Below are 56968 nucleotides of genomic sequence, written 5' to 3' on the forward strand. Positions count from 1 at the left end.
CAGCTCGCGCAACACGTCCGGATCCGGTCCGATCAGCCTTGCTTCAATCTTGGCGGCGGGAGCCGGGCCTATCTCCATCAGGCGCAATTGAAATTGGGCCTGGGGGAAACGATCCGCCAGCTCAGTGTCAATTTGGTTCATCAGTGCCGTCTGGCTGTCCCGATCCGTCATGCGGATCTGCATCTGGGCGAACGCTTCGTAGCTGTGCTCCGGAATGTAGGTCAGGGTAAAGCGCCCCATGCCGCGGCCCGTGGTGGAGGAAACAAACTCCACGCCTTCTTGTTGCTGTAGGTAGTCTTCCACTTCACTCAGGTTGTTACTGGTGGTGCGGATATCGGTGCCTTGGGGCAGCCACATATCCAGATAGAAGATGGGCGTGTTCGACGGCGGGAAGAACGCCTGCTTTACCTGACCAAAACCGACACCGGCGGCAATGAGCAAAGCAAACATGCCCGCCAGGGTCACCGCCTTGTGCTTAATGGCCCATTTCAGGGTGGTGCCAAACACTACAAACAGCAGGCCCTTGTAGGGATCTTCCACTTCGTCACTGTCCTCGGCGACCTGCTCTGGCAGGATCAGATCCGCCAGGAAGGGGGTCAGTGTCAGGGCGGTGATCCAGCTTAAGAACAGCGAGAAAAACAGCACCCAGAACAGGGATCCCATAAACTCACCGGTGGCGTCCGGCGACAGGCCAATGGGCGCAAAGGCCATGATGGAGATCACCGTGGCGCCCAGCAGCGGCCAAGCGGTTTGACGGACAATGTCGATGCTGGCTTGCAGCTTAGTCCGGCCCCGCTTGAGCCCCACTAAGATCCCTTCCACCACCACGATGGCGTTATCCACCAGCATCCCCAGGGCGATGATCAGCGCGCCCAGCGAGATCCGCTGTAGCTCGATGTCGACGTAATCCATGGCGATGAAGGTGCCGAGCATGGTCAGCAACAATACCAGGCCGATGATCAGGCCACTGCGCAGCCCCATGGCAAACAGCAGCACGATGATGACGATGCCGACCGCCTGCGCCAGGCTGAGGATAAAGCCGTTGACCGAGCTCTCCACCTCTTTGGGTTGATCGTATAAGGCGTGCAACTCCAGACCCGCCGGGCGGGACAGCTCCAGCTGCGCGATGCGGGCATCGAGTCGCTTGCCCACTTCCACCACATTGACGCCTTCACTGAAGGAGATGCCAAAGGAGAGGGCGGATTCGCCGTTGTAGGCCAGCAGATGCGATGGGATCTCTTCCAGGCCGCGGTAGATGTCGGCGACATCGGACAGGCGCACCAACTGACCGCTGTCGCGGCCATGAATGATGGGATCGATGTTGGACGCCAGTCCCCCGGGGCGCAGGTACAGGCTTTCGCCATTGATGGTGATCTTACCGGCATCGAGCACGGCGTTTTGCTGGTTGAGCAGGCCGATTACCTGTTGGAAATCCAGATCCAGCGCCGCCAGTTTCTTTAGCGAGATCTCAACAAACAGCTGTTCTTGTTGATCGCCCTCCACTTGAATTTTACCGACGCCGTCCACCAGCTCCAGCTCGCGCTTGAGCACGTCGCTGTACTGTTTCAGCTCGGTGTAGTCGAAGCCTTCGCCGGTGAGCAGCAGCATCACGCCATAGACGTCGCCGAAATCATCCATCACCTGAGTTGGCTGGGCGCCCGGCGGCAGCATGGGTTGTTGATCGCTCACCTTGCGGCGCAGTTCATCCCAGATCTGCGGCAACTCGTCGGCACCGTAATCCATCTTCATTGATACCTGGATCTGCGACAGACCTGGCGACGAGGTCGAAACGATAAAGTCCACGTAGGGCAGCTGACGGATCGCCTGCTCCAGCGGGTAGGTGATCTCCTCCTCCACCTCTTCGGCGGTGGCGCCCGGATAGGCGGTGATCACCATGGATTCTTTGATGGTAAAGGCCGGATCTTCCAGCCGTGCCAGGTTGTTGAACGCGTTAAAGCCGCCCACCGCGAGGATCAGCAGGAACATCCAGCTGATCACCCGGTGCTTAATGGCGTATTGGGCAATGTTCATGGTTACTGCTGATCCTGTGGCTGCGTTGTGGGGTTCTGCGGCATGGCTTGCACGGTCATGCCGTTGCGCAGGCGAGACAAACCGGTGACGATCAAGCGGTCGCCGGCATCGACGCCATCAAGGATCTGGGCACCAGATTGGGTTAGCTCACCGACGGTTACGTCGATGCGGGTGGCCCGGTTGTCCTCCAGGCGCCAGGCGTAAAAAGCGTCTGGCGAGGCGCCGGCTTGCAGCGCCGTCATCGGCACGGTAAAGCCCTCGGGCAGATCCAACTCGGCGGCTTTCATGTCGACCACCACGGTCACCGGCTGGCCCGGACGGATGGGCTCCGCCGTGGGCGCCATGGTCAGCCACATATGGAAGGTGCGGCTGCTGGGATCCAGCTCCAGCGTGTGCTCCAGGTAGTGGGCCGGGTAGGATCTACCCGTGTCACCGACGCGTACTATCGGCTGGTAGCCTTGATTATCGGGCTGGCCGGGATCCACCTGCGACAGCAGCGCGTCGGGCAGGGGGACCTGTATATCGATGCGGTCGTTGCGATACAGGGTGATCACCGCTTCGCCCGGCTGCACCGTCTCAAAATCTTTCTTATTCACCTCGGACACCACGCCGTCAAACGGCGCAAACAGCTCGGTGTAACGCAGGCTCAGTTCGGCCGCCTTGAGGTTGGCCTTGGCCAGGCGATGATTGGCCGCCAATTCGTCCAGCTCAGCCTGGGACAGCAGATCTTGCCCCGCCAGGGTCTGGGCCCGGCGCAGCTGACGATCCAGCAGCGCATACTGCGCCTTGGCATCGGTCAATGCATCCCGCGCGGTGCTGTCGATCAGGCGGGCGATCAGTTGGCCTCGTTTAACACTCTGACCGGACAGCACGGCAATATCGCTGATCTTGCCATCGACGCGAAACGACAGACGGGTGAGATCGGCGGGCACCACGCTGGCGTTAAACTCTCGCTGATTATCCAGCACATCGGCGACCACCGTCAGGGTGGCAACCCGCATCGGCTCCGGCATGGGCTCGGCTCGCTCGCTGCTGCAGCCCGCCAGCGTCAGGCCGATGGTGGCGGCCAGCGCCAAGGGTTTCAGTGGGCTGTTTTTTACTTTCAACATCTTAAATTCCTCGCTCGCGCTGCCAAGGGCGCACTTGTTGTCCCTCGACCAACTGCTCGCCGCCGACGGCCACGATCTTGTCACCGGCGGCCAGCCCTTGGGTGATCTCTCCTTGTGGGTTGAGCCGCAGCAGCACCAGCTCCAGCGTCATGTCGGCTTTGATGCGCCAGACTCGGGCACGGTTGGCGTTGCGATCCATCAGTGCACTGTCCGGCAGCGTCAGGGCGGTGGGACGATCCAGCGGGTTATCCAGCGCCACTTGGGCGGTCATGCCCGGCAGGATATTGAGCCCTTTGGGTCGCTGCACGGTGAGCAGCACCGGGTAGCTGTTGGTGTCCGGATCGGGCTGGGGCGAGATCTCCTTGAGATAGCCATCCAGCTGCTGGCCGGGAAAGGCGTCAAAGGTGATCACAGGACGGGCGTCGTCCACCGAAGCCAACACCTGGCGATATTGGATGGGCAGGTTAAACATCACATCCAGCTGGGCATCGCTTTGCAGGTTTAACACCGGCTGATTGGCGCCGACCACTTCAAATGGGCGGGCGTGGGTCAAGGAGATCTGGCCATCAAAGGGGGCGGTCAAACGGGTGTAGCGCAGCTCGGTTTTGGCCTGCTCCAGCTGGGCTTGCGCGACCGTCAGTTGGGTTTGAGAGCGATCCCACTGATCGTCACTGATCAACTGCCGGGCGTGCAGTTTGGTGTCACGTTCAAGCCGGGCCTTCGCCAGCTGATACTCCGCCTGGCGCGCCTCGACAGCGACCTGATAATCGGAGGGATCCAGCTCGGCCAGCGTCTGGCCGGCTTTGACGTCATCGCCCATGCGGACGTGCTGGGCACGGATCTCGCCGGGTACCTGAAACGCCATACGGGCGCGATTATTGGCTTCGACCTGTCCGGAAAAGCGAATGGTTTGATGGTCCGCCAGTGCGGGGATCTCAATGATTTTGACAGGCTTAATGCCACTTAACTGCGGCTCTGCTTGGGCTGAGAAGTTAAGGCTGAGCACTACGCCAACGGTGAGGATGGCGGCCAAACTGAACAACTTAAGTTTGGGGGAGAGCGGTTTCATCTTCGTCCCTTTACTGTTGGGCTGGTAACTATACATGCGGATAATATATTTACTGTCCGAATGGATAGCAAGTATATTATCCATGTGGACAGTAAATTTACTGCACTAGTGGATAGTAAAGTTGGCGTGATCGGGCATAATAGGGCCCATCACGGCGACCTATCTGGATGAGTGGCCGTAATGAGTATAGGTAAGCGTATGGTTGAGAAACGTTCAGGCAGACAAAGCGCCGACAATGCAGAACACACCAAAGAGCAGATCTTGTGTGCCGCCGCGGCGCTGTTTTGCGAAAAAGGGTATGACAAAGTGTCGGTGAGGGAGATCAGTGAACGTGCGGGGGTTTCCCACGGCCTTATTCGTCATCACTTCGGTGCCAAGCAACTGGTTTGGGAGCGGATCTGTGACGGCGTGCATCAGGAGTTTGGCCAGATCCTCGAACGACTGGTCTCGGAGATGGATCCGTCGATGCTGGCCAACGTGCGCCTGTATACCTTGATGAGCCGGTTGACGGCCACCCTGCTACTGGATCCCCGTCCCTGTCAGTTAATGGCCGGTGCGGTTCGGGAAAATACCGAACTGTTTGATTACCTTAAGGATCATCCTGCCGCCATGGTGATGCCTATCGAGCAGGCTCTGAAGGAGGCGCAGGACGCCGGCTTTATGCGTGACTCCAGCGTTGAGGAGCTCAAGTGGATGATGATTGTCCACCTCGATGCGGCAACGACCCTGACGCCCATGTTGCTGGAAACCTTTGGCGAAGATAAGAGCTTAGCGCTGTACCGCCACTGGCTGATGTATTGCCGCAGTTTGGGCTCGATGCTCGGGATCGAACACGACAGCTTCCCGCATCCGGCGACGCTGGAAGAGAGCGCAATCGAACGCATCTGCGGACTATCCTGCTAAGGCAGACGCCGCTGATCAAAGCCCCGATATGGATCTGGGCTTTTTACGTTTTTAGGGGACACCCGCGGTACCTAAGCCAATGCCGTCGTCAGTCACTGAGCGCTTAGCAGGCGCGGTCGATTGACTCCTGCTGATTAGGGGCTCGTCACTTGCGGGCTTTGAACAGGCGCAAACGGCTGGCATTGCTGACCACGGTGATGGAGGACAACGCCATCGCCGCCCCGGCGATCATCGGGTTGAGCAGGGTGCCGGTCAGCGGGTAGAGCACACCGGCAGCAACGGGAATGCCGATGCTGTTGTAAATAAAGGCCCCCAGCAGATTCTGATGCATGTTCTTTAGCGTCGCACGGGACAGTTGCAGTGCGTCGACCGCGCTCATCAAGCTATGGCGGATCAGGGTGAAGTGGGCACTCTCTTTGGCGATGTCACTGCCGCTGCCCATCGCCATGCTAACGTGCGCAGCGGCTAGGGCCGGGGCGTCGTTGATGCCATCGCCGATCATCAATACGTTGCGGCCCTCTGCACTGAGCTGCTCCACCAAGGCCGCTTTTTCACCGGGCTGAACGCCGGCATACACGTCATCGATGTTGGCCTGTTTGGCGATCGCCCGAGCGGTTTTTTCTGTGTCGCCGGTCATCATGATCACCCGCTTGCCCATGGCCTGCAGTTGGGCCACCGCGGCGGCACTGTCCTCGCGCAGGGGATCGCTGACGCCCAATACCGCGATGACTTCTCCCTCTCGGGCCACAAATATTGGCGTCGCGCCTTGCTCGCTGATGGCGTCGGCGTGCGCCTGGGGCGCGGTCGAAAGAGTGGGCATCAAGCTGGCGTTGCCGATCTGCCACTGCTGGCCGTCGAGCGAGGCGCTGATCCCCTTACCCGGATGCGCCTGAAACGCCGAGGGCTTCGATGGCGCCGTCAGGTAGGGACGTAAGGCCATCGCCAACGGGTGCTCGGAGTGGGCTTCGATGGCGGCGACGGCGTTGAGCAGTATCGCCTTATCACCTTGATAGATATGGCTGTGGGTCAGCTTGGGCTGGCCCTGGGTGAGGGTGCCGGTTTTATCCAGCACCACGGTATCGATGGCGTTGGTTAGCTGTAGTGCGGCGGCGTCCCGCACCAGAATGCCCAACTCGGCGGCGCGGCCCACCCCAATGTTGACCGACATCGGCGTCGCCAGACCCAGGGCGCAAGGGCAGGCAATGATCAGCACGGTGGTGGTGGTCACCAGCATGTAGCTGATCTTCGGCTCGGGGCCGAACAGGCCCCAAACCACCGCGGTCAATACCGCGATCGCTACGACCACGGGCACGAACACGGCGGCGATCCGATCCACCAGGCGGGCCAGCGCCGGCTTGGAGTTTTGCGCCGTGCGGACCATGTCAACGATATGGGCCAGCAGGGTGTCACTGCCGGTGGCGGTCACCTCATAATCCAAAGCGCCTTGCTGGTTTTGGGTTCCGGCACTGACGCGATCCCCCACACTCTTGGCCACGGCAATCGGCTCACCGGTGAGCATGGCTTCGTCAAGGTAGCTGTGGCCCTCCACCACCAGTCCATCCAGCGCCACCTTCATCCCCGGCTTGAGGCGTACGCGCATGCCCGGCTCGATCTCGGCCAGCGGCGTGATCACCTCCTGCTGATCCACCATGACCACAGCTTCCGGTGGCTGCAGATCCAGCAATTTTTCCAGTGCCCGGGAGGCGCGGCGCTTGGCCTTGGTTTCGATGGCGTGGCCCAGCGAGATCAAGCCGATGATCATCGCCGAAGCTTCAAAGTAGACGTGGCGGGCGGCTTCTGGAAAGAAGCCGGGACTGATCACCACCAGCATGGAGTAGAGCCAGGCGCTGCCAGTACCCAGCGCCACCAGGGTATCCATGGTGGCACTGCCTCGACGCAGGGCAGACCAGGCATTAGTAAAAAACATTCGGCCGGCGCTCATCAGCATGGCCAGGGTGAGCAGGCCGGCTATACCCCAGCCCAGCTGCAGGGCCGGGGAGGTGATCATCATCGAGCCCCCCAGCAGGCCATAAGCCATCATGGGGATCCCCAGACCCAGCGCGATGGCGGTATCGCGCAGGAAACGGCGATGCTGTGACTGGGTCTTCTGCTCCAGTTTATCGCGCCGCTCCTGCTCACTGCGCATCGGCTCGGCAGGGTAGCCCGCCTGTTGCAAGGCGTGTAGGACGGGCGTGATCTCATCACATTGTACCTGCAGGCTTTGCTCGGCCAGGCTGACGCTGACGTGAGACACCCCTTGGGCGCTGCTCGCCGCGTTTTCGACGGCGCGGACGCAGCTGGCGCAGGTCATGCCGGACACCAGCAGATGGTGCGTCTTGCCTCGTTTCGGTTTCGCCTTGTTACTCGGCTTTACGGCAGCGGAGTCGTTGCTCTGGGGCGTTAGCGGAGCCTTGGATCGAGTCGGCGTGGTGTCACTCGGATCCGCCGGTGGCTGGGTGTCAAAGCCCAGATCGAGGATCAACTGGCGCAGCGCATCGCCATCGATGGCGCCCTGCACCGTCATTGCCTCTTTATTGACACTGAACTGCTCGATGTCGCTGCGCTGCTCAAGCACCGCTTCCACCTTCTTGACGCATCGGCCGCAATTGAGTCCATAGAGGGGGTAGTGGCGCTCTATGGAGTCCACCATCGGCACGGAAAATCCAAGCGCCTCAATCAATTCGATCGCTTGTACGCGGCTGATGGTGCCGTGCAGGACCATCTCGGTTTTGCTGACCGTGAAGTGCTCTACGTCGCAGCGCTCCTTCAGGGCCACAGTGACTTTGTTGACGCAGCGCTGGCAGTTGAGGCCAGCCAATGGAAGCGCTAGGGACATCGTGTTTTCCATCTATGTTCGGTATGCTGACAGGATAAAGGTTCTAGCTACTGGAAGGTCAAGCATGAACATCAGCGAAGTGAGCCAGCGCACGGGCGTCAGCCCAAAAAACATCCGTTTTTACGAACAAAGGGGATTGCTGACGCCGCCCGAGCGGGCGGACAATGGCTACCGGGCTTACGTCGAGACTCATGTGGCGGAGATCTTAATGATCAAACGCGCCCGCCTTATCGGCTTCAGTCTGGATGAGTGTCAGTCATTGCTGGCGCTGTCGCGGGATCCGCACCGCTCCAGCGCGGACGTCAAACAACATGCACTGGATAAATTGGCGCAGATCGACAGCAAAATCGCCGAGCTCGAAGCGATGCGCACCACGCTGTCGGCCTTGACCCAGCAATGCCCCGGCGATGCCTCGCCGCAATGCCCCATCCTGACCGCGCTTGGCGAGTCGCCGTGCAACAAGCACGGCTGAATGCCCGATGGCGGCTGTTGGCCGACTGAAGTGCATCGCAGCCCCCTTAGTCCTAATGCATGTCGCTGCCTTGCGTTTGCTGCGGTAGCTTGGCGCTTTGTTGGCTTAGCGTTAGGGGAGTTCGAATGGACAAGGCATTGGCGGGTAAAACCGTGTTTCTGACCGGCGGTTCACGGGGCATAGGGCAAGCCATCGCGGTGCGCTTGGCGCAGGCGGGGGCCAACATCGCCATCGGCTCGAAATCGTCCGAGCCCCATCCCACCTTGCCGGGCACCATTCATCAGACCGCCGAATGGGTCGAGCAAGCCGGGGGCAGGGCACTGGCCATCGAGCTGGATGTGCGTGATGAAGCCAGTATCCAGGCTGCCGTTGCACAAACGGTGGCCCGCTTTGGCGGCATCGATATCTGCATCAATAATGCCGGTGCGTTCTGGCTGCAGCCCTCGATGGACACCTCAGCCAAGCGCCACGATCTGCTGTTTCAGATCAACGAACGTGCCTGCTTTCTGGTAACTCAGGCCTGCTACCCCTATCTCAAGCGATCGGAGAATGGCCATGTGCTCAGTCTGGCACCGCCGCTGGATCTGCAGGCCATCTGGTTTGAGCACACCTCGTCCTACAGCGTCTCCAAATACGCCATGAGTCTGTACACCCTAGGCTGGGCCAAAGAGTTTGCCGCCGATGGTGTGGCCGCCAATACCCTGTGGCCGCGCACCGGGATCGATTCCCCCGCCGCGCTGTTTCACGGCGGTGATGAGTTGCGCCGCGAGTTTCGTAAAGCAGAGATCATGGCGGACGCCGCCTTTGCCATCGTCTGCAAACCTGCGTCGGAATTTACCGGCAACTTCTTTATCGATGACAGCTTGCTGTATGCCGAAGGTGAGCGGGAGCTGGATCGCTACAGCGTGGTGCCCGGCGCCGCGTTGGTGCCGGACTATTTTGTCCCCAAAAACATCCCCGCGCCGCCGGGCGTCAAACTGAGCGAGTTTCGAATGTATGCGCTGGATTGAGGTGTCACCTTAGCGCTGGGCTGGATGTGCGCCTGAAGATGGGCGCCGATGCTTGTGAGTCTTCGCAACGCATTGATATGCAATGATAAGCATCGAGTGATTGGGTCTAGCGACCGCAAGGGATGCGGTCGCATTCGCGCGGTGTGGCCACTTGCTGAGCTCGTTAACGCCAGTTGATCCAGGGATCGTCGCTGGCTTTGGATGCAGAGGCGCTCGTCTCGCCCCTGGAGCTGCTTTTTCCCCGTTTTTTATCACCATCGCGCGAACCGTATGAGGCACCGCGGGCGCCACTGTAGCCTTTGCCTGAGCCCTTGCCGCCTTGACGGAACCCGCCATTTTTCTGGTGGGATTGGGCTTTCTCCTCACGCTTCTTACGCTGCTCTTCGGCATCTTCAAAGCTCAGTGCTTTGGGCTCGCCGATCTTGTGATGATCCGGAACGATGCGATCTCGCGGGGGCAGCGCAAACTGCTCCGATGAAGGCCGAGGCAGGCTCTTAAACGTATACAAATAGAACACTTCCAGTTTGTGGCGTGCCCACTCGGTTTTCTTTAAGAACTTCAAACTGGACTCAATCGTCGGGCGATTTTTAAAACAATGGATATTTAAATACGCATCCAATAACTCAAACCCATATTGGTCCACCACCTGCGTCAGCATGTCTTGCAAGCTGAGACCATGTAGTGGGTTGTTTTCATAATTAATTTTGTCAGTCATTCGATTTTCCAATATGGACGGCGTGGAACACAGTGTACGCCCGAATGCTCCTCAGGCCCAGTTTGGCGCCTTGTGGTGGCAGATCAACTGGGCGATGCATCAGATCCAACGCAGCGAATAGCGCGCCCAAGGCTTCGAATGTGCTGGCCTCGGTGGTCAAGGCCAAGTTCATCGCTTTGATAAAAAGGCCATTGGGTATGCGCAGTGTGAAACGCTTTGAGGCTGATTCCTGGGGGCAAAGAGTGGGGCGACCGTGGGTAGAGAGCTGGGTGGAGGATGACCCGAACTCGAACTTCACCGTGCCAATGGCACGAAGTGTCGTTTTTCATAGGTTTATAAACGACGATGCATCGAAATGCGAGTTCATTCGGGCCAGCATCGAAGTGAAGTGGGTATCACGCCCTTAGCCCCGAACCAATCGCTTCAATACAAACGAACAAGCCCTGGGTATAGCAGGCTGTCCCTGGGGCTTGTCTTTGCGTCGGAACGGTTGGTGCATTGATGGCTGCGTTGATGGTGGCCAGTGGAGAGCAGTCATCGGTGATCCGGCTTGGTCCAAGCCCAGAGATCGGCAGGTCATTTGGATTTCGTGTCGACTGGGAACTGAGGGGTCTTCAGGCGCTTTTCAGGGTGCGCTTGAGGTTCAGCATAAAGCCCTTAAAGTGGGGCATCAGCTCAGCGAAGAGCGGGTGTTTGCGATGCTGCATCAGCAAGGGCCCAAGGATCCGCAAGCCGACGCCAAGCTGTGTTGATGCCAGAGGATCCAGACCACTGCCTTGTTTGATCGCTGCTACGGTAGCAAAAACGTTTTCCCTATCCTGAACTTCAAACTCGAGACGCTGCTGCATAGGTTCATCGCTGGCGTTGATAGGTTCGATGATCACGCGAAATCCACGAGATGTTTGGGGCTTCTGAGTTGCTTCAGTCATGAGGATCTCCATCGGTATGGCTAAGTTGGGGGACTGTTCAATGCGCTTTTGCATAGACATTCAGTGGCTTTGTGAAAAGGAATAAAAAGCGTCTTCGCGGTTAATTGGGAGCTGAAGTGGCGTTTGGGGGGGTTGGTCATCAGCTTTTTAGAAAGCGCTCTATCTTGGGTTTAATGGTCAGCGAGATGAGTAACATCAGCACCAATCCAACAGGGAGCGCAGCGATGAAGCCACTGCGCCAGGCTTGGGTAAAGGCGCTCATGTCAGTAAAGCCAACGACATTGGCTGCTGTGGTCATTGCCATTAGGGACTCCATCGTCACCGCCATGCACAGACCAACCAGCGCATTACGGGCGGGTTCGCTGGCGTTTGGTAGGATGCGCTGAGCCAGTTTGGTCAGCAGGGTCATCATCAAGGTACCCACCGGCATCATCACCAGTAGGGCTGTGACGAAGGCGCTGCCCCAGGCTGGGAAAAACAGCTCTGTATATCCCAAGTTGATATAAGTCATGACACCGGTCAGGGTTGCGCCCATTAGGCTCATCATGCCGACGATCACCAGAAATTTGTGCAGCAAAGAGGCCTTGGGTTGTTCGACGGACTCGAGGGCGAGAGTATTTGATGTGGACATGCCACCTCCTGTCTTGCTCTTGGGTTGAATCAGGTTGATAATATCAACTATAGGCATTGTGGTTGATAGTGTCAACTAAATACAAGAGTGAGGAACCCCTGTTATGTCAGAGCAAGCACTGCTTGGTAGTTTGTTTCGTTTGGCCCATTCGCTAAAAAAGCAAACACATCAGTACATTGAGGAAATGGATCTGAGCATCGCGCCGATGCATGTGCGAGTGATGAAGATCATCCAACATAGAGCGCCCTGCACGGCGAATGATGTTGTCCAGTACCTTAGTCGGGATAAGGCTCAGGTGACCCGTCTGCTGAAAACTCTACTTGAAGAGGATCTCATCAAACGGATCCCGAATCCCAATGACAAGCGCAGCCAATTATTGAGCGTTACCTCAATGGGCGAGGCGATCATGGAGCAAATAGAGGACAGTGATCGCATCACCTTTGCGACGATGACCCGAAACTTGAGCGAGCAGGAGATCGCAGAGTTCCAACGGGTCGCCACAATCATGGCGCAGAACCTTACCAAACAGTGAGGAGTCGCCAAGGGGGGGGGAGGCGGGATCGGCGGTGGGACTCACGGCAAGAACCGGCATAGAAGGCGCTCACAATAGGCGTTGTTGAACGAAGGTACATCGTATAATGAGGGCGGTTACCTTGGCGAGAATGGGCGTATTATGGCTGCTTTGTCCTCCTGGCAACACGAGTTACCGAGTGTTTGTCACAGAATCAAGGTCAAACAAAGAAGACTTCGTTTGGGCAACAATAGCCACCGAACGAGGGCTCAAAATTGATAATCGAGCATAAAATGCAGGTTTGAATTGCGTTCCTTTAGCGTCTCCCATTCTGTGTAGCTGCGGACATACTCTAGCGTCAGGCCTAATCCCATGCGCCAGCGGATCTCCATCGCTAGGTTGGCACCGTAGCTGCGGCCATCGAGGCGATAATCTTCTTGCCAGTGTGGATCTTCGTCAGGATACCAGCGCTTTTGCTGTCCTTTCACCCGGTTATCGCGGTAGTAGGGGCCGCCGTACAGCATGACGCGATTGGACGCTCGGTATCCCACGATCCAGGCGGCGTCTATCCCGCTGATATCGTGTTCCCAGCGGTCAAAGAGATCATTTTTGTCTTGATCCCGTAGGGTCATTTGCCGGTTTTGGGAGTGTGTTAGAGCCCCCAAGGTCACCGCTTGAGACACGTTGCCCGTGGCAGCTTCGCCTTGGCCTTGTCCCCAGAATTGATATTTGATCTGATACAGGGTTCCGCTGTGTTCGTCACGGATGGCCAATGCCAGTCGCGGTGCGACGGTGAGGCTGCCACGAATACCGGCGTCGATATAACTCCCCCAATGATTGAGGTCGCCGTCATCAAGCCAGAGTTCAGTTTCGGTGGTGGAGCCTAGCGTGATCCCGATCTGCGGGCGCCAAGCTTGTGCGCTGATCTCCGGGCTATCCAAACGGGTGTTACCCGTATTGATGGTTACCGGGTTGGAGCAGCCAAAGAGCAGTAGGGTGACGAGGAGGAATAATGAAGATCTCAACATCGGACAGTTCTTTGGACTGATAAAGGTTGGTTGACAGTATGGCGGAAGCATTGGCGGTGGTGCCAACGGTCGTTGTTTGGAACGTGATTTAACCCCTTGTTTAAAATGTTATAAAATACAAAGAGTTGATGGTTTGAAAGGACTCGCTAGCCTTGTCCCGTGAGTTGGCTGATGATGCCAAAAAGCCCGGCGTATTTGCGCCGGGCCTTAGGTTCATTTGCTTGCGCGAGGCGTTTAGCGGCGGAAATCCACCGCTTCGGTTTCACTCAGGGTGATCTCGGTTTGGGCCGGGCGCGTCTGCGCCAGCACTTTGCCATGACGGATGGAGTAGCGCACCGGCACCTGGCGGCGCAGGGCATCAAAGCCGTTTTCCGCCGGCAGTACCAGCAGGCTCATGGGCTTGCCCACCTCGATGCCGTACTGATCCTCTACCTGCAGGGTGCGGGCACTGTGGCGGCCAATCAGCTTGAGGCTGTCATTGAGCTGGTCGTAACCCATGATCTGGCACACGTGCATGCCCATGTGCAGCACCTGCAGCATGTTGGCGGTGCCCAGGGGATACCAGGGATCGAACACATCGTCGTGGCCAAAGCAGACGTTGATGTCGGCGGCCAGCATCTCTTTCACTCGGGTGATGCCGCGACGCTTGGGGTAGTCGTCGAAGCGGCCCTGTAGGTGAATGTTGACCAGGGGATTGGCGACAAAGTTCAAACCGGACATCTTCAGCAAGCGGAACAAACGGGACGCGTAGGCGCCGTTGTAGCTGTGCATCGCCGTGGTGTGGCTGGCGGTGACGCGATGGCCCACGCCGCGCTCCAGCGCCAGGGTGGCCAGGGTTTCGATGAAACGGGACTGCTCATCGTCAATTTCGTCACAATGCACGTCGACCAGACAATCAAATTCGTCGGCCAGATCGAACATATAGTGCAAGGACTCAACGCCGTACTCACGGGTGAACTCGAAGTGCGGGATGGCGCCAATGACGTCGGCGCCCAGTTCCATCGCCTGACGCAAGATCGCCTTGCCGTTAGGGAAGGATTGAATGCCCTCCTGCGGGAAGGCGACGATCTGAATGGTCACCCACTGCTTCATCTCTTCCCGCAGTTCGATCATGGCTTTGAGCGCGATCAAGTCAGGATCGGACACATCGACGTGAGTGCGGACAAATTGGATCCCGTTGGCGATCTGCCATTTTAGCGTCTGCTTGGCGCGGGCTTTTACATCTTCGGGCGTCAGCATGGCTTTGCGCTCAGACCAGCACTCGATCCCCTCAAACAGGGTGCCGGAGATGTTCCAGCGCGGCTCACCGGCGGTCTGGGTGGTGTCCAGATGCACGTGGGGCTCGATAAACGGCGGGGTCGCCAGACCCTGCTCGCCGTCGATGACGTCGCCGCTGTGGTTCAGGTTTTGGGCGATCGGCGCGATCTCGGTGATGACGCCGTTCACACTGCGGATCTGCCACAGACCGTCTCGGTCTTGCAGGCGAACATTGGTGATCAACATGGCTCAGGCTTCCTTCGGCTGGGTGTTGTTAGAGCGTACGGCATTTTCCAGCTTGGTGAGCAAGACAAAGGCGATAGCGCCACCCAAAACGGCGTTGACTGGCACGATGCCTGGCAGGAAGTGACCGGCCGCGACCCCGATGGCGACGGCGGCCAGCGCGCTCCAGCGTACGGTCTCAAACTGGGCGTTGGCGAAGTCGTGGTAGCGCGCCTTGTTCTGCAGGTAATCGATGATCAAAATGCCGCCGATCGGCGGAATAGCGGCGGACAGGAAGGTCAGCCAGCCGACGAAGTTGTTGTACAACCACATGGCGAACAGGGTGCCGATCAGGCCGTTGAGCATGGACAGGCTTTTGGCGTCAAAGCCGGTAATGTTGGCAAAGCCCAGGCCGGAGGCGTACAGCGCGTTGTCGTTGGTGGTCCAGATATTCAAACCCAGTACGATGATGGCGGGAATGAGCAAGCCTTGCAGCACCATCACTTCGGAGATATCGGACTCGCCGGTGACGGCGGCGCCGGCGGCGCCGAACATGAACATCAGCGAGTTACCGATGAAGAAGGCGATCAGGGTGATCAACACGGCGGTGCGCGGGCTGCGGCCGAAGCGAACAAAGTCCGCAGTCAGGGTTCCGGCACTGATGAAAGAGCCCACCACCATGGCCAGTGCCATGTTGAATTCGATCGGCTCAGCCGGGGCCAGCTTCATCAGCTCACCGACGCCGCCGATGGAGTCGGTGGCCAGGAAGACGGAGTAACCGCCGAGCAATGCGATGGCCGGGACGGCGATGGTGGACAGCACCATCAGGGCTTTAATGCCGAAGGCGACGGTGGCGGTCATCGCCAGACCGGCGATGCCGATCAGGATATAGGCATCGATCCCGGTGAACTTCTGCACCGGGAACGCGAACATGGCCACGCCGACGCCAAACCAGCCGACTTGGGTGCCGCCGAGCAGCGCAGAAGGCAACCAGGAGCCTTTCACACCAAAGGAGTAACGGGCAAGAAGATGGGTAGAGAGTCCGGTGGAAGCACCGATGTAACCAAGGGAGGCGGTATAGAGACCGAGGAGCAGGTTGCCGATGAAGACGGCGAGGAAGAAATCAGAATAGCTAAGGCCGGTGCCGAGGGCGCCGCCGGTCCACATACTGGCGGAAAAGAAGGTGAGTCCCAACATCACCAGCATCAAGGGAACAAAGCCCTTACGTGCGTGGGTTGGAACCGGACTGAGTCCGTACTCGGTGTCGGCGTTGCTCATGGTATTGCTCCCCAAATTGAGTGGTTTACGTGCTTAGCTCCGGACAAATTGCGCGGGAGTCTATCTGTGTTAGCTTTAGGGTCAATAGATGCTGCGGAAAAGGTGTCTGAGGTCACGTTTTGACCGAAATGGTATTCAAAAACTGCGACATGGAGTTACAGATGGGATTGATCGATGGATTGATGGGCAATGCCAGTGAAGTGGATCTGGCAGAGCTGAAACAGGAGTTGGAGCCGCTGCTGGGCAGTCAGGAGACGTTGCAGTTGGCGTACAAGGTGGTGCGGGATATGTTCGTCTTTACCGATAAGCGCCTGCTGTTGATCGACAAGCAGGGACTGACGGGCAGTAAGGTGAGTTATCGCTCCATTCCGTTCAAATCCATCACCAGTTTTGCCGTGGAAACCGCGGGTCGGTTTGATATGGATGCGGAGTTGAAGCTTTGGCTATCGGGCCACGCCGAGCCCATTTGTCATGAGCTCAAGCGTGGCACCGATGTGGTGGGCATCCAGAAGGCGTTGGCGGAATGGGTGCTGTAGCGCCGCTTTCATCCCGCTTACGCTAACTCCAACCGAGCTTGATCGGACTTGGGAAGTTTTTCGACCACCAATTGGTAGGAGCTTTCGATGAGCGTGTCGATCAAGTCATGAGGGACGTCGTCGGCCAACTCAAGGGTGATCCAGTGGCGTTTATTCATGTGGTAGCCGGGGTGGATCCCTGCGAATTGATCGATCAAGATCTCGGCTTCATCGGGCTTGCACTTGAGTGTCAGCCGATAGGGCGGACGGATCTGTAGCAGGGCGTACATCTTGCCCATGATCTTATACACTTCGGCCTCTGGGCCGAAGGGGTGGCTTAGGATCGCGCGGGGTTGCTTGGCGAGGGTGTGCTGGATCTGAGTGAGCTCCGGTGTCTGGTGGACTTCCATGTGGACTCCTTGTCATGAAGATATACCATAGCGACACAGTCGATACATGTTACGTTTGCCGTACTGTTCTGACAGTTTAAGCCAGATCTTGACCTGTCATCTATAAGCATAGCCGGTGCACACGGCACTGAACTTCCATCTCTGATCCTTTGATGAGGTAAACCTTGTCTCACCCCTTGCTTGATTGCCCCGCTCGGTTTCGTTTGGCGACCTTGAATCTGTTTAATTATTTGGCGCCCCCGCGGGCGTATTATGCGGCTGAAAACATCTACAGTGCGACCCAGTGGCAGCAGAAACAGCAGTGGTTATCGCGCTATCTGGGCCAGCTTGATGCGGACATTGTCGGGTTTCAAGAGGTGTTCAGCCCTCAGGTGTTGCAGGCTCAAGTGGCGCAGTGCGGCTACGCCCATTTCGCCGCAGTGGATCAGCCCAAGGTGGAGCAGGGTTTCATTCACTTTAGCCCGCCGGTAGCGCTCGCCAGTCGCTTCCCCATTGTCAGGGTAGAGGCGGTGCGTCCTGCGGCGAGCGCATTGGCGCAGTTGGAGTGGCCAGACTTTGCCTTCAGCCGTCAGCCGCTGCGCGCGGAGATCGCGATCCCCGGTTTTGGCCGGATACGGATCTATGTGGTGCACCTCAAGTCCCAGCGCACCGAGCTGGCGGCGGAGGGCTCGTTGGCGCAGCAAATTTGGTTGCAGCCCAAACTGGGGGCCTGGCTGTCTATGCGTCAACGCACGGCAGAGGCGGCGTTGCTGCTGGCGGACATGTTGGCACAGCCGGAGCGTTTGCCGACGGTGCTGATGGGCGATCTGAATGATGTGCCGACGTCCGCGACCCTAACCCAGTTTCAAGCGCCGAAACGCTTGCCACTGCGTCCCCCCGGCTCGAGCGTGTCCGAGCTTGAGATCCAACAGGCGATCGATGCTCACGCCATGCAATGTGCGTTTACGCTGGCGCTGGAGCGCAGTGAGCAAAAGCCAACGCATTATTGGGGGCCGGTGGCCACCACCTTGGACCATATCCTGCTCAGCGCCGAGTTTGATCCGACGTTTGGCCAGAGCATGGCCCAGGTGGACTGGTGCGAGGTGTTTGATCGGCATCTGGTGCGCAATGATACGGAGGCGGATCGTCAATGCTCCGATCACGCCGCAGTGCTGGCTCAGATCTCAGGCCGTTTTTAAACCAACACACTGTCAATCAATGTAAAGTTTGGCCCCTGTTTTTTCCTTTCCCTTCATTGGCTTGTCATCGGCGCCTGGAACCAGAGTGGCATTCATCGCGGCCGAGCAATGAAGCGCCTTGGCGATGTTGCACAATATGGTACTGAACGTTGCTGCTGTGGTGTCGGTGAGGGGTTTTGCCTCACGCTTGTTCGCTTGTGCTTAATGTAACCTGATGATTAGTATGCCGTAACTTAAGGGTTTTCGCTTACACCGGACCACGGTGTAAGGGCATTTGAGCGCGGTTTGGCGCAAGCAGGGAAGAAGAAACAGCATGATTGAGATATCGGATCTCACCAAGCGCTATGCCTTGGGCAGTGACTGGGTCATGGCGCTCAATGGGGTCAGCCTGAACATCGCGCAGGGCGAGTTTGTTGCCATTATGGGTCCATCCGGATCGGGCAAGTCTACCTTAATGAATGTGATCGGTTGCCTCGACAAGCCGAGCTCGGGGCACTATCAGTTGGCCGGTCACGATGTTGAGCAACTGGATGATGATGCGTTATCGGCGGTACGCAACCAACAAATCGGGTTCATTTTTCAAAGTTTCCACCTGTTGCCGCGCCTGACCGCACTGGACAATGTGCTATTGCCGCTGCGCTACGGTGAGCAGCGAGCGGACGATGGCGAGCGTGCCGTCGGCTTGCTCAACCGCGTCGGATTGGGCCCGCGCCATCAGCATCGACCGAATCAACTCTCTGGGGGCCAGCGTCAGCGGGTCGCCATCGCCCGGGCCCTGATCAACCGTCCCGCTATCTTGCTGGCTGATGAACCGACCGGCGCCCTGGACAGCAAAACCTCCGTTGAGATCATGACCCTGTTTACCGAGTTGCACCGGCAGGGCCAGACCATCGTGTTGGTAACCCATGAAGAGGAGATCTCCGAATACGCCCAGCGGGTGGTCCGTATGCGCGACGGCAAGATCGTTAAGATCGAGGAGCGACAGCATGATGCGGCTTGAGCGAACGCGAGGTATTGGCGTGCTCGCCCTATGGGCGTGCTCCTGCGGGGTGATGGCGCAACCGCTGCTGCTGAGTGGCCAGGTGACGTCGATGGAGTCCCAGAGTTTGGTGGTGCCTAAGCCGGGAGATGCCTGGCGGTATCAGATCCAGTGGATGCTGCCGGAAGGGGAGATGGCGCAGGCGGGTCAACCGGTTGTGATCTTCGATAAAAGCCAATTGGATAACCAGATCGAACAGTTGGAAGCCAATGTCGAGCGGGTGACCGCCCAGGAGCAAAGCCGGGGCGTTGAGCTGGAGGTTCAGGTCTTGCAGGCTCGCTTCAATCTAAAAAAGGCGGCGCTGGACAAGGATAAAGCCGCGCTGGATGCCGCCGTGCCCGCCGAGTTTATCGCGGCGAAAACCTACGCCGATAATCAGTTTCGGTTGATGCGCTCCGAACATGAGCTTGCCAAGATGGAGCAGGCGCTGTTTGAAACCGAGTCGCGCTTGCAAGCGAGCCTGAAGCAGCTGACGTTGGATCGCGATAAGGCGGACATTGCCCTGACGCAGGCCAGAGATGGGATCGACGAGTTAACCCTGTTTGCGCGATTTAGCGGTCCGGTGCTGTACGGTTTCGATCACCGCGCCAACCGCAAATACGATGTGGGCGACTCGATCCAGATCGGACGCACGGTGGCGACGATCCCGTCGACCGATCGTTTGCTCGTTAAGGCTTGGGTGAATGAGGTGGATGTGGATCGGCTCGAGCTTAATCAATCAGTCACGCTGCAGTTGGATGCGGCGCTGCAGCAAACACTGCCGGGCCATATTGCCGGGATCGGCCGACAGGCGGAGCGCCGTCGCGGCTGGGGCGTGGGAAATTGGTTTGAGGTTGAGGTGCAGTTTGATGCGGGGCTCGAGCAAGCCATGGTGCCCGGCATGAGTGTGTTGATCCGAACCGGGGAGGGCGCGCAATGAGCCAAGCGATGAGAGTGGCGCTGCTCTGTGTCAGCGTGCTGTGTGGCTGCAGCGAGCAGAATACCGTGATGGTCAGCGAAGGGCAGTTGCCGCAACGCATCGAGGTCAGCGGCCAACTGTTATCAGCGGACAGTCAGAATGTGTTGCCGCCGGTGGTCGATCGGGTCTGGCAGTTTCAGATCAATCAGTTAGTTCCGGAAGGAAGCGCGATTGAGCAGGGGCAGGTGTTGGCTCGATTGGACACGTCGGAGCTGCGTGAGCGGATCAAGATCGAGAGTGGCAAGCTGCGCGCCAAAGAGCAGGATGCGATCACCACCGAGCTGCGTAACCAAAAGAAGTTCGAGCAGATGACGCTGGATCTGGCGGAAGCTGAGATGTTGCATGACAAAGCCGAGCGTAAGGCGTTGCTGTCGGACGAAACCGTGACTCAGATCGAGCGGGAGAAACGGGAGATCGACGAACTTATCGCCGCAGAGCGGGTGGCGTTGGTTGAAGAGAAGTTGCGGTTAGAGCGTTTGCGGGCACAACAGCGGGCGGCCATTTTACATGAGGATCAGCGAAAGCTGCAGATGGGGTTGACCCTGCTCGAGACGGGACTTGAACGGATGACATTGCGGGCGCCGCGGGACGGCATTGTCGTGTATGGCACGGATCCCAGTGGGGAGAAACTCAGTGTGGGCGATTCTATCTATGTGGGTGATGTGATCGCCACCATTCCGAACTTAAGCCATATGCAGGTGCAGATGGCCGTGCCTGAGGTGGAAGCGAGTCGAGTGGCGTTGGGCCAATCAATGACCATCCGTCTCGATGCCAGCCCAGAGCGCGAATTCCACGGTGAAGTGGTGGAGATCGGCGCGGTGTTTCGTCCGCGTACACCGGAGATCCCCTTGATGGTGTTTGATGTCACCGCCAGTATCAGCCCGGTTGACCCGGATCTGATGCGTCCCGGGATGACGGCCAAGATCAGCATGGATGTGACCGATCCGGCACGCCAAGCCCTGCTGCCCAGTGCGGCGGTGGCGTTCGAGGGGGAGCAGGCTTATGTCCTGCGTCCCGGTTTGTTTGGCGATCAGCGTCAGGATGTGACGGTGGCCGCGTTAGGTGAGGAGCAGATCGCCATTGCCAGTGGTATCGAGATCGGCGCGAAGGTGGTATTGCCATGACATTATTACGATGGAGCCCGGCGGCGCTGCTGGCGTTGGGCCTGATCGGCTGTACCCCCTCGGCGCCCAGTGGGGTGTTGAGTTTTGTGGTAGAGCCGGCGGATTTTCATATTGAGATCCCCGCCAGTGGCGAACTCGAAGCCAGTCAGACCACGCCGGTGAATGTGCCCAATGGGCTGAGTGGCCCGCAGTCGCTGGCGTGGATCTTGCCGAACTTCTCCGAGGTCAAAGCCGGCGAGGTGATCGCCCGGTTGGACACAACCCGAGCCGAGTTTGCACTGGCACGAGAACGGCTGGATTACCAACGACTGGGCTTGGACGGCCTGATGCAGACCCATAAGGACGATACCGTCAGTGTCGAGTATGAGCTCGGGATCGCGGTGACGGCGGAAGAGGAAGATCTGGCCGAACGATTCTTCAGTGAAGATGAGCGGGTCTACACCAAGGTGGAGATCATCGATCTGGCCAGTAACCATGATTATCTTGAAGCGAAGCTGGCGTATTTCAATCGCGGGTTAGCGCAGCACAGCGATACCGCAGAAGCGGAGCAGGCGTTGATCCGCGCACGACAGCTACGTTTTAAAACCAAGATCGATCGTTTCGAGAGTAATCTGAGCCAGATGGCGATCGTCGCGCCGCATGATGGCGTGTTCGTGTCCGAGTTGGGCCGGGGCGGCGTGGCACCGATGGCCGGCGACATTGTTTGGTCCAATATGCGCTTAGGGGTGATGCCAGAGCTCGCCACCATGCAGGGGCGTCTCTATGTGCTGGAGTCCGATGCGGCGGGGCTGGCGATAGGCCAGGCTGTGTCGGTCTATCTGGATGCTTATCCCGAGCGGGCGTTTGCCGGCACCGTGAGCAGTGTTGATAGCATGGCCAAACCGAAGGAGCGAGGCAGTCCGGTCAATTACTTTGAGTTTGTGGTGACCCTAGCGCATACCGAGCCTGCCATCATGCAGCCGGGTCGGCAGTTGCACGCGCGCGTGCATGCCCTGACTCGCCGTGAGGTGATCACCGTTCCTAACCAGGCGCTGTTTCAGCAGGATCAAGTGGCCTGGCTCTACGTTTTGTCACCGTCGGGTTATGTCCGACGTGATGTCCAGATCGGCGAACGTAGTCTTGAGCGCACTGTGGTGGAGCAGGGACTGGTGCCCGGCGAGGTGGTTGCTTTGACCCGACCTGGACCTAAGGAGTTAAGTCAATGAGACCGGATGGCTACAAAGTCCTGCGTGATGGGGTATCGCAGGCGTTTACCGAGATGCTGCATCACAAGTTGCGTACGGCGTTGACCTTGCTTGGGATGATCTTTGGGGTCGGTGCGGTGATCGCCATGCTCAGCGTGGGTGAAGGTGCCGAGCGCGAAGCGCTGAAGATGATCGAATCCATGGGGGTGCGAAACCTGGTGGTGGAGGCGCGCCCGGCCAGCGGCGAGGCGTTAAAGGCGGTGCGCGAACACTCGGTCGGTTTGGATCTGCGTGATGTCAACAGCATCATGGCGACGCTGCCGTTTATCGAGCGCTGGAGTGCGCAGAAGCGGGTGCGGGAGTACAGTTTGTTTAGCGCGCAGGGGCGCAGTGATGCGCAGATCCTGGCGGTCAGTGCCGAGCACTTTGCCTTGTCGTCGATGGCGTTTCAATCCGGTCGTGGTTTTAGCGAGGAGGAGGATCGCCACTACCGTCAGGTCGCCGTTTTGGGGCCCGAAGCGGCACGCAGTTTGTTTCCTCAGGGGGGCGCGCTGGAGGGGCTGTTCAAGGCTAACCATCAATGGTTCCGGGTGATCGGCGTGCTGTCGGAAGGGCCGCAAAGCGATGCCAAGATCCAGGGCGTGAAGCTGGGCGGCGAGCGCAATCAGGTGTTCATCCCGCTGGGAACGGCGCTGAAAAAGATGGACTTTAAGCCGCTGGAGGATCAACTCGACACGCTTAAGCTGGCGCTGGCGGACGGGGTCTCTCCCAGCCTGGCGGCCGCCAGTTTGGATCACCTGCTGGCGCGACGTCATGGCGGTGAGAAGGATTATGAAGTGGTGGTGCCCGCCTTGCTGTTGGCACAGCATCAACAGACCCAGAATATCTTCAACATCGTGATGGCTTGCGTCGCTGGGATCTCCTTGTTAGTGGGCGGGATCGGGATCATGAACATCATGCTGGCCACCATTTTGGAGCGGACCCAGGAGATCGGCCTGTTGCGGGCGATCGGGGCGCGTAAGCAGGACATCGAGCGGCAGTTTTTGATCGAAAGTATCGTGATCTCCGGTACCGGCGGGGTGATCGGGATCGGCTTCGGCTTGTTGCTGGCGGTGATCATCGCCACGGCCGCGGGTTGGCCGGTAGGGTGGTCCCCGTTCGCAATCTTGCTGTCGCTCGGCGTCTGTATGGCGGTCGGGGTGGGGTTCGGCCTCTATCCGGCGAAGAAGGCGGCGCAGCTGGATCCCATCGTCGCCCTGCAGCGGGAGTAGCCCACTAAGGGTCGCACTGGACTGAGGTGACGTATGACAAGGGCGGGCTGACAGGCGCGCCCTTTTCTATGCGCGTCGGCGGCGGAGCGGGCCGAGCGCCACCGCGCGCCTCATTGGCTGCGGATCGCGTACTCTATTCTGCGCTGGTCTGGGGCTTGCTGGGCAGCTCCAGTGTCACCTTCAGTCCGCCCTGACTTCGGTTGCTCAGCCGGATCTGGCCGCGATGGGCTTCGACAATTTCCCGACATAACGCAAGTCCCAGTCCGGTGCCCTGCTGCTTGGTGGAGTAGAACGGCAGCAAGGCCTGATCGAGGATCGCCGGGCTCATGCCGGGGCCGCGATCGCACACGCTGATCTGGGTGATCGCCGGGTACTGCTCGATGGACAGGGTGATCTGCGCATTATCGCCACCACTTTCATGGGCATTTTCAGCAAGTTGACCAACACCCGCTCCAGCTGGGCGGGATCGAACCAGCCCGATCGCGCTGGCAGGGCGCCATCAAGTTTAAAGGGGTATTGCTTGTGTAAGCCTTCGATGAATGGCGGCCAAGGCACGTCCTGGCAGCGCGGGCTGGGCAGTTTGGCGAAGGTGGCGTAGCCCTGAATGAATTGATTGAGGCTGGCACAGCGCTCATCGATGGCGCGAAACACCCGCAGCAGGCGGGGATCGGCGCTATCGCCGAGCAGCTTGCGGCCGCTATGGCTCATGGAGCTGATGGGGGCCAGGCTGTTGTTGAGCTCGTGACTGATCACCCGGATCACCTTCTTCCAAGCGGCGGCCTCCTGACGGGCCAGCTCTCGGGTGATCTGGCGCGCGAGGATCAGCCGGTGGGGCTGGTTGTGCAGCCGGAAACGGCCCTGCACCAAGTGGTAGGTATCGTTTTCGTCGTGTTGGCCAGGCAGGAGGTAGAGGCCATCTTGCTCCGCCTGAAACAGCGCCTTGACGGCGTCGTTGTGGTCTTGCAGCAGGGTCTCGAGCGTTTGTCCGGCTAACGGCGTCCGGCCAAAGAAACGCTCGGTCTCCCGATTGGCAAAGATGACGCGCTGGCGGGCGTCGATCAGCAGCACCAGCATCGGCGTGTTTTGGATCACCTTATCGAGGATCAGCTCGCGTTGATGCAGGGTGTACCGCTCCTCTCTGAGCTTGAGCGCCATGGCGTTGTAGCGTTGTGCCAGTGCGCGGGTTTCTGGACTGCCTTGAAGCGGCAGGGTGGTACTGAAATCGCTGTCGGCGAAATTGAGCACACCGGCATTCAGTGAGGCCAGACCACGCCTGAGCGGGCGGGCCAGGCGAAAGGCCAGCGCCAGCACCAACGGCAGGGTGACGACAAAGGTGAGGGTCAAGCTTAGCCACAGCGGCAGGGCAAAATGGCTCAACAGCAGCGCGGCGCCGGTCGCCAGTGCCACCGACAGGGTGGCGATGAGGCTTAGGAGGGCAGTCAGACTCATCGCGCCATGCCCAGTTTTTCCATGCGACGATACAGCTGCTGACGGGACAAACCGAGCGAGCGGGCGGCTTTGGCGATAACGCCGCCGTGGCGGGCCAGCGCGGCGGTGAGGGTTTGCTGATCCAGTTCGGCGGGCGCCACCGGCGCGGGGGCAGGCGGCGTTTGCAGGGCGAGATGATGCCATCGCGGCACAGCAGCGCGGCCCGGGCGATGGCGTTTTCCAGCTCTCGCACGTTGCCGGGCCAGGGGTGTTGCAGTAGCGCCTGCTCGGCGGCCGGAGCCAGCTGGGCCTGATCGGCAAGGAAGTGCCCGGCCAATGGCAGAATATCGTCCGGGCGCTCGGCCAGCGGTGGCAGGGCCAGTTGCACCACATTCAGGCGGTAGTAGAGATCTTCCCGAAAGCGGCCGGCAGCAATAGCCGCAGGAAGATCGGCGTTGGTGGCGCTGATCACCCGCACCGTGATTTTGCGGGTTTTGTGGCTGCCCAGACGCTCAAACTCGCCGGTTTGCAGCACGCGCAGTAACTTTACTTGACCGCTGAGGGGCAGGTTGCCCATCTCATCGAGGAACAGGGTGCCACCATCGGCGGCCTCGAAGCGGCCGATCCGGGCCTTGTTGGCGCCGGTGTAGGCGCCGGCCTCGGCGCCAAACAGCTCCGCTTCCATCAGCTCGCTCGGTAGGGCGCCAACGTTGACTTTGATAAAGGGCTTGTCTTTGAGCGGCGAGTTGGCCTGGATGATCTCGGCGATCTTCTCTTTGCCGGCGCCGTTGGGCCCGGTGATCAGCACGGGCAGATCCGACGGGGCGATCCGGGTGGCGGTCTCCAGCAAGGCGGCCATCGGTTTGCTTTGGTAGAGCAGCCCGCACAGCTCAAACCGGGCTAACTGCAGTTGCTGGGCCTGCTGCTGATATCGCAGGGCGCGTTGCTGCTGGCGAAGCTTGGCCAGCTCCAACAGGTTGGCGACGCACAGCAGCAGTTTATCGTCGTCCCAGGGCTTGCCTAGGTAATCGGCGGCGCTGGCTTTGACCAGCGCCACCGCCATGGCCAAGTCGGTCCAGGCGGTGAGCAAGATAATGGGCAGATCCGCCTGTTTGGCGCGCAGCTGGTGAAACAGGGTGCGGCCCTCTTCGCCGGAGGTGGTATCGGCGCTGAAGTTCATGTCCTGGATCGCGAGGGTGATCTCCTCTTGCTCGAGCGTGTCCAGAGCCGATTGGGGATCCTGACAGCAGACGCAGGCGTAGCCTTGCAGCTCAAGCAGCAGCGAGAGGGCATCACAGATGGCCGGGTTGTTGTCGATGATTAAGATCTTTTCCATATATCTTTCTAAGCGTTAGCTTCCATGACAAGCGTCAAAACGCGTTACCTTTGTGGCGCTAGGGTAACGCGTTTTGGCGGAGGTTCACACCGAGCGGGTGGCGATGGCCGGGGAGATGGTGCTGGCACGGTACGCCGGGGCGGCGACCGAGAGCTGGCCGAGCAGCACCAGACCCGTTAGCGACACGAGCAGGTAGCCCAGTGGCAGCCGAGACAACTCGTAATTTTGCATCAGAAACTGATTGAGGCCGATGGCACCGAAGCTGCCAAGCAGCACACCGGCGCTGCAGATCATCGCGTTCTCGATCAGAAAATGGCGCAGCACCATCAATCGGGTGGCGCCCAGCGCCCGGCGGGTGCCTATCTGCTTTTGGCGTTGACTGACGCTGTAGCTGGCGAGGCCGACGATGCCGAAGGCGGTGACGGCGAGCAGCAGGACAATGACCACGCTGAGCAGCACCGCCATGGCGGTGTCATTGCGGTAAGCGCGATCCCGCGTTTCGGCAAAGGGGCGTATGCCCGTGATCACCCGGTCCGGGTTATCGGCCAGCAGTACATCGGAGACGGCATTGAGCACGCTGTCCATCGCGTCCGCTTCAACCCGCACCATAAACCGAGCGATAAACATCGGGGTTTCCACCGGAATGATGGCGCTGGCGTAGCTGTCCTGACGATGGGGCCAGGGGCTTTGCAGGGTATCCATAATGCCGATGACTTCGATGGGGTGATTTTGCATGTAGACCAGTTTGCCCAGTGCTGACTCGTCGGGAAACAGGATATCGGCGGTGTATTGGCTGATCAGCGCCTGATCCGGCCGAGTGCCCATGGTGGAGTCGACAGAGATGTCCGTGGGGTTAAAGGCGCGGCCTGCAACCAGTGAAATCCCCAGGGTATCAAACAGGCTTTCATTGCCCATGTAGTAGCCGACATTGACGCTGTTGCCTTGATCGTCCGGCAGGCTGCTGACGGTGGAGGAGGAGCCACTGTTGGACAGGGGGATCTGATTGGTCGCGCTGGCACTGATCACGCCGGGGATCTGACGCAGCAACTGCTCGTCGCGGCGCCGCTGGGGCATCAGATCGCCCTGGGTATCCATCTCAATTACGGTAAAGCTGAGCAGTTCAGACTCGGTGACGCCAGAGTCACGATTGAGTGTGGTCAGGCGCTCCTGCACGATAAAGGCGGCGTTGGCGATCACCGCCAGGGTCAGCGCCAATTGGGCGATGATCAGCAGGGGTGCGCTTTTGCTGCGCAGCAGGGCGGACAAGATTGGGCGAAGTTCAAACATGATGCGCTCCTTACTGGCTTTTCAGGTAGTGGGCAGGATGGGTACGGCCGACTCGCCAGGCGGGCAACAGCCCGGCGATGATCGCGGCCAGCAGGGAGAGCAGCAGGACGGTGATCAGCATGGTGATGTCCATCCGCGCCAACTGGTCGTAGTAGGGGTACAGCTGGCGTAACCCGGCCAAGCCAACCAAGGCGAAGACGCTGCCGAGTCCGCCGCCCAAGACGCCGATCAGGCTCACCTCTACCAGGTGCTGGGCAAAGATCTGCCGCTGGCTCGCGCCCAGTGCCCGGCGCACGCCGGTGTGAGCCGCGCGGCGCAGAAATTTGGCCAGCAGCAGGCCGATCATATTGACCATGCACACCAGCAGGAACAGGAAGGAGAGTGCCAGCAAAATGCGATTGTCTTCGCTGACCACGCCATTGTAATCGAGCCACTGCTGCACGTTTTTCAAGCTGGCAAACGCCGTATCAGAAGGCATGCGGCCCAATTGACGTTGCTGCTTGATGTAGCCGGCCAGCTCCTGTTCAAAGTCGGCTTTTTGCGCTGGGGTTTCCAGCTCGACCCAGTACTGGACCCAGTACATCTCAGAGCGGAGCCAGTCGTCGTAGGACTGCAGGTTTTCGCTCTTCCAGCCGTTACGATTGCCAAAGGCCTCTATCTTGTTGACCGGCAGCAAGGAGAAGGGCACGAACATCTCTTCCGGCTCATGGAAGGCGCCGTTATTGAGATCGTAAAACAGCGGTTGTGGGTGGAAGTCGTCGATCACGCCAACCACGGTATAGAGGTGGTTGCTCGCTTCGATGGTTTGGCCCACCGAGTTTTCGCCGCCAAACAACTTGTCGTTGAGGGCGCGGCTGATCACCGTGACCGGCTCGGCTAAGGTATCGACCGCGGTTGACCAGGGTGCACCGTAAAGAAAGGGCACCTCAAACATGCCGAAAAAGTCTCTCCCCGTGGCGCGGCCCGTGGCCATAAAGGGATGCAGTTGGGGATCGTCCGGTTTGATCGAAAAGCCAGCGCGGATCATCGCCGTGCTGCGCTGCGGTGTGCTCATCCGGTTGATGTTGTCCGCATCTGGATAGGTTAACTGCAGATCCAACTCATCCGAAGTACCGCCATCGTAATCATCGTGATGGGCCTTGAGTTGAACCGCATAGAGCTGATCGTTTTTATGGGCCATGGGGTTGTGGCTCATGGTGTAGTGCACCGTCAGGCTGGTGCCGGCGGCACCAATGCCGATGGCCATGGCCAGCACCATCAAGGCGCTGATCACCGGTGTTTGCTTGAGGCTGAGCCAAGCCAGGCGTAGGTAGTAACTGAACATGGGCACTCCTTAGGCTTCAGCCGCGCTGCGGATCGGGCTGATCTGACTCGGGCGCGGCTGATTGAGCAGCGCCAAGTCACACACCTGGCCATCAACGATGTGGATATTGCGGGCGGCGCGGGCGGCCTGCTCGGCGTCGTGGGTCACCATGATGATGGTGGTGCCGTTTTGGTTGATGGTCTCCAAAAGCTCCATCACTTGCCGGGCCATCAGTGAGTCCAGGTTGCCGGTGGGCTCATCCGCCAGCAGGAAGCGCGGCGAACCCGCCAGAGCGCGGGCGATGGCGACGCGCTGTTGCTGTCCACCGGAGAGCTGTGAGGGTAAGTGCTTCATTCGTGCCGACAGGCCCACTTGTTCAAGCGCCTCTTCGATGCGGCGTTTGCGCTCGGCGGCCTTAAAGCCGCGGTAGCGCAATGGCACATCGACGTTGTCGAACAGATTGAGATCCGGCAGCAGGTTGTAGCCCTGGAAGATAAAGCCGATCTTCTCGTTGCGCAGCAAGGAGCGCTCCCGATCGGTCAGCATGCTGATCTCCTCACCGTCGAGGTAATACTTGCCGGAGGTGGCGTTTTCCAGCAGTCCGGCGATGTTTAAAAAGGTGGTTTTGCCCGAGCCCGAGGGGCCGGTGACGGCGACAAACTCGCCCTGTTGGACGTTCAGGTTAAAGCCGCGCAGGGCGTGGGTTTCAATCAAGTCAGTACGAAACACTTTGCCGATGTTGTCCATGGTGAGCATGGGGAACTCCTGTTACTTGATGAGGATCTCGTCGCTTTGCAGCAACGCACTCAGATCGGAAATGATGAATTGGTCGCCAGCGGCGGCGCCGGCGAGTACTTCGATATGGGTTAAGCTGCTGGCGCCCAGTGTGATCGGGACTTTACGGGCCAGCTCACCGGCGCGCCTATAACCGAAGCGACTTTGACCGGATTGAATAAAGGGGCCGCGCCGCAGCATCAGTACGTCTGCCAGCGTCTCCATTCGGATCTGGGCGGCGACGCGCTGGTTTTGACGTAGCTTGAAGCTTTGCGGATCAAAGCGGACGCGCACGGCGACTTGATTGGCGACGATCTCCGGAGAAATGCCAGCGATCTCGCCTTGAAATGACTGTCCGGCGACCTCGAGTGCCACCGGCATCGCCAGGCCCAGTTCGTCGGCGTAGCTTTCCGGCACCTCAAGCTCGGCTTGATATTCGGTCAGGCTAACTACGGACAGCAAAGGTTGGTTGGCGCCGATGCGGTCTCGGTCTTCTACCAAGGTGTTGCCCACCATGCCATCCAATGGCGAGCGGATCTGCAGTGCCTGGATCTGGCGTTCGATCTCGCGTAGCTGCAGTTGCTGGCGGGCCAATTGCACTTCGGCGCTGCGCTGCTCGAACTTGAGGGTGTCACGGGTGAGGGCGATCTCCCGCTGGGCGTGGGCGTGGCTGATCTTGGCGCTGGCAAACTCATCCAGCACCTGCTGGTGATCGATATCGCTGATCAAGTCGGACTCGGCAGCCCGATCGGCGCGCAGCTGCTCGCGCTCGGCGGCAGTCAGGCTTACCTGGGCCTGATCGAGTTTGCGTTGTAGCTCCAGCTCGGTACGGCGAGCCTCAAGCTTGGTGCGCTCCAGCGCCAGTTGCAGGCTTTCCACTTGCGCTTGTTGCAGGGAAAGCTCGCTTTGCAGCTCCGGGCTGATGATCTGAGCGACGATCTGTCCGCTTTCGACCTTGTGGCCGGCTTGCACTTTGAGCTCGATGCGGCCAGCTGCACGGCTGTAGAGCACCGGCGCATTGGCGGCGATGATGCGGCCGCGGGCGGCGATCTCCCGAACCATGTCTCCGCGCTCTACCGTGGCAAATTTCAATCGACTTTCGCGGATGCTTTGCTGGCCCTGGCCCCAAGCCTTCAACCAGTCGGCTGATAGATAGCCACCACCGGCGATAAGGCCGCCAACGGCGAGCAGCGGCAGCAGCCAGCGCGGACGCCGGGAGCGATTTACTTGCACATCCTGGCCAGACGTATCCTGGATCATAAGCGTGTCCGTTCTCTTACTGTTCAGTCTCTAGTACGACTATTGCAGGGGGCGTGCCAGTTATCGCTCTAACATTATCATATTGATTGAAAAGAACATTTTCTCCTTTTTTGATTGCGGTGTTGTGTCCGAGAGTGACCGAAGTGTCCGCTGCGGACAGTTTTGTTGCCGCCTGAGACCCGGGGCTTTAGTCGGGCGTGAGCGCTAGGTGCGGTGAGTCGAGCTCGCCAGGATCGAGCGGGCTTGAACGCTTTGGGGCCAAAGGAGGCGATCTGGATGACCCAAGAGGAATCGGTGAGGCAGGATTTAACCTGCGAAATTTTCGATAGTTCTCGGATAGGCCGGGCTTGAGGCCTCTTGCAGGAGGAGATAAATGGAGTGCGATGTGGTCTTGCTGGAAGGAAAACCCGTGCGCAAGCTGCTTAACTTCACTGCGTGAGAAAGCGAGCGTGAGGCCCTCACTCGCGAGTGAAGCAAATAAGGATGTTTGTGATGAGCACGACCCCTCCAAACCTCAGCCAACCTCTGTTACATGAGCCGATACAGGAATCTCCGGCGGCGCCGCTCGACGCGCTTGGCCCCTATGAGCATCTGATCGGTACTTGGGTCAACCAGCCGCTGGCTAACAGCCAACAGGGCGGTATTGACGCGCCGTTTTCCTACAACGTGATGCCTCTGCCACAGGTGGGGAGCGCGTCTCCTCAAGGCTATATTCTCAAGAACTTTAAGTATTTCGAGGAGATAACCTTCTCGGCCATTCATGGTAATGCGCCCAACCGGGGAGGTTTGGGTACACAGATCGCCAATACGGTGTTTTATGAGCAGCGGGTGTATTTTGCCGATGGGCCAGATCGTGATCAATTAGTCCATGCAGAAAACGGCTCTTGGTTGTATTTAACGACCCGGCCGCAACATGAAGGCCCCTATGGGGATACACCGCTGCCAGGGAGCACGGCGCCCAACCAATCGGCAGCGAGTCATATCGTGAAACAGATCTCCGTACCCCATGGCAATTCGATCTTGGCTTACGGTGATTATGATGAAGGCACGCCGGTTGTGATCCCAGCCGCGGTGGTGTTGCCGGTTGGCGTCGATACGACGCCATATCGGACCCAAAGTGTTGGTAACCCTTCGGTCGACTTAACCGCAAACCCGAACCTGCCACTTCAGCAGGCGTTGGAGTTACGGACGCCGACCCATGTGATCCGCTGGCAAGTCAACAGTCAGCATCCGGGGGCGGGCGTCATCAACATTCCGTTTGAACAGGCCAAAGCGGATGTCACCGATTATCACGCCACGTACTGGTTGCAGTCCTTCAGTGATCCGGCGGATCCCGATCCGCAATACACTCAGCTGCAATATACCCAGTCAATATTGATGAACCTCAATGTCGGCGGGAAGATCGTGTCGTTTCCTCATGTGACCTGTAACACCCTGACAAAAGTCGATGACTGAGCCGTTTTCAAGGGCGACGGGCGGTGCCGCTGCAGGCATTGACCCATTCATGCACCAATCGGTGTCAACCTGTGTGGCTGATGAGCCGGAGAGGCAATCTATGCAAGAAGATGAAATTCAGTTTGAGGTCGTCGAGCCCTTATCTCGGCTGACACAGCAGGAGATCGCATTTTTTAATCAACATGTACGGGGGAAGTCTCGAGAGGAGGTGCTCTGTCGTTTGAAACAAGATGTGCAAACGGCCTGTACCATTGAGCTGGCGACCATTCCTATCTATCTCTATTCCTATTATTCATTAGTCCGAGATCGGGTGTCTGGAGCCGATCTTACACCGGAACAGATCTTTGCCAATAAGGCCGGGGCCGGGATAATGAGCGTTGCGGTGGAGGAGATGTTGCATATGTCGTTGGCTTCGAACCTTTACTACGCTCTGACCGGCACGCCGCCAAAGCTGTATGGCAGTTCACCCGCGTCTTATCCCACCGGGTTGCCTTATCACAATCCGCTCGGCCCCGAAGGGCCAGAAGGGATAAAGGACGCGCCGGTGTCGATCCCTTTGGGAAAATTTGGCTATGAGCAGTTGTGGCATTTCTTGCAAATTGAAAACCCCGGACCCAGGGAGCTGCCGCCCAAAGATCGGGATTGGGACACCATTGGTCAGTTTTATTCCTTCATTCGTTGCTTGATCTTGTCCGAGCATTTAACCGATGCGGACTTCTCGGTGGGCGCGACGCGTTTTCAGATACAGCCCTACAATTATTCACCAAACAACGTGGACACCGTGTTTCCAAGGAAAAGCTTTGATCCTTGGAAGGCGCCGGAGGATAAGGACAGCGCAGCCCAAGCTGCGGTCTTTACCAACGCGCCAGAGAGTCATACGCGTTCAACTCCCCTCATTACGATCCGCAGCAAGCTCGATGCTTTGGCGGCCATCGATACGATCTGCGATCAGGGCGAAGGCTTTAATAGGCAACCCACGGATGATCCCTCTGGAGATGAGTTGTCGCATTACTATAAGTTTCTGACGCTGCAGGCTCAGTTTGACCAGTACGCGCAGCGCGTCGAACAGCTGCCGGATATGCCCGCTCCACCGGCCCCCGTGGCGCCCGCCATGAATGATCGCGCTTTAATGGAGAGCCAAGTCCTATTTGATTTTCCACAGAGTCCTAAGTTGGCGCAGTATCCTCCCTCCCTGAGGCCGATTGTCGAGTTCTGTAATGGCTTATATCAATACATGCTGATCATGACGGAAACGATATTTTACGTGGAAGCTGAGCCAGACGCGGAGGACGAGCAGCAATCGCAGAAGTATTACTTCAACATCGCCTTGCATCGCTCAATGATCTGGGTGCTGGATAAGTATGTGCAGACGATGCGGAATATCCAAGTGTCATCTGGCCCTTATGCTGGAAAGGTGCTGGCACCGACCTTTGAGTTCGTGAATTTGGGGCCGCCCGCGGGCTCCTTCGCCCGTTTGAAGCAGTTGGGCCAAGCGGCTGTGGATGCGGCGCGATCGGCCCGGCTCGCTGACGTCGATGGCAGTGTTGCCGGAAACATTACCTATTACGTTGAGACCGCGTTGACCCGGATGCAGGGGCACAAGTCGATGCACTTGCCCGACGTCGGTGATTATTTTGATCTGCGCCCTCAACCGATCCAGTGAAGGAAGACCACGTTATGAGCAAAAGCAACCAACCAACCGGGCCCGGCTTTCCGGTTCCAGAGCCTTATCCGTTTGCCTCGGCGCCGAAGTATCCGAATAAGATCAACAGCGAGCCGCTGCCCCAACCCGCAAATGCAGTGACCCATGCCTGTATGGGGCTCAATCATTGCAAAGGTCAGGACGTGTTTGGGATCAGTGGTCCAAGCGGTGATGATCCCAATGCCTGTGCGGGGCAGGGCTACTGCTCGACAGCTAGGGATCACACTTGCCATGTACAAAATGACTGTAAAGGTCAGGGCGGCTGTGGCCTGTACGGCACCGAGAAGGAGGTGGACAAGCCGGGACAGAATGGATGCCGGTCGCTCGGATCCTGCGCGACGCCGATCAATGCGGAGCGCTTTATTACGGTTGGTGAGCATAAAGGTACGAGTGTGTGGCATCGCGCTCGTCAGGTCTTTCTGGAGCAGGAGTGGCCCAAGCTGTGCGTCCAAGATCCGAGTCTGGATCCGAACCAGTTACCCCCAGTCGGAGGAGAGCAGGGAGGCGAGCTGTTTGCCGATGGGCCATCGTATCTTTGGATCTCGGATGACAATTCCGATCGGGATGCGATGACGGCCTGTGGTGCCAGCGGCATGAGCGGCGCTGGCGGTTGCAGTTAAATGGCGCAGACGGAACCGCGATTGAGTTCGGACTCTGCGGCCAACCTTGGGCTGGGGTTGGGGTTACGAAATGTGCATTTTGACTATTTGCTGAAACACAGGCCGAAAGTGGATTGGTTTGAGGCGATCAGCGAGAACTTTATGGACTCTGGTGGGCGGCCTCGCTATGTGCTGGATACATTGGCCGAGCAGTATCCCATTGTGTTGCACGGTGTTTCGATGTCCATTGGCAGCACGGATCCGCTGGATATGGGCTATTTAACGCGTTTAAAGGCTTTGGCGGACGGGGTCGGTGCGCGTTGGATCAGCGATCACCTCTGTTGGACGGGGGTGAATGGCATGAACTCCCATGATCTCCTGCCGTTGCCGCTGAATGAGGCGACTTTGGCTCATGTCGCGAGTCGTGTGGAGATGGTCCAGCAGCAACTTCAGCAGCCGCTGGTGCTGGAGAATCCCAGCAGCTATTTGCGCTTCGAGCAGTCAGACATGGATGAGCCGACGTTCTTGTCTGAGTTGGTGGCGCGTACCGGCTGCCGCTTACTGCTCGACGTTAATAACGTCTATGTTAGCTGCTTTAATCAGGAGGCCGATCCTTACGATTACCTACGTCGGTTCCCGATGGCGGCAGTGGTGCAGTTTCATTTGGCTGGCCACAGTCATTGTGGCACCCATATCGTCGATACTCATGACCGGCCCGTTGCGGCTGAGGTGTGGCGACTGTATCAGCTGGCCTATGAAGCGTCGGGAGGGGCCTCTACCCTGCTTGAATGGGATGGCAACATTCCGGCTTTGCCCGACTGCTTAGCCGAGTTGAACAAAGCCAAGCTCTGTGTGACGGGTTTACTCGAAACAGCATCAGCGATCGGCGCGCCGCCGCAGCGTTCTGCGGTATCGACACCGGTGGAGTTCCTGGTTCCGGACGTACGGGCGCAGACTCGAGAGTCGGTGTAGGCGAGGCAAGTATGGATGATTTGGCGGCACTGCAGGGCCAATTCTTACGGGCGATCCAATCGCCACAGTCGGCCATACCCGAGGCGTTGCTTGCCGCCCTCCAAGGCACCTCTTCGCGTGGGGCTATCGACGGGCTCGCGGTGTACCAGCACAGTTACCGTGCCCGTCTTCTCAGCTGCCTACGAGAACAGTTTCCCGCCCTATGTTATTGCCTTGGTCAGCCCCTGTTTGATGATTTTGCTCAGCTGTATTTGCAGCAGTGTCCGCCGAGAAGTCATACCTTGTATGATTTGGGGCGCCGATTTCCAGAGTTTTTACACCATCATTGTCCGTCGTCGATGCGCAGTCGGGAACCTTGGACTGACTTTATGTTGGATCTGGCCCGTTTCGAATTTACCGTGTTCTCCTTGTTCGACGCTGCGCCAGAAACGCGATTTGCGCTGGCAACGCCAGAGAGCCTAGATGTGGATCTGTCACTGCATGCCTGCGTGCGGCTATCGGCCTCGCGCTTCAATGTGGCGAGCTACTATCACCAGGTTCGGCGGCAGGGCTCGGCTCGCTTTCCTGGGCCGAGTTACAGCTTCTGTGTCTTGGTGCGCACGGATTTTTTGACGCGTACGCACTTCCTGACCGAGGCGCAGTATCACTTTTTGCACAGGGTTCAGTCCGGTCAGGCTGTTCCTGATGCCCTGAAGGTGGTCTCCAAACAGTTGGCGTTGAGCGCCGACGATCTGCAGTCTTGCTGGCGTGGATCGCAGGGAGTGCGTTCCGATTGGATAGCGAACGGTCTCTTTGTCGATCGTCGCCTTGCGCTGGCAGGAGACTGAAGGGGGGCCGCAGCGCGATCCCTGCCTGCAGTCAGTTTATTTGCTGGCGCGCGTTGGGTGTTCGCTACCCCCTCTAACTGTCCCTCGATGCACCGCGCCGGTCTGGCCGGCTTAAATCCACCCGGTATGTCAGTCACATAAATTTGCCAGCGTTTCCTCGGCCCTTGCTCCGTATGGTGACAGGTGTTTTACCACCACTTTGCCGCTCGAGCCCTGAGGGCTATGACGTGTCGTAGGTGCTCCAGAGCCATGCATGGTGTGATCACGCTCGCTCTTTTTGTTCAGCGTCGTTATTAGCACGATCTTCGACTTGCCGACGCCGTCGGACGCTGGGTTGCTGCTACTTGGGTAACCTGGGTCTTAGTACAGGGGCTTTAGCGCAGGGCAGCGTTGATCTGCTCTGCTTTCTCTACGAACAATTGGTGTTCCTCGGCGTATCGTCCTTTGGCGATCGTGAGCCACTGTACCCCGGTTTCATCACCGTAGTTGAACCGTACGCGAAGCTCGTAGTGGGTGGCGGTGAGGAGGGCGGCACCCACGCCAACGGCAAAGCAGAGCAGTGGAACGAACTGGATTTTGAAGGTCAGTGCCAGGGGCACACAAGCGCAGAGCAGACCCATGATCACCGTCCTGAGCAGGTGATCTTTCCATGTGTTGATCTTGGCTTCCGCGGCCTCCAGTTTGCGCAGCTGGTAGTGCGCTTTTCTGATCTGCAAACGGTCGTCAAGCTGGGTGATCTCTTCGGTTCGATACATGGCGTCGTTCCCTCGTCGTTGCTGAAGTGAGATGAGTGAAGCCTGTTTAATCAACACAATAACAGTGCCTTGGGGTTGAGCCCTTGATGTGGGTCAACATGTATACAAATGTATGCGCAATGTTATCTGGCTATGTTGTTCGCTTAGATGGCTCGCGCTAGGGCTGGGGAACCGCCGCCGTCGAGAGAGGTTTTCGCTGATGAGGTGGGGCAGGTAAGGGCCGCTCGGGGGCGAGCGGCCGGTTTGTTCGACGATGCTTAGTCTGCGTTTAACATCTCGAAGATGATCGGCGCAAAATCCGTGTTGTTTAAATGGCCAGCAAAGCGCTCGGCCTGCGCGCCGTAGGCCATCACTGGGACGTCGACCGCGCTGTGTCCGCCGGTGGTCCAGCCGGTACCGGAGCGGGCGGAAACGATGTCGGCAATGGCTTTGCGTAATTCGTTTGTTTCCTGATCGCGTAGCTCGTCAATACGGGCGATCTCTGCTGAGTTCAGCGCCCAATCGGCGTGCTCAGCCCAAATGGCTTGGGCTTTGCGTTGCGGCTCGGCTTGCAGCGCTTCGGTGATGTAGTGCGAGGTTCTGTGGGTTCCGAGCGCAATCGCTGGCTGCCAACCGCCGCGGGTGCCTTGGCGCGCCAAGGTGAGTCCGCCGGTATCGTGATCGGCGGTGGCGATCAGCAGGGTATCTGGGTTGGCATCGACAAAGGCTTTGGCCGCTTTGAGGGCCTGGGCGAAGTCCTCCATCTCGCCAAGGGCACAGCGGATGTCATTGCTATGACCGCACCAGTCGATCTGGCTGCCTTCGATCATCAGGAAAAAGCCGTTTTGTTCGGTTGAGAGCAATTCCAGCGCCTTGTCTGTCATAACGCGAAGGCGATGGGGCTGATCGGTATTGATGGCGAAGGGCAGGCCGTCGCTGGCGATCAAGCCCATGGCTGGCAGTCGACTAAGACTGCGAATGCCGTCGAGATCCCACGCCTGTTCGAAGCCGTTGTCTCGCAACTGATCGGCCAGACCACCTTCCGTGCGAGGGAAAAACTGCTGACCGCCACCGAGCATCAGATCCAGCATGGAGCGCTCGGCGATGCGTTTATGGACGTATTGTTCGGCGATGAGATCTTGATAGCTGCGGCGTTTGGCGTTGGCGACAAAGCCCGCCGGCGTGGCGTGGGTGACGGCAGAGGTGGCGACGATCCCGGTGGCTTTTCCGGCCAGCTTGGCTTGTTCGAGGATGGAGCGCACCGGCTGGTGCTGCGCGTCCATGCCGATCACCCCTTTGCGGGTCTTGACGCCGGTGGCCATCGCGGTGGCCGAGGCGGCGGAGTCGGTGATGAAGGAGCCGGTGGCCGGGTAGGTGCGCGCCGAGCCCACCAGCAGCTCATCGAAGATGGTGGTTTCCACCGGTTGGCCCGGTGTGCCCGCTTGCGCGTATCGGTGGGCGGTGACGTAAGCCGGCCCCATGCCATCACCGATCATGAAGATGATGTTGTTGGGCGCAGCGTGTTCCGTGCGGCTGTCGGCTTGGGCGCTGCTGGCAAAGGAGAGCAGGAGTAGAGCGGCGGATACGCCGATGCAACAGTGAGATCTCATGGTTTTTCGACTGAAGGTAAGCTAGATGGCTATGCACCATAGCCTTGCTCTGAGCCGTTGGCTGCTCTTTGTTGGAGTCAATGCTGGGATCTGTGACTCTGTCCGCGAGCCAGATTCAGACGCGGCGGTGCAGCATGCAGTTTGGCTTTGGCTGGGTAGGTTGGGGACAAGATGTGATCAGACCGGACGGAGGGGCGAGCGCTGGCCGGCGCTGGGGTGCTCTTAGCCTTTGGTCGAGTGGGTCGGTGCTTTCGCTGTGGGTACACTGCTTGAGGATCATCGCCAAGGGGCTGGAAAGCATGACGCGAAAGGGTGAGTTACCGGACAAGCTGCAGCAATGTGTGTTTGGCCTTGAGCAGTTGCTGGCGCAGTTGGATGCGAGCGATCATCGGGCAGCGCTGAAGGCCGCGGCGCCTTTGCTGGCGCAATTGACGGCTGAAGACGACTGGTTGCCGCTGCGTTATGCGCAGGCCGATCCGGATCGGTACCAACAATACCTGCTCTATCTTGATCCCCTGCAGCGCTTTTGCATCGTCAGTTTTGTCTGGGGGCCAGGGCAATCCACGCCGATCCACGATCACACCGTCTGGGGGCTGATCAGCGTATTGCGGGGTGCCGAGCGTTGTCAGCGCTTTCGGCCCGATCCCGGCTCGGATCGGTTACAGGGGCAAGACAGCTATCTGCTGATCCCCGGCGATGTCGATTGCGTTTCCCCGTCGCCCTGTGTCTCGTGTGGTGATATCCATCAGGTCAGCAATGCGCTGGCGGACGGCGTTTCCGTTAGCATCCATATCTATGGCGGGGACATAGGGACGATAACGCGCAATTGTTACCAAGATGGACGGTGCCAGCCGTTCGTATCGGGTTATTCCAATGAGGATCTGTCTTAGCCGTCGTGCTGCTAGGGTGCTGTCGTTTGCGCTTGCTTGCTGTCATGGTTAGCACGATAGCACCGCAGTCGCCCCTCGGGCCGTCGTCCACTAAGGCTTGGACGGCGGGGGCAGGCTTTTGGGGGACTGACGCGGTTTAGTCTGATGAAGCAACCAGGCTGTATCCCAGCCTGGTTTTTTTGTACCTATTTTGCGGGGTAAGGAGCAGACGCTGTTACTGCGGCTTGGGCGCGGGGTGAAGTCGGATGCTGCCGTTGCTGGTTTTAATGGTGGAGTGGCTGCCGCCCTCGCCAAACTTAAGCTCTGCTTTGTTTTTATCGAGGCGAACGACCTGAACGGCGCCCAGATCCTCGAGGCGGATGGCGCCGTTTGAGGTGCGCATGGCCAAGTGCCCGCGGAAGGCTTCGCTGAGGGTAAAGTCGACCGAGCCATTACTGGTGTTGGCCGTGATCGGGCCGCTGGCGCCGTCAGCCAACTGGATCTTGATGCTCTGATTGGAGGTTTTGGCCTTCACCTCGGCGGTGGCATTGACGATGGTGATCCGCCCATTGGAGGTGCTGGCATCGATGTTGCCGTCAATATCGCTCAGGGTTATGCGGCCGTTGGAGGTGTGGCTTTTGAGATCGCCCTGATGGCGTTGAACCTCAATGGTACCATTACTGGTCTTGAGATCGGCGCTGCCGGACAGGTTGTGGCTGCTTAAGCGGCCATTGTTGGTGCGCAGTCTGAGCCCGGCGGTGGCCGGCAGGGCAATGTCGAAACTGACACTTTCGTTATTCTCTCGTTTCCCGTCGGCCCAGTTGACGTCGATCATTAGGTTGCCATTGGCATCGTTGGTGACGCGTACGCTGCTGTTGTCTAGCCGTTCTTGCGAGATGGTGCGAAATTTGGCGACGATGGCGATCTCTTTTTGCTGTGCTGCGGTCACGCTAATGGCGCCGTTTGTTGTGGTGACGTTCAGTACGATCGGGCTGTCGTAGTCGTGGTTGAGGCTTTGTGTGCCACTGAAATTGGCGGGGCTGTTGTTGATCCCACACGCGGTGAGTAGGCCCAGTAGGCCAAGCGAAATGAGCAAGCGGGTGAGTCGTGAGCGGATATCCATGTCGGTTCTCTTTGTCTCTATTGGCAGTGGATGGCGCGTTTTCGTCGTCCAGGTTGTTGATTATTCTTGCAGACGACGGAATAAAGCAAGGGCAATATACAGGTTGGCGAGCGAGGGGATGCCGTTGGGCGGCGACTGTGGATCTCGGGCTCAACGAATGCGAGCCCTCGGGACAGGGGCAGCCTTTAATGCAGAGCGCTATTTATGGTGTGCAGCAACAGGCCGATGCGTTTGGGCTGGGGTTGGTAGCGCCTTTGTATGAGGTAGATGGTCTCAGCGATGGGATTGGCCAGGGTGGCGATCTGCAGTTTGTCTTGCTGGTCGAACGCGGCTACGGCGTGGGCCGGCAACACGGTGAAGCCGAGACCGGCCGCGACCGGGGTGAGGATCATGCCGATCTGATTGCAAAAGCCATGCTGTGGTAATTGGTCGATCTGATCGAACTCGGGGTAGTTGGCGCCCAGCAGTTGGCGGGCATGATGCGCGCCGTCCGGGTGGTTGATAAAACCAAGTTGGTGCAGGTGCTCCCAATCCGGCCGATTTGGGCTAGCGCCGGGTAGGATCAACTGCAGCGCTTCCTGCGCGATGGGCTCGCAACGCAGATCGGGCAGATCGCTGGGGCGGGTGATGAGGCCCAGATCGAGTCGTCGCTCGGTCAGATCCCGTTCGATGCTGTCGTTGGGCGCAATGCGGTGTTCGATGGTGAGTTGTGGATGACGCTGTTGCAGGGCGATCAGCTGTGGATAGAGTTTGAGGCCGAGGCTGCCTGGGGTGGCGACGCGGCATCGACCCTGATGGGGGTTATCATTGCTCAGGCTGTGCTCGAGCTGATTGAGATCCGCCAGTGAGCGTCTGGCCTGATGATAGACCCGCTCCCCGGCGTCGGTCAGGCTGAATTTTTTGCCTTCTCGGAGCAGCAGCGGGTGGCCGAAATGGGCCTCAAGCTTGCGGATCTGCTGGCTGACGCCGGGTTGGGTCATCGCCAGCTTTTCGGCGGTACGGGTAAAGTGGCCGGTTTCCACTAGGGCACAGAAGGTTTGCAGCCAATCGAGGTTGATCATAACTAGGCACTATCAAAATGGGCATAAGTGATACGTATTCATTTTGATTATGCGCGGCTATGGCGGCGGTCGCAATCTTTGTGCTGCGCAGAGCGGGCCGAGGGTGTTGGCCCAAAGAGGCAAAGGACGGCTGCGCTGGACTTGGTTAGATCGCACACTCATTGTCGAACCAGCGCTGCGTCTGTTGCTCGGATGACAAGGCGTCCAGATCCGCCATGATGGCGTGCCAATCGGCGAGCTTGCCCCAGCGTTGTTGCACCTGACCGTGATGATTAAGCAACACGCCGGTGTGCACGTCAGGCGGGATCTCAAGGTGCAGCGCCAGCTGTTCGACTTGTTGATCCGACAGCACGCCGTGAGGCTCGGCATAGCCATCTTGGGTGAAGATCAGCACTAGGATCCCGCGTTCGCTGATCTGGCATTCGAGCAGTGCGATCTCTTGGCTGAACTGCTCGACGTATTGATCACGCTGGGGGGCGAAGAAGGCGATGATCCTATGGTGCCAGTTGAGTGCCTGCCAAGCGGGTTGGTCGGCGTCCTTTGGCCACGGGTGGGCGCTGGTCATATAGCCGGCGCCAGCGAGGACTAACAGTAACAGGATCGTGAGGCTCATTTTCATGTGCGTACCTCCTGTGGTTTATACGCAGTATGGCCGGTTTGGTTCAGCTCTGCGGGCCTTTTCTTGCGCCGTGATGGGCTAGGCGAAGCGTTTTGTTCCATATGGCGTGGCGGGATCCGATAATGGCGCTGTGGCGATGTGGCGATGTGGCGATGTGGCGATGTGGCGATGGTAGGCGGCGCTGATCGGACTGAGCGTGTCTGGATCGGTGTTGGCTCAGGATGGGGAGTGGTCGTCGCGGTCTGAGCGGGAGCATGCCTTGGTTGGGCAAATCAGGTCCACCAAGTCGGATGATGATGTCTGATTGACGCCCCGCAGTGCGGTGCGGGACGATTGTGACGAGCTGAGCCGGTGACGCGCTGGCCGAGTGACGCGCTATGTTAAGCCGGTATGGCTTTGCGGCCGTGCGGCGTTGCGTTTGCGGTTGTTAACCTTGGGTGTGTTGATTGAGCACCGCCAGCGCTCGAAGTCCGGGTCCTGCGTCACGCAGCCCCAATCGGTCGGCCAGGTAGAGCAATGCGATCTGATCTTTGCGACGATGTGGGTAACCGGGTCGGGTCCAATTTTGGCAAAACAGCTGCCATTTTTCGTTGGCCTGAGTGTGTCCGGCAAACTGCCACTGGGTTAATGCAGCCGTCGGCGCGGGCAACGGGCAGCGCAGGTGGCCGGGGTAGGTTTGCCAAGGCGTCTGCACCATCTCCGGGTAGCAGCGCTGCACCCAGGCCATGTAGAGCTGATGGCGATCGATCGCTTGGGCTGGGGCGCTGAGGACGGCGTCATGTACGCCAGCGGCATAGAGCGGCAGGTGAAACTCGAGCTGATACTGCGGAAACTGCTCAAAGGGGCCTGCCAGATGACGGTGCTGATCCTGCTCCCACAACAGCAGTTGAAAGGCTCTGGCCAGAGGGCGATCGCGATGGCGGTTAAGCTCGGTGATCAGGCTGTTTTTGAGATCCGCCTGGAGCTGGCCGGCATTGCTGAGCAGACGTGTCGGCAGATAGGCTTGCTGCTGCTCGATGTAGGCGTCGATCACCTGCTCCGGATCGCCCTGCTCAATGGCGTGTTGGACTCCTTCGCCGACGTAAACGCCGCCCAAGCACACGCTGCCGCCATTGCCTGACCACCACAATTCGGGGCGTGTTGGGTGTTGTTTGCGCTGCGATCGCGCCTGATCGGGCAGGCGATATTGGCCCAGTCGCTGCTCGACGGTGAGTTGGTTGAGGCTGCTGACGGGACAGACATTGAGATCGATCCCCATGTGATCGGCCCAGAGCCGGGCATAGCTGCTGTCCTGACTGTCGGGGCGAGAGAAGTTGACGCAGTGCAGTGTTTGATCCTGACGTCGGAGTGCGGCCACGATTAAGCGTGAGTCCAGTCCGCCGGACAGGGTGGCTTGGCTAAAGCGATCGGAGCTTAAGGCGAGACGGACTGCGCGGCTGTAGGCGCTGTCGAGCGCTTCGATGGTCTCGTCTAGCGAGCGCGGCGCCTGCTCTTTGGGCCAGTCGAGTGCTCGATGCGTGTGCTTACGGCCGGGCTCGAATGTGAGGCAGCTGCCCGGCCGGGCACAGCGGATCTGCCGGTATGCGGTTTGCTCGCCCAGGCCATATCCCAGTGTGGCCAGTGCCGCGAGACCGACCGGATCTTGGGTGAGATGCAAAGGCAGGGACGCCAAGCTGTGTTGTTGGCTCGCGATCAGTTGGACGCCGCCACATTGGCGCCAGTAGGTGGGTTTGAGGGCGAGTCGGTCGTGGTAGATCCGAAGCGCTTGTGAGGCTTTGTTGTAGCGCAGGTAGGTGAATACGCCTTGGGCTTGCTGCAGGGGTTGAGCGGGATCGTCGCTTCGATTCAATTGAATGAGATCGTCGGTCAGATCGCTGCTGAGCAGGGGGTGGCCCAGCAGGATGGCGATCTGCGAAGCGGTTTGCAGTTGATCCTGGCGTTGGTAGCAACGGGGCGAGGCATGGGCCAGCCACAGCGGGCCATGTTGAAACTCGATGATGGTCTGAGTGCCGAGACTGCGACGTAGGCTCGCTTTTAATATTTCAAGGTTTTGTACTTTATTATCAACAAGGTATATCCCAACAAATTGACTCATTACGGCCCCCGCAAACGATGACGATGTGACTGGCTTGAGCGCCCGAGCGTAGTTTATCGGCCACGATCACCAGCATTGCTATGGAGCACTGCGTTAATCGTGCCAATTTTTTCGCTATTTGGGGTCACCAACCTGGTTTTTTATACAGTGATTGTTGCCTGTGCCTTTCGGCTTGGCTACTCTGGAACGCTCTGTTCCGTTGATTGAGCCGTTATGACTCGACTTTATATCGCTGAAAAACCGAGTTTGGGCCGCGCCATCGCAGCGGCGTTGCCCGCTCCGCAGAAGAAGCACGAAGGGTACATCGAGCTGGGCAATGGCGATCGCGTGACCTGGTGTGTCGGCCATCTGCTCGAGCAACTCGAGCCCGATGGCTATGATCCCAAATATAAGCAGTGGCGCATGGCCGATCTGCCGATCACGGTGGCGCAGTGGCGGTTGAAGGCGCGTCGCGGCATGGGCAAACAGTTGGCGGTGATCAAGCAGCTGTTGAAGGGGGCGAGTGAGATTGTCCATGCGGGCGATCCGGATCGGGAAGGGCAGTTATTGGTGGATGAGGTGATCGATCACCTTGGCACCTCTGCCGAGCGCAAGGCCCAGGTGAAGCGACTGTTGATCGCCGATCTGAATGTGAGCGCCGTTCAGCGAGCCTTGGCCGATCTTAAGCCTAATCGGGATTTTGCGCCGCTGTCGGTATCGGCATTGGCCCGCAGCCGCGCCGATTGGTTGTATGGCATGAACCTCACCCGAGCGTACACCCTGTTGGGACAAAAGGCGGGCTATCAGGGCGTGTTATCGGTTGGACGGGTGCAGACGCCGGTATTGGGGCTGGTGGTTCGGCGCGACGAGGCGATCGCGCAGTTTGAGCCGACGCCTTACTGGGTGCTGGATGCGTTGATTGCGCACCCGGAGGGGCCGATCCGGGCGCGCTGGCAGCCCAGTGACGCCTGTGCACCGTGGCAAGATGAGGCGGGCCGCGTGTTGTCACGAAAGCTGGCGGAGCATGTGGCAACGCGGATCGAGCAGCAAGAGGCGATCACGCTGGAAGCCACGCGGAAAGAGAAGCCTCAGGCGGCGCCGCTGCCCTATTCCTTGTCGGCCTTGCAGATAGACGCAGCGAAGCGATATGGCATGTCGGCGCAGGAGGTCCTTGCTTGCGCGCAAAAGCTGTATGAAGGGCATAAGCTGATCACCTATCCCCGCTCCGATTGCCGTTATCTGCCGCAAGCACATTGGTCGGAGGCGGCTGGGATCACCCAGGCGATCGGCCAGATCGCGACGGCGCTGAAGCCCGGTGTCGAGGGGGCCGATCTGTCGTTGCGCTCTCGTTGTTGGAATGACGCCAAGGTGGGCGCGCACCATGCCATTATTCCCACCTCGAAACGCAGTGGCTCAGCGGCCTTGTCCGCAAATGAAGCCAAGATCTATCGCTTGATCGCCCGGCAATATTTGATGCAGTTTTACCCGCCAGCCCGTTATGGCGAAGCCCGGTTGGTGTTTGAGATCGCCGGGGGACGCTTTATCGCGAAGGGACGGCAGTTGCTGCAAAGCGGTTGGCGCACGCCGCTGGGCGCCAATGCCAATGACCAAGATAATGAGCCAAAGGCGGATCAGGCCAATGCTGCGACACTTCCGCTGGTGCAACAGGGCGATCGGCTTCACTGTGAGCGAGGCGAGATCGGCGACAAAATGACCGAGCCGCCCAAACGTTTTACCGAGGCCAGTTTGTTGCAGGCGATAACGGGGATCGGCCGCTTCGTTCAGGACGACGCGCTCAAGGCGATCTTGCGGGAAACGGATGGCCTGGGTACGGAGGCGACACGCGCTGGGATCATCGAGTTATTGTTTAAGCGGGGATTCTTGCAACGCCAAGGCAAGGCGATCGTCGCGACGGCGGCGGGGCAGGGCCTGATCCAGGCGTTGCCGGCTCAAGCCAGCTATCCGGATATGACGGCACGGTGGGAAAGCCAGTTGCAGGATATGGTGGAGCAGCGCTGCAGCTATACGCCGTTTATGTCGGCGCTGGAACAGCAGATAGCGGGGTTGATCGAGCAGATCCGCATTGCACCTGCTCCGGTTGCGTTAGCGGGGCTTTCGGCGCCGGTCAAGGCCCGCCGTCGCAAGCGCTCTGCGGTTGGCCGTCGGCGTAAAGGTCAAAAAAAACCACCTTCATAGGAAGGTGGCAAAAGAGATATGCAGAGAGATGATGAATTGCATGTAAAGTCAGACAGGGCTGTGCCTGAGAAGTTCAAAAAAGTTGAAAAGAATGTTGGCGTGGTGAGGCGCGGGTAAGGGGGAGGCGTCGAAACAGGGACGGTCCGTTATTTCTGGGCCGGTGTTTTGGTTGCCGATCGAGGCTAGTGGGAGAGGGCGGCAGTAATTTCGCTTTGCGCAGGGGCTTGCCAGGTTTGTTGTTTGATGAGGTTGAGGAGCACGCAATGTTGTTGGTTGGCTTGGTCGGTGACCACCTTGACCGACAGGCGGGCTCGAAGCGGTTGCTGCTCTTGGTGTTGGAAGGTAAACCAGAACGGGGAGTATTCGGATTGTCCGCCGTTTATCTGCTGTACAAACAGGCGAACGGCCTCGTGGTTGGCGGCAGGAAATAGGGTTTGAAGCGGTCTGTGTTTCAGCGCACTGACGGGATAACCGAGCCACTGAGCAAGCTCAGGACTGAGGGTTTGCAGCCGGCCTTGGCTGTCGATCTGGAGAAAACACAGTTGGCCTAATAGCTGTTGGTCGGTGCGACCGGCAAGCGGCGCGGTAAAGAGCGCCACGGTCATCACGTCATTGCCCTGCTGATGTTGACTGATGCTGAAACTGAGCGAGCGGTATTCGCCCTGGCCGAGGTTGAGCAAGGCGGTACATTGGTGGCTTGTGACGGCATTTTCGCGCTGGGACTGGCGGAAGTGCTGGGCGACGCGGTGGTTGTGAAATCGTGGGGCAATGGGTTGGCCGATCAGGCGCCGATCGGGCTCACCAAACAGCCGATGCCCGGTGCGGTTCATGGCGACGATGATCCCTCGACTGTTGGTTTGCACGATGCCGACATTGCGGCTGTTGTTTATGGCCTGCCGATAGCTATTGGCCTGTACCGCCCCGTTGTGCGTCTGCTCTGTGTGTTTGGCGAGTTTCAATTGCAGGGTGATATCCCGGCTGCAGCCGATCATCACTGGCTTGTTGCCGTTGGTGGGCGGGATGAAGTGGCCCACGCTCTCTATGGTGCGTTGTTCATTGTTGTGGTTGAGTACGCGTCCAGTGAATTCAAAAGGCGTTTGCCTGCTCAGGGCGCGGCGAAAGGCGTGGTCGGCGAGACGGCTATCTTGCTCATTGAGGCGGTCCAGAAACTCCTCCGCCAATTGGGTCGAACTGAGTCGCAGCAGATCGGTCAATGGCGACGGCGGCGAGAGCAGGTTGATCTGGCCACTGGCGAGATCCACCCGCCACACGGCAAGCTCCGACAGATGACTGGCGGCGGTTAATGCGGCCTGGAATTGCTTTATGTCGTCTTTTCGGCCCGATTGCTCGTCAAGCCTGTGCTGATGCTCTGACAGTAAATGATGGATCTGTCTATCAAGCGCCGCGAGCAAGGTATTTTCGTAGCTCGTGTGGCTGGCGTGGGCTTGGCTCTGGCGAGCCAGCGGGTGACTGCTTTGCAGCAAGCGTCTGAGCGGATCTAAGTACCGCTCTCTGTCTCGCCAGTGGATGTAGATCCCGCCACCGCCACATAGACTTAAGAGCAGCAGGACGATAACGATAGCCTCTTTGCTGTGGCTGGGCAGTTGGGTGTTTTGGGCCAGGCGGATCAGCAATATGGCGTGGCTTGAGGCGGCGTTACCGCTGTCGAAAAGCAGGCGGTCGCTATAGAGCAATTCTCGATCGGCGTTGTAGCGATAGTGCGCCTGATGGGTGTAGCGCTGCTGCAAGACCAGGCGCGAGCCTTGTGGGGTTTGTGCTTGGTAGGGGGAGGAGACCGTGTTCAAATTCCGGGGGGTCAATAGGGTGCCGTCGCTTTCGCGATACAGGGCGAGCTCCTGCACGTGCACCAGCATTTTTAGTTGCTCCACCTTGTTTAGCAATTCACTGAGTGTTTGGCTTGCCGCTGGGGCTTGAAGGCTTTGGCTGATCCACTCTGCCCGTTGTTGATCTCGGTACTGATCATCATGGTAGTGGTTTGCGACCAGGATACCGCTGCAGAAGAGTGCGATCAGAGCCGCAATGGCGCCGGATAGCAGGTGTGCGTGGGCGCGGATCCGTTGGATCACTGTAGGTGCAGTTAGCATGGTCAGCTCAGTGCTTTGAGTGAGGTCAATGGCACGGGGGAAGAGTCTCCTTGATGAACAGTTAGGTTACGTTTGTTGATGCCGGGTGTTGCATTTGCGTTAAATGTAGGGCTTTTACATAAGAACTTCAATTAATGGCTAGTCAATATCAATTAATATCAATGACTTTTGCTGCTTGTGATGCAGTCACGACTGTGTCAGGGCTGGCGCTACGTGATCGTGGGCTGGCGAGGACTCTGGTGTTGGCAAGAGTGGCTTGTTAGTGTGGTCATATCTCAGGGAGTAGGCTGATTTTATGGCGAAATATGTATCGACCTCGGCGCTGGCAAAGAGTCAGGGGCTGGCCGCCAAAGTGGCGTTTGACCGGCTTGAGCAGGCGGGTTACCTCTATCGGGTTTTGGATAAATGGCAGTTGACTGAACTGGGCCGCCGCGCCGGTGCGCAATATATGGAGCACGACAAATACGGCCGTTACCCGGTGTGGCCGGAGGGGCTAGCATTACCGGATCCCAGTTCGTTGAGAACCGTACGTCAATTGGCAAAGGCGTTGGGATTGCAGGGGGCAGAGTGCATCGCTCTGCTGCAAGAGCTCAATTGGGTTGTCCATATCGAACAGGGACATTGGGTCACTGCTGCAGGCGGGGCGGTCGGGGGCGTGCAGAATAAGCTGTATGGTGCTGGGACACCGGACAGCTTATGGCCCCCGAGCCTAGCCGATCATCCGCAGCTGCGTTGTCTGTTGCAGCGGTACCGCGGCGAGGATGCGGACGCCCGCTCGACGCATAATTCGGTTGAGAGCTTTAAGCGGCGCTACGAAGCCAAATACCGAACCATGAGCGGGCATTATGTTTGCACTCTGGCACAACTTCAGATCGCCAATGGGCTCTATCTGCAAGGGGTGGGATTTGCCTTTATGCGTGCGTTGCCCGAGCAAGAGCAGCTGTTCAGTGACTTTTACCTGCCCCGATATCAGCTCTATATTGAGACCGGTCAGCAATCGCCGGATGAGGCGTTACTCGCTCGGATCGATTGGTACCACAGGCATGATGCGCGTTACTTGGTGGTGGAGCTCAGTCAGCTGGAGCAGGGCCCTTCGGCACTGACGGGCGCGCTGGGCGCAATGGGGATAGCATTGAACTAGATGGCGGGACACACGATGGCACAAGCACAACCGATCAGTTATCTGGAGCTGCCGGTACGGGATATGGCAGCCAGTCAGGATTTTTTTCGCCAGATCTTTAATTGGGAATTTATTGACTATGGCCCGGACTACGCCTCATTTACTAATGCGGGCGTGGCGGGTGGCTTCTATCGCTCAGAGCTGTCTGCGCGCACCGAGCAGGGCAGTGCACTGGTGGTGTTTTACAGCGCGGATCTGGAGCCGTTGATGCAGCAGGTGGTCGCGGCCGGTGGGACGATCGCAAAAGCGCCGTTTGATTTCCCGGGTGGGCGCCGTTTTCATTTCTTCGATCCCAGTGGCAATGAGTTTGCGGTTTGGTCAGAGCAGAGTTAAAGCGATGAGACTTGCTGGGCACAGCGGCGCTGACCTTATTGGGCCAGCGCCGTTTTTTATTAGGCGCTTGCCGTGGTGGATTAGACCGCGCGTGCTTCAAATGCCTGGGGAGGATCGATCAGGGCATCCTGGCTTTGGATCAATAACAGCTCGCGGCTTTGTTGCGTATGGGTGTGTTTGAACAGGGCGAACATGGCGCCGGCGACGTGCTCAAGTGCTTGTTTAAGATCGCGGGTTTGCAGGTATTTGGCTAAGAAAAGCGCGGTGGTGGCGTCGCCGGAACCATTCATCGGGGTTGGAAAGCGCAGCAGCGGTGTGGCGACCAACCAAGCGTGCTGCTGGGTGACGGCCAGCATCTCGATGCTGTCTTCGGCTGCGTCCTGGCGGAGCAGGCTGGTGATCAACACGATCTTAGGCCCTTGTGCCAGCAAGCTTTGCGCGGCGGCGATGGCAGAGGCAAGATCGACGATCTTCTGGCCGGTCAGAAACTCCAGCTCGAAATGGTTAGGAGTGAGGATATCGGCGTGTTGGATCACCGAGTCTCGGAAGTGCTCGGGCACCCCGGGGCGCACGAAGATCCCGCGGTCGGTATCGCCGATCACCGGATCGCAGCAGTAGAGCGCGTCGGGGTTGGCGGCTTTGACCTTGGCGGCGGCACTGAGGATCACGTTGGCCATCTCAGGCGCGCCCATGTAGCCGGAAAGCACGGCTTGGCAGTCGGTGAATACGCCACGCTCTTCAATGCCGTTGACGACTTCGGACACGGTTTCCGGCGAAAATACCGGGCCGCGCCAGCTGCCGTGACCGGTATGGTTGGAAAACATGACGGTATGGACAGGCCAGACATTGCAGCCCATCCGCTGCAGGGGAAAGACAGCGGATGCGTTACCGGCATGGCCATAGGCGACGTGGGATTGAATGGAGAGGATGTTCATGCGATGGCCTGTTGCCGTGAAAAGAAGCTGAATATTTATCAGATCTGTCGGGCGCGGTCGAGTATGGCGATGGACCTGTCGAGGATCTGGGCGAGATCCGGTTAAAACTTGGCGGTTTGGTACTCTGGAGCGGCTTGTAATGCGTGCTTTGCCATCTAAGCTGTTGCCATAGCTCGCGCTTTTGCTAGAGTGCGTTCATCGAAAATTAGGCAGGTTCTGACTGTGTTTAAAATTATTGTTGCTGTTGTCGTTATCGCGGCATCTGTATGGCTATTTCAACGTAACCAAGCCAGTAAAAAACTGGCGGTGGAAAACATCGAGCGGGGAGAGATCTTTCTGACGGAAAATGGCCAGAAAGAGGGGGTGATCACCACGGAGTCGGGGCTACAGTACGAAGTGCTGCAAGAGGGCGAGGGCGCGATCTACCCGCGTGCGACGGATAAGGTGACGGTGCATTACCATGGCACCTTCCCCAACGGCACTGTGTTTGATAGTTCGGTTGAGCGCGGCGTACCGGCGACCTTCGGCCTGAACCAGGTGATCCCCGGCTGGACCGAAGGGGTGCAGACCATGGTGGTCGGCCAGAAGAATCGCTTCTATATCCCGGCGCGTTTGGCTTATGGCAACCGCGCGGTCGGCACCATTCCTCCCGGCTCTTTGCTGGTCTTTGAGGTTGAGCTGCTGGACATTGGTCAGTAAGCAACAGACATCATATCGTTGTGTGCGTAGGGTCGAGCTGATCTGCGTGATGTGGCGGGCGGTTTCGATGGGTCTCTCTCTCCTTGTCGAAGCGCCCGCCGCTTTGATCTTTGGGTCTATATTGGTTCTAAGGGCCGGTGGCAACATGGAGTTTGGGGATGGCTGGTGCGGCGGCTTGTTGCCATTGACAGCCGCGCGTTCTGGGGCTCTGCAGCGTTGATCTATCCTACGACGGCCAGCGCGATAAGCGCGTTGGCCCCGGGCGATTGTCGCCGTTGGGGAACGCGGTCATAAGGGGAGCAACACCATGGTAGGAAGCGTCCATTTTTGTTTGGCGTCTGCGGCGCTGCTGCTGGGGCCGATCGTGCTTTGGCGGCCGAAAGGGACCGTGAGCCACCGTTGGCTGGGCCGGATCTGGGTCGTGCTCCTGGCGTTGTCCAACCTGGCGGCATTGCTTCTGGTGCGGGAGCACGGCCTGAGCCTTTTTACCTTCTTGGCTTTGTACAGCCTGGTGTCGGTTACGGCTGCGTTCTATCTGGCTTGGCGAAAGCCGCAGCCTTCGTGGCGTGTGTGGCATTACTATTTGATGTGCTATGGCTACTTGGGCGTGCTAGCGGCGGCTTTGGCTCGTTTCCCGGTGTTACTGGGGATGGAGTTTTGGCTGGCGGTGTTTGGCACCATGGCCATCACTTTTGCGTTAGGCGGTTGGCTGACCGAGCGCGGCGCACGTCGGCGCTTCTTTCGTCATTGATGACGAGTGATGTTAGCAACTTGTCGTGAGCATAAACACGGAGGGGGTTGACGATCAGGCCTCTATGCCCTGGTGCATCGGACTGAGCGTGGCATGGTGGCTGGCATTGTCCTGGCACGGCGACTGATGGATATCTAAGGTGACGGTGAATTCGCCGTCGTCGTAGATCAACTCGGTCGGGTAGCCTAGGCCCTTGAGCAGTTTTAACATGGGGGTGTTGGCGCTGTGGACTAAGGCGATCACCTTGTTGATCCCCCAGGCCCGGCCAGTATTGATCAGTTCATCCACCAGCAGCCGGCCGAGTCCCCGCTTTTGCAGGTCATCCACCACCAGGCAGGACAGCTCTGCCACGTCAGAGCTGGCATTACCGCGGATCAAGCGGCCTGCTGCCCCGAGGCGCTGCTCTGGGCCCCAGAGTGCGACTAATGCCAGGTGCGTGGTGAAGTCCACGTCGGTATAGCGGGTTATATACTCCAGGCTGGGTTGCTGGATCACCCGAAAGAAGCGCATATAGAGGGTGTGCTGAGAGAGGGTGGGGTAGATCTCATGCATCTCATACTTGTCATCGGGCTGAATGGCCCGGATCACCACTGGCGCGCCATAGCGCGTTTGCGTGTTGTAGTACAGTCGGGCTACGTCTTGGCTGGTTAGCGCGGGGGCGGCCTGCATAGGTGATCTCCAAACAGCTTCACAGCCAGTATAGCGAGTGTTTTGAGATCCTTAACAGGAGATTGGACTCAATTTGTTGGGCGCGGTGGATCTTTCTACTGAAAGGGGGCAGGGCAGCGGCGTCACGGCTCTATTGAGTTGAGAAACGGCTCGGTGTTTTTGGCGCTGGGCTGTGTGCTCACGGTTGCAATGACGACGCGAGTCGGGCGGTATGGGCGGGATCTCACTGGGCTTTTTGCAGACGAAAGCGCCCGCACGATGCGGGCGCTTGGGGGGCGGCCTTTGGCCTAATCGGTGGCGCGGTTGAGGCGGGTGCCGATCAGATCATCCAGCACGGAGGGATCGGCCAGGGTGCTGGCGTCGCCCAGAGCGGAGACTTCATCGGCGGCGATCTTGCGTAGGAAGCGACGCATGATCTTACCGGAGCGGGTTTTGGGTAAGCCCGGGGCCCATTGCACCAGATCCGGCGAGGCGAGCGCGCCGATCTCGGAGCGAACCCAGTGGCGCAGTTGCTGGCGTAACTCTTCGGTCTGCTCGATGCCTTGATTCAGGGTGACGTAGGCATAGATCCCTTGTCCTTTGATGTCGTGAGGGTAGCCGACAACGGCCGCCTCGGCGACAGACTCATGGGCAACGAGGGCGGATTCGATCTCGGCGGTGCCGAGGCGGTGACCGGAGACATTGATCACGTCATCGACCCGGCCGGTGATCCAGTAGTAGCCGTCCTCATCCCGCTTGGCGCCATCACCGGTGAAGTACATGCCGCGGAAGGTCTTGAAGTAGGTCAGGACGAAGCGATCGTGATCGCCATAGACTGAGCGCATCTGTCCGGGCCAGGAGTCGAGCATCACCAGGTTGCCTTCGCCCGCGCCTTCGATCAGGTTGCCCATGTTATCCACCAGGGCTGGTTGTACGCCAAAGAAGGGACGACTGGCACTGCCGGGTTTGAGATCGGTTGCGCCGGGCAGTGGCGTGATCAGGCAGCCCCCGGTTTCGGTTTGCCACCAGGTATCGACAATGGGGCACTGCTCTTTACCCACCACTTCGTGGTACCAGCGCCAGGCTTCGGGGTTGATGGGTTCGCCGACCGACCCCATGATCCGCAAGCTGCTGCCATCCATGTCATTGAAGTGCTCCTTACCCTGGGCCATTAATGCGCGGATCAGGGTGGGGGCGGTATACAGAATATTGACCTTATGACGGTCGATCATCTCAGGCAAACGGGCCGGGCTCGGGTAGTTTGGGACTCCTTCGTGCATTAGCACGGTGGCGCCGTTGGCCAGTGGGCCGTAGACCATGTAGGTGTGGCCGGTGATCCAGCCGACATCGGCGGTGCACCAGTAGACTTCGTTGTCTCGGTAATCGAACACGTACTCGTGAGTCATGGCGGCATACACCATGTAACCGCCGGTGGTATGCAGCACGCCTTTGGGTTGACCGGTTGAGCCTGAGGTGTAAAGGATGAACAGGGGATCTTCCGCGTTCATCTCACGCGCCTCGCAGTGTTCGGAGGCGACGGAGATCAGATCGTGCCACCAGATATCGCGTCCGGACTCATAGTTGACGGCGTCGTTGCCGGTGCGCTTGAACATGATCACCTTCTCGACGGTGGTGACGTCGGGGTGTTGCAGTGCCATGTCAATGTTGTCTTTGAGCGGGATGATCCGCCCGCCGCGGATCCCCTCATCGGCGGTGATCACCACCTTGGAGCGGCCATCGTTGATCCGACTGGCGATGGAGTCCGGCGAAAAGCCACCGAAGATCACCGAGTGAACCGCGCCGATCCGGGCGCAGGCCAGCATGGCGATGGCGGCTTCTGGCACCATCGGCATATAGATGGTGACGACGTCGCCGCGGCGAACGCCTTGGCTGCGCAGCGCATTGGCGAACTTGCAGACTTCGGCGTGCAACTCGCGGTAGGTCAGGGTACGTTGATCCGAGGCGTCGTCGCCTTCCCAGAGGATGGCGGTTTGATCGCCGCGTTGCTCCAAATGACGGTCAAGACAGTTATAGCTGGCGTTGAGAGTGCCGTCGTAGAACCACTTAATGTAGAGGTTGTGATCGTCAAAGGAGACCTTGCGGATCTTGCTGAAGTCTTTGAACCAGCTGATCCGTTGTCCATGCTCGCGCCAGAACCCTTCCGGATTGACGATGGACTCTTGGTACATCTTTTTATATTGCTCGTCGTTGATCTTGGCGGATCCCGCCAATTCCGGGCTCACTGGATACAGAGACTGGGTACTCATTCGTATTTCCCTTTCCTTGCGAATGGTGTCCTGCAAGTTTTTCAGTCACCGCCAATTCCAACCATTAGACCATCGTCTAGTCGGGCCTTTCGGCCCAAAGTGGCGAGAAGGTTTGCGTGGGCAGGCTTTGCTGGCACACTGGCGCTACGGAATTTTTGCCAGTGATCGGCCATGCTCTCTTCTTACACGGTTTTAACTATCTCCCTGTTGTATATCACCTTACTGTTTCTTGTCGCCTGGGGTGGTGATCGTTTTATGGGGCGGATAACCGGTCGCGCAGCGGTGTGGATCTATGGGTTATCGCTGGCAGTGTATTGTTCGAGCTGGAGTGTGTTGGGCACCGTGGGGCAGGCGGCGACCTCACCCTGGGCGTTTTTGCCGATCTACATCGGTCCTATCCTGCTGTTCACTGTCGGGTTTGGTTTTGTCCGTAAGCTGGTGACCGTTGCCAGAGCGCAGAGCATCACCTCCGTCGCGGACTTTATTGCGGCCCGGTACGGTAAGTCGCAGTTGCTGGCCAGTCTGGTCACTCTGATCGCAACCTTGGGGCTGATGCCGTACATGGCGCTGCAGCTCAAAGCATCCGTCGTCGCACTGGCGCTGTTTCAGGGCGGGGAGCAGTGGGATGAGAACGTCCTGGCGCTGATCATCACGGTGACACTGGTGCTGTTCGCTATCTTGTTTGGCACCCGGAAACTCGATGCGACCGAGCACAATCCGGGTATGATCCTGGCGGTGGCGTTTGAGTCCATCGTCAAGTTGGTGGCCTTCGTCTTGGTCGGCGTTGTGATGGTGTTTGGCCTGTTTGATGGGCCGATGGATGTTCTGGCGCAAGCGCGCGCGATGAACGTGGCCCCGTCGATGCGGTTGGATCTGGTGGAGATCGCCCCGGAGATCGTGATCTCGATGGCGGCCTTTGTCTGTCTGCCACGGATCTTTCATGTCATGGTGGTGGAGTGCCAGAACACGGAGCATATTGATCGCGCCCGTTGGATCCTGCCGGTGTACCTGCTGCTTATCTCGCTGTTCGTGGTGCCTTTGGCACTGAGCGGTCGAGTGTTGCTGGGCGACTCGGTGGCGCCGGATACCTATGTGATCAACCTGCCGTTGGCCATCGAGGCGGATTGGCTCGCGGTCGTGG

Annotated in this window: 50 protein-coding genes and 1 pseudogene (2 of these 51 running past the window's edge); 23 read left to right on the forward strand and 28 right to left on the reverse strand. The window is 58.6% G+C overall.

The annotated features are described in order from the left end of the window. The 3 genes in view from ABEA08_RS08360 to ABEA08_RS08370 are tightly spaced (at most 2 nt apart) and all read right to left on the reverse strand, a layout consistent with a single transcriptional unit that may run on beyond the window. Positions 1-2031, reverse strand: partial view of an efflux RND transporter permease subunit gene (locus ABEA08_RS08360; RefSeq protein ID WP_345334841.1) — the 5' portion only. 1020 nt of this gene lie to the left of the window's left edge; 2031 of the gene's 3051 nt are visible here — the first part of the coding sequence; its start codon is at positions 2029-2031; its stop codon lies beyond the left edge, outside the window. A 2-nt stretch (positions 2032-2033) separates the two neighbouring features. Next, positions 2034-3140: an efflux RND transporter periplasmic adaptor subunit gene (locus ABEA08_RS08365; protein ID WP_345334842.1), complete on the reverse strand. Its 1107-nt coding sequence runs from the start codon at positions 3138-3140 to the stop codon at positions 2034-2036. Between the two features lies 1 nt (position 3141). Further along, entirely contained in the window at positions 3142-4209 is a 1068-nt protein-coding gene (locus tag ABEA08_RS08370; RefSeq protein ID WP_345334843.1) for an efflux RND transporter periplasmic adaptor subunit, read from the reverse strand. 180 nt (positions 4210-4389) lie between these two features. On the opposite strand from ABEA08_RS08370, the gene ABEA08_RS08375 reads away from it, so the two are divergent. After that, the gene (locus ABEA08_RS08375) at positions 4390-5112 is read left to right on the forward strand and encodes a TetR/AcrR family transcriptional regulator (RefSeq protein ID WP_345334844.1); all 723 of its coding nucleotides are present in this window, start codon (positions 4390-4392) and stop codon (positions 5110-5112) included. 145 nt (positions 5113-5257) lie between these two features. Here ABEA08_RS08375 and ABEA08_RS08380 read toward each other — a convergent pair whose 3' ends face one another. Further along, the gene (locus tag ABEA08_RS08380) at positions 5258-7948 is read right to left on the reverse strand and encodes a copper-translocating P-type ATPase (protein ID WP_345334845.1); all 2691 of its coding nucleotides are present in this window, start codon (positions 7946-7948) and stop codon (positions 5258-5260) included. A gap of 64 nt (positions 7949-8012) precedes the next feature. Here ABEA08_RS08380 and cueR point away from each other — a divergent pair, with 64 nt between their 5' ends. Both cueR and ABEA08_RS08390 read left to right on the forward strand, forming a co-directional pair. After that, complete coding sequence (gene cueR, locus ABEA08_RS08385; protein WP_345334846.1) at positions 8013-8420, forward strand: Cu(I)-responsive transcriptional regulator; 408 nt, start codon at positions 8013-8015, stop codon at positions 8418-8420. 125 nt (positions 8421-8545) lie between these two features. Continuing rightward, entirely contained in the window at positions 8546-9430 is an 885-nt protein-coding gene (locus ABEA08_RS08390; RefSeq protein ID WP_345334847.1) for an SDR family oxidoreductase, read from the forward strand. A 163-nt stretch (positions 9431-9593) separates the two neighbouring features. On the opposite strand, the gene ABEA08_RS08395 is transcribed toward ABEA08_RS08390, so the two are convergent. The 3 genes from ABEA08_RS08395 to ABEA08_RS08405 form a co-directional block, all read right to left on the reverse strand. Further along, a complete protein-coding gene (locus ABEA08_RS08395) occupies positions 9594-10157 on the reverse strand; it encodes a VF530 family protein (protein WP_345334848.1) in 564 nt (187 codons plus the stop codon). Positions 10158-10759: 602 nt separating this feature from the next. Continuing rightward, the gene (locus ABEA08_RS08400) at positions 10760-11074 is read right to left on the reverse strand and encodes a DUF3861 domain-containing protein (protein WP_345334849.1); all 315 of its coding nucleotides are present in this window, start codon (positions 11072-11074) and stop codon (positions 10760-10762) included. 139 nt (positions 11075-11213) lie between these two features. Further along, complete coding sequence (locus ABEA08_RS08405) at positions 11214-11705, reverse strand: DUF2798 domain-containing protein (RefSeq protein WP_345334850.1); 492 nt, start codon at positions 11703-11705, stop codon at positions 11214-11216. A 103-nt stretch (positions 11706-11808) separates the two neighbouring features. Here ABEA08_RS08405 and ABEA08_RS08410 point away from each other — a divergent pair, with 103 nt between their 5' ends. Continuing rightward, positions 11809-12237 carry a MarR family winged helix-turn-helix transcriptional regulator gene (locus ABEA08_RS08410; RefSeq protein WP_345334851.1) on the forward strand — a complete coding sequence of 143 codons (429 nt, stop codon included), beginning with the start codon at positions 11809-11811 and terminating at the stop codon, positions 12235-12237. 248 nt (positions 12238-12485) lie between these two features. On the opposite strand, the gene ABEA08_RS08415 is transcribed toward ABEA08_RS08410, so the two are convergent. The 3 genes from ABEA08_RS08415 to codB all read right to left on the reverse strand — a co-directional run bounded on the left by ABEA08_RS08415 (position 12486) and on the right by codB (position 16001). Next, positions 12486-13244: a hypothetical protein gene (locus tag ABEA08_RS08415; protein WP_345334852.1), complete on the reverse strand. Its 759-nt coding sequence runs from the start codon at positions 13242-13244 to the stop codon at positions 12486-12488. 234 nt (positions 13245-13478) lie between these two features. Continuing rightward, on the reverse strand, positions 13479-14747 hold the full coding sequence (locus tag ABEA08_RS08420) for a cytosine deaminase (RefSeq protein WP_345334853.1): 1269 nt from the start codon (positions 14745-14747) through the stop codon (positions 13479-13481). A 3-nt stretch (positions 14748-14750) separates the two neighbouring features. Beyond that, the gene (gene codB / locus ABEA08_RS08425) at positions 14751-16001 is read right to left on the reverse strand and encodes a cytosine permease (RefSeq protein WP_345334854.1); all 1251 of its coding nucleotides are present in this window, start codon (positions 15999-16001) and stop codon (positions 14751-14753) included. A gap of 161 nt (positions 16002-16162) precedes the next feature. Here codB and ABEA08_RS08430 point away from each other — a divergent pair, with 161 nt between their 5' ends. Further along, positions 16163-16537 carry a PH domain-containing protein gene (locus tag ABEA08_RS08430; RefSeq protein ID WP_345334855.1) on the forward strand — a complete coding sequence of 125 codons (375 nt, stop codon included), beginning with the start codon at positions 16163-16165 and terminating at the stop codon, positions 16535-16537. A 17-nt stretch (positions 16538-16554) separates the two neighbouring features. On the opposite strand, the gene ABEA08_RS08435 is transcribed toward ABEA08_RS08430, so the two are convergent. Next, positions 16555-16926, reverse strand: coding sequence for an MmcQ/YjbR family DNA-binding protein (locus ABEA08_RS08435; protein ID WP_345334856.1), 372 nt, complete (start codon positions 16924-16926; stop codon positions 16555-16557). A gap of 164 nt (positions 16927-17090) precedes the next feature. On the opposite strand from ABEA08_RS08435, the gene ABEA08_RS08440 reads away from it, so the two are divergent. From ABEA08_RS08440 to ABEA08_RS08465, 6 genes are all read left to right on the forward strand, one after another. Then, positions 17091-18104, forward strand: a complete 1014-nt coding sequence (locus ABEA08_RS08440; RefSeq protein WP_345334857.1) for an endonuclease/exonuclease/phosphatase family protein — start codon at positions 17091-17093, stop codon at positions 18102-18104. A 313-nt stretch (positions 18105-18417) separates the two neighbouring features. Then, on the forward strand, positions 18418-19104 hold the full coding sequence (locus ABEA08_RS08445; protein WP_345334858.1) for an ABC transporter ATP-binding protein: 687 nt from the start codon (positions 18418-18420) through the stop codon (positions 19102-19104). Beyond that, entirely contained in the window at positions 19091-20062 is a 972-nt protein-coding gene (locus ABEA08_RS08450) for an HlyD family secretion protein (protein ID WP_345334859.1), read from the forward strand. Before ABEA08_RS08445 ends, ABEA08_RS08450 begins: the two co-directional genes overlap by 14 nt. Next, positions 20059-21225 carry an efflux RND transporter periplasmic adaptor subunit gene (locus tag ABEA08_RS08455; RefSeq protein WP_345334860.1) on the forward strand — a complete coding sequence of 389 codons (1167 nt, stop codon included), beginning with the start codon at positions 20059-20061 and terminating at the stop codon, positions 21223-21225. Before ABEA08_RS08450 ends, ABEA08_RS08455 begins: the two co-directional genes overlap by 4 nt. Continuing rightward, the gene (locus ABEA08_RS08460) at positions 21222-22430 is read left to right on the forward strand and encodes an efflux RND transporter periplasmic adaptor subunit (RefSeq protein WP_345334861.1); all 1209 of its coding nucleotides are present in this window, start codon (positions 21222-21224) and stop codon (positions 22428-22430) included. The genes ABEA08_RS08455 and ABEA08_RS08460 overlap by 4 nt, the downstream gene beginning before the upstream one ends. Continuing rightward, positions 22427-23680: an ABC transporter permease gene (locus ABEA08_RS08465; protein ID WP_345334862.1), complete on the forward strand. Its 1254-nt coding sequence runs from the start codon at positions 22427-22429 to the stop codon at positions 23678-23680. The genes ABEA08_RS08460 and ABEA08_RS08465 overlap by 4 nt, the downstream gene beginning before the upstream one ends. A gap of 133 nt (positions 23681-23813) precedes the next feature. Here ABEA08_RS08465 and ABEA08_RS08470 read toward each other — a convergent pair whose 3' ends face one another. The 7 genes and pseudogenes from ABEA08_RS08470 to ABEA08_RS08505 form a co-directional block, all read right to left on the reverse strand. Beyond that, positions 23814-24074, reverse strand: a complete 261-nt coding sequence (locus ABEA08_RS08470; protein WP_345334915.1) for an ATP-binding protein — start codon at positions 24072-24074, stop codon at positions 23814-23816. Beyond that, on the reverse strand, positions 24005-24925 hold the full coding sequence (locus ABEA08_RS08475; protein ID WP_345334863.1) for a sensor histidine kinase: 921 nt from the start codon (positions 24923-24925) through the stop codon (positions 24005-24007). The genes ABEA08_RS08470 and ABEA08_RS08475 overlap by 70 nt, the downstream gene beginning before the upstream one ends. Before the next feature lie 200 nt (positions 24926-25125). After that, positions 25126-26444: pseudogene (locus tag ABEA08_RS08485) on the reverse strand (sigma-54-dependent transcriptional regulator). An 84-nt stretch (positions 26445-26528) separates the two neighbouring features. Next, on the reverse strand, positions 26529-27731 hold the full coding sequence (locus ABEA08_RS08490) for an ABC transporter permease (RefSeq protein WP_345334864.1): 1203 nt from the start codon (positions 27729-27731) through the stop codon (positions 26529-26531). Positions 27732-27741: 10 nt separating this feature from the next. Continuing rightward, positions 27742-29055 (reverse strand): ABC transporter permease, encoded by a 1314-nt coding sequence (locus ABEA08_RS08495; protein ID WP_345334865.1) that lies wholly within the window; start codon positions 29053-29055, stop codon positions 27742-27744. A gap of 9 nt (positions 29056-29064) precedes the next feature. After that, positions 29065-29790: an ABC transporter ATP-binding protein gene (locus ABEA08_RS08500; protein WP_345334866.1), complete on the reverse strand. Its 726-nt coding sequence runs from the start codon at positions 29788-29790 to the stop codon at positions 29065-29067. Between the two features lie 12 nt (positions 29791-29802). After that, positions 29803-31068 carry an efflux RND transporter periplasmic adaptor subunit gene (locus tag ABEA08_RS08505; RefSeq protein WP_345334867.1) on the reverse strand — a complete coding sequence of 422 codons (1266 nt, stop codon included), beginning with the start codon at positions 31066-31068 and terminating at the stop codon, positions 29803-29805. Positions 31069-31560: 492 nt separating this feature from the next. On the opposite strand from ABEA08_RS08505, the gene ABEA08_RS08510 reads away from it, so the two are divergent. The 5 genes from ABEA08_RS08510 to ABEA08_RS08530 all read left to right on the forward strand — a co-directional run bounded on the left by ABEA08_RS08510 (position 31561) and on the right by ABEA08_RS08530 (position 36623). Then, positions 31561-32523: a heme-binding protein gene (locus ABEA08_RS08510; RefSeq protein ID WP_345334868.1), complete on the forward strand. Its 963-nt coding sequence runs from the start codon at positions 31561-31563 to the stop codon at positions 32521-32523. A 100-nt stretch (positions 32524-32623) separates the two neighbouring features. After that, complete coding sequence (locus ABEA08_RS08515; RefSeq protein WP_345334869.1) at positions 32624-34186, forward strand: ferritin-like domain-containing protein; 1563 nt, start codon at positions 32624-32626, stop codon at positions 34184-34186. Positions 34187-34200: 14 nt separating this feature from the next. Then, a complete protein-coding gene (locus tag ABEA08_RS08520; protein WP_345334870.1) occupies positions 34201-34845 on the forward strand; it encodes a hypothetical protein in 645 nt (214 codons plus the stop codon). A gap of 21 nt (positions 34846-34866) precedes the next feature. Continuing rightward, on the forward strand, positions 34867-35796 hold the full coding sequence (bufB, locus tag ABEA08_RS08525) for an MNIO family bufferin maturase (RefSeq protein WP_345334871.1): 930 nt from the start codon (positions 34867-34869) through the stop codon (positions 35794-35796). A gap of 11 nt (positions 35797-35807) precedes the next feature. Continuing rightward, on the forward strand, positions 35808-36623 hold the full coding sequence (locus ABEA08_RS08530; RefSeq protein ID WP_345334872.1) for an HvfC/BufC family peptide modification chaperone: 816 nt from the start codon (positions 35808-35810) through the stop codon (positions 36621-36623). Positions 36624-36997: 374 nt separating this feature from the next. Here ABEA08_RS08530 and ABEA08_RS08535 read toward each other — a convergent pair whose 3' ends face one another. Both ABEA08_RS08535 and ABEA08_RS08540 read right to left on the reverse strand, forming a co-directional pair. After that, positions 36998-37378 carry a hypothetical protein gene (locus tag ABEA08_RS08535; RefSeq protein WP_345334873.1) on the reverse strand — a complete coding sequence of 127 codons (381 nt, stop codon included), beginning with the start codon at positions 37376-37378 and terminating at the stop codon, positions 36998-37000. A gap of 257 nt (positions 37379-37635) precedes the next feature. Next, positions 37636-38967, reverse strand: coding sequence for an alkaline phosphatase (locus ABEA08_RS08540; protein ID WP_345334874.1), 1332 nt, complete (start codon positions 38965-38967; stop codon positions 37636-37638). A 299-nt stretch (positions 38968-39266) separates the two neighbouring features. Here ABEA08_RS08540 and ABEA08_RS08545 point away from each other — a divergent pair, with 299 nt between their 5' ends. Then, positions 39267-39857, forward strand: coding sequence for a cysteine dioxygenase family protein (locus tag ABEA08_RS08545; protein ID WP_345334875.1), 591 nt, complete (start codon positions 39267-39269; stop codon positions 39855-39857). 214 nt (positions 39858-40071) lie between these two features. On the opposite strand, the gene ABEA08_RS08550 is transcribed toward ABEA08_RS08545, so the two are convergent. The 4 genes from ABEA08_RS08550 to ABEA08_RS08565 form a co-directional block, all read right to left on the reverse strand. Next, a complete protein-coding gene (locus ABEA08_RS08550) occupies positions 40072-40959 on the reverse strand; it encodes a DUF4097 family beta strand repeat-containing protein (protein WP_345334876.1) in 888 nt (295 codons plus the stop codon). Between the two features lie 185 nt (positions 40960-41144). After that, positions 41145-42020 carry a LysR family transcriptional regulator gene (locus tag ABEA08_RS08555; protein ID WP_345334877.1) on the reverse strand — a complete coding sequence of 292 codons (876 nt, stop codon included), beginning with the start codon at positions 42018-42020 and terminating at the stop codon, positions 41145-41147. A gap of 145 nt (positions 42021-42165) precedes the next feature. Continuing rightward, positions 42166-42639 (reverse strand): DUF4174 domain-containing protein, encoded by a 474-nt coding sequence (locus ABEA08_RS08560; protein WP_345334878.1) that lies wholly within the window; start codon positions 42637-42639, stop codon positions 42166-42168. A gap of 427 nt (positions 42640-43066) precedes the next feature. Next, the gene (locus ABEA08_RS08565; protein WP_345334879.1) at positions 43067-44734 is read right to left on the reverse strand and encodes an asparagine synthase-related protein; all 1668 of its coding nucleotides are present in this window, start codon (positions 44732-44734) and stop codon (positions 43067-43069) included. A 213-nt stretch (positions 44735-44947) separates the two neighbouring features. On the opposite strand from ABEA08_RS08565, the gene ABEA08_RS08570 reads away from it, so the two are divergent. Further along, on the forward strand, positions 44948-46909 hold the full coding sequence (locus ABEA08_RS08570) for a DNA topoisomerase III (protein WP_345334880.1): 1962 nt from the start codon (positions 44948-44950) through the stop codon (positions 46907-46909). 182 nt (positions 46910-47091) lie between these two features. Here the strand turns inward: ABEA08_RS08570 and ABEA08_RS08575 are convergent, their stop codons facing one another. Continuing rightward, entirely contained in the window at positions 47092-49014 is a 1923-nt protein-coding gene (locus ABEA08_RS08575) for a PAS domain-containing protein (protein WP_345334881.1), read from the reverse strand. 295 nt (positions 49015-49309) lie between these two features. Here ABEA08_RS08575 and ABEA08_RS08580 point away from each other — a divergent pair, with 295 nt between their 5' ends. Together ABEA08_RS08580 and ABEA08_RS08585 are read left to right on the forward strand one after the other, a co-directional pair. Then, positions 49310-50155 carry a hypothetical protein gene (locus ABEA08_RS08580; RefSeq protein ID WP_345334882.1) on the forward strand — a complete coding sequence of 282 codons (846 nt, stop codon included), beginning with the start codon at positions 49310-49312 and terminating at the stop codon, positions 50153-50155. Positions 50156-50170: 15 nt separating this feature from the next. Further along, complete coding sequence (locus ABEA08_RS08585) at positions 50171-50527, forward strand: VOC family protein (RefSeq protein WP_345334884.1); 357 nt, start codon at positions 50171-50173, stop codon at positions 50525-50527. An 80-nt stretch (positions 50528-50607) separates the two neighbouring features. On the opposite strand, the gene pdxY is transcribed toward ABEA08_RS08585, so the two are convergent. Next, the gene (gene pdxY / locus ABEA08_RS08590) at positions 50608-51462 is read right to left on the reverse strand and encodes a pyridoxal kinase PdxY (RefSeq protein WP_345334885.1); all 855 of its coding nucleotides are present in this window, start codon (positions 51460-51462) and stop codon (positions 50608-50610) included. Positions 51463-51684: 222 nt separating this feature from the next. On the opposite strand from pdxY, the gene bamJ reads away from it, so the two are divergent. Further along, positions 51685-52161 (forward strand): BamJ family beta-barrel-assembly machinery protein, encoded by a 477-nt coding sequence (gene bamJ / locus ABEA08_RS08595; protein ID WP_345334886.1) that lies wholly within the window; start codon positions 51685-51687, stop codon positions 52159-52161. Between the two features lie 307 nt (positions 52162-52468). Then, positions 52469-52912 (forward strand): DUF2306 domain-containing protein, encoded by a 444-nt coding sequence (locus ABEA08_RS08600; protein ID WP_345334887.1) that lies wholly within the window; start codon positions 52469-52471, stop codon positions 52910-52912. A 54-nt stretch (positions 52913-52966) separates the two neighbouring features. On the opposite strand, the gene ABEA08_RS08605 is transcribed toward ABEA08_RS08600, so the two are convergent. Together ABEA08_RS08605 and acs are read right to left on the reverse strand one after the other, a co-directional pair. Beyond that, the gene (locus ABEA08_RS08605; RefSeq protein WP_345334888.1) at positions 52967-53581 is read right to left on the reverse strand and encodes a GNAT family N-acetyltransferase; all 615 of its coding nucleotides are present in this window, start codon (positions 53579-53581) and stop codon (positions 52967-52969) included. A 287-nt stretch (positions 53582-53868) separates the two neighbouring features. Beyond that, the gene (gene acs / locus ABEA08_RS08610) at positions 53869-55827 is read right to left on the reverse strand and encodes an acetate--CoA ligase (protein WP_345334889.1); all 1959 of its coding nucleotides are present in this window, start codon (positions 55825-55827) and stop codon (positions 53869-53871) included. 171 nt (positions 55828-55998) lie between these two features. Here acs and ABEA08_RS08615 point away from each other — a divergent pair, with 171 nt between their 5' ends. After that, positions 55999-56968: the 5' end (the start) of a PAS domain-containing hybrid sensor histidine kinase/response regulator gene (locus ABEA08_RS08615; protein ID WP_345334890.1), read on the forward strand. The gene runs 2435 nt beyond the window's last position; 970 of the gene's 3405 nt are visible here — the first part of the coding sequence; its start codon is at positions 55999-56001; its stop codon lies off the right edge, out of view.

It is taken from the genome of Ferrimonas pelagia (assembly GCF_039543565.1).
Taxonomy (GTDB): domain Bacteria; phylum Pseudomonadota; class Gammaproteobacteria; order Enterobacterales; family Shewanellaceae; genus Ferrimonas; species Ferrimonas pelagia.

Coding starts and splice junctions, on each gene's coding strand:
- cueR (WP_345334846.1), top strand. CDS start 8,013: ATGAACATCAGCGAAGTGAGCCAGCGCACGGGCGTCAGCCCAAAAAAC.
- ABEA08_RS08580 (WP_345334882.1), top strand. CDS start 49,310: ATGGCGAAATATGTATCGACCTCGGCGCTGGCAAAGAGTCAGGGGCTG.
- ABEA08_RS08520 (WP_345334870.1), top strand. CDS start 34,201: ATGAGCAAAAGCAACCAACCAACCGGGCCCGGCTTTCCGGTTCCAGAG.
- ABEA08_RS08405 (WP_345334850.1), bottom strand. CDS start 11,705: ATGTCCACATCAAATACTCTCGCCCTCGAGTCCGTCGAACAACCCAAG.
- ABEA08_RS08540 (WP_345334874.1), bottom strand. CDS start 38,967: ATGAGATCTCACTGTTGCATCGGCGTATCCGCCGCTCTACTCCTGCTC.
- ABEA08_RS08530 (WP_345334872.1), top strand. CDS start 35,808: ATGGATGATTTGGCGGCACTGCAGGGCCAATTCTTACGGGCGATCCAA.
- ABEA08_RS08455 (WP_345334860.1), top strand. CDS start 20,059: ATGAGCCAAGCGATGAGAGTGGCGCTGCTCTGTGTCAGCGTGCTGTGT.
- ABEA08_RS08390 (WP_345334847.1), top strand. CDS start 8,546: ATGGACAAGGCATTGGCGGGTAAAACCGTGTTTCTGACCGGCGGTTCA.
- ABEA08_RS08570 (WP_345334880.1), top strand. CDS start 44,948: ATGACTCGACTTTATATCGCTGAAAAACCGAGTTTGGGCCGCGCCATC.
- ABEA08_RS08490 (WP_345334864.1), bottom strand. CDS start 27,731: ATGTTTGAACTTCGCCCAATCTTGTCCGCCCTGCTGCGCAGCAAAAGC.
- ABEA08_RS08605 (WP_345334888.1), bottom strand. CDS start 53,581: ATGCAGGCCGCCCCCGCGCTAACCAGCCAAGACGTAGCCCGACTGTAC.
- ABEA08_RS08410 (WP_345334851.1), top strand. CDS start 11,809: ATGTCAGAGCAAGCACTGCTTGGTAGTTTGTTTCGTTTGGCCCATTCG.
- ABEA08_RS08495 (WP_345334865.1), bottom strand. CDS start 29,055: ATGTTCAGTTACTACCTACGCCTGGCTTGGCTCAGCCTCAAGCAAACA.
- pdxY (WP_345334885.1), bottom strand. CDS start 51,462: ATGAACATCCTCTCCATTCAATCCCACGTCGCCTATGGCCATGCCGGT.
- ABEA08_RS08560 (WP_345334878.1), bottom strand. CDS start 42,639: ATGAAAATGAGCCTCACGATCCTGTTACTGTTAGTCCTCGCTGGCGCC.
- acs (WP_345334889.1), bottom strand. CDS start 55,827: ATGAGTACCCAGTCTCTGTATCCAGTGAGCCCGGAATTGGCGGGATCC.
- ABEA08_RS08370 (WP_345334843.1), bottom strand. CDS start 4,209: ATGAAACCGCTCTCCCCCAAACTTAAGTTGTTCAGTTTGGCCGCCATC.
- ABEA08_RS08430 (WP_345334855.1), top strand. CDS start 16,163: ATGGGATTGATCGATGGATTGATGGGCAATGCCAGTGAAGTGGATCTG.
- ABEA08_RS08545 (WP_345334875.1), top strand. CDS start 39,267: ATGACGCGAAAGGGTGAGTTACCGGACAAGCTGCAGCAATGTGTGTTT.
- ABEA08_RS08550 (WP_345334876.1), bottom strand. CDS start 40,959: ATGGATATCCGCTCACGACTCACCCGCTTGCTCATTTCGCTTGGCCTA.
- ABEA08_RS08555 (WP_345334877.1), bottom strand. CDS start 42,020: ATGATCAACCTCGATTGGCTGCAAACCTTCTGTGCCCTAGTGGAAACC.
- ABEA08_RS08600 (WP_345334887.1), top strand. CDS start 52,469: ATGGTAGGAAGCGTCCATTTTTGTTTGGCGTCTGCGGCGCTGCTGCTG.
- ABEA08_RS08435 (WP_345334856.1), bottom strand. CDS start 16,926: ATGGAAGTCCACCAGACACCGGAGCTCACTCAGATCCAGCACACCCTC.
- ABEA08_RS08500 (WP_345334866.1), bottom strand. CDS start 29,790: ATGCTCACCATGGACAACATCGGCAAAGTGTTTCGTACTGACTTGATT.
- ABEA08_RS08515 (WP_345334869.1), top strand. CDS start 32,624: ATGCAAGAAGATGAAATTCAGTTTGAGGTCGTCGAGCCCTTATCTCGG.
- ABEA08_RS08585 (WP_345334884.1), top strand. CDS start 50,171: ATGGCACAAGCACAACCGATCAGTTATCTGGAGCTGCCGGTACGGGAT.
- ABEA08_RS08400 (WP_345334849.1), bottom strand. CDS start 11,074: ATGACTGAAGCAACTCAGAAGCCCCAAACATCTCGTGGATTTCGCGTG.
- ABEA08_RS08575 (WP_345334881.1), bottom strand. CDS start 49,014: ATGCTAACTGCACCTACAGTGATCCAACGGATCCGCGCCCACGCACAC.
- ABEA08_RS08510 (WP_345334868.1), top strand. CDS start 31,561: ATGAGCACGACCCCTCCAAACCTCAGCCAACCTCTGTTACATGAGCCG.
- ABEA08_RS08375 (WP_345334844.1), top strand. CDS start 4,390: ATGAGTATAGGTAAGCGTATGGTTGAGAAACGTTCAGGCAGACAAAGC.
- ABEA08_RS08420 (WP_345334853.1), bottom strand. CDS start 14,747: ATGTTGATCACCAATGTTCGCCTGCAAGACCGAGACGGTCTGTGGCAG.
- ABEA08_RS08535 (WP_345334873.1), bottom strand. CDS start 37,378: ATGTATCGAACCGAAGAGATCACCCAGCTTGACGACCGTTTGCAGATC.
- ABEA08_RS08460 (WP_345334861.1), top strand. CDS start 21,222: ATGACATTATTACGATGGAGCCCGGCGGCGCTGCTGGCGTTGGGCCTG.
- ABEA08_RS08465 (WP_345334862.1), top strand. CDS start 22,427: ATGAGACCGGATGGCTACAAAGTCCTGCGTGATGGGGTATCGCAGGCG.
- ABEA08_RS08450 (WP_345334859.1), top strand. CDS start 19,091: ATGATGCGGCTTGAGCGAACGCGAGGTATTGGCGTGCTCGCCCTATGG.
- ABEA08_RS08565 (WP_345334879.1), bottom strand. CDS start 44,734: ATGAGTCAATTTGTTGGGATATACCTTGTTGATAATAAAGTACAAAAC.
- ABEA08_RS08505 (WP_345334867.1), bottom strand. CDS start 31,068: ATGATCCAGGATACGTCTGGCCAGGATGTGCAAGTAAATCGCTCCCGG.
- codB (WP_345334854.1), bottom strand. CDS start 16,001: ATGAGCAACGCCGACACCGAGTACGGACTCAGTCCGGTTCCAACCCAC.
- ABEA08_RS08445 (WP_345334858.1), top strand. CDS start 18,418: ATGATTGAGATATCGGATCTCACCAAGCGCTATGCCTTGGGCAGTGAC.
- ABEA08_RS08415 (WP_345334852.1), bottom strand. CDS start 13,244: ATGTTGAGATCTTCATTATTCCTCCTCGTCACCCTACTGCTCTTTGGC.
- ABEA08_RS08380 (WP_345334845.1), bottom strand. CDS start 7,948: ATGTCCCTAGCGCTTCCATTGGCTGGCCTCAACTGCCAGCGCTGCGTC.
- ABEA08_RS08365 (WP_345334842.1), bottom strand. CDS start 3,140: ATGTTGAAAGTAAAAAACAGCCCACTGAAACCCTTGGCGCTGGCCGCC.